50 protein-coding genes and 5 tRNA genes (1 of these 55 cut by a window edge) are annotated in these 43,256 nt (G+C 55.3%); 52 read left to right on the top strand and 3 right to left on the bottom strand.

Annotated elements, in window-relative coordinates; all coding sequences use genetic code 11:
• The first annotated feature begins 111 nt into the window (after positions 1-111).
• The 5 genes from Q0Z69_RS03005 (at position 112) to Q0Z69_RS02985 (ending at position 652) form a co-directional block, all read left to right on the top strand.
• A tRNA-Asn gene (locus Q0Z69_RS03005) sits at positions 112-187 on the top strand.
• A 57-nt stretch (positions 188-244) separates the two neighbouring features.
• Positions 245-321 (top strand) — tRNA-Ile (locus Q0Z69_RS03000).
• Between the two features lie 38 nt (positions 322-359).
• Positions 360-435 (top strand) — tRNA-Trp (locus tag Q0Z69_RS02995).
• Positions 436-494: 59 nt separating this feature from the next.
• Positions 495-571, top strand: a tRNA-Asp gene (locus tag Q0Z69_RS02990).
• A gap of 5 nt (positions 572-576) precedes the next feature.
• Positions 577-652 (top strand) — tRNA-Thr (locus Q0Z69_RS02985).
• Between the two features lie 137 nt (positions 653-789).
• Here Q0Z69_RS02985 and Q0Z69_RS02980 read toward each other — a convergent pair.
• The 3 genes from Q0Z69_RS02980 to Q0Z69_RS02970 all read right to left on the bottom strand — a co-directional run bounded on the left by Q0Z69_RS02980 (position 790) and on the right by Q0Z69_RS02970 (position 3,374).
• Positions 790-2,208 (bottom strand): site-specific integrase, encoded by a 1,419-nt coding sequence (locus Q0Z69_RS02980; RefSeq protein WP_298029735.1) that lies wholly within the window; start codon positions 2,206-2,208, stop codon positions 790-792.
• Positions 2,209-2,348: 140 nt separating this feature from the next.
• Positions 2,349-2,792, bottom strand: a complete 444-nt coding sequence (locus tag Q0Z69_RS02975; protein ID WP_298029734.1) for an ImmA/IrrE family metallo-endopeptidase — start codon at positions 2,790-2,792, stop codon at positions 2,349-2,351.
• A 3-nt stretch (positions 2,793-2,795) separates the two neighbouring features.
• Complete coding sequence (locus Q0Z69_RS02970) at positions 2,796-3,374, bottom strand: helix-turn-helix transcriptional regulator (protein WP_298029733.1); 579 nt, start codon at positions 3,372-3,374, stop codon at positions 2,796-2,798.
• A 233-nt stretch (positions 3,375-3,607) separates the two neighbouring features.
• On the opposite strand from Q0Z69_RS02970, the gene Q0Z69_RS02965 reads away from it, so the two are divergent.
• The 47 genes from Q0Z69_RS02965 to Q0Z69_RS02735 all read left to right on the top strand — a co-directional run.
• Positions 3,608-3,835, top strand: a complete 228-nt coding sequence (locus Q0Z69_RS02965) for a helix-turn-helix domain-containing protein (RefSeq protein ID WP_298029732.1) — start codon at positions 3,608-3,610, stop codon at positions 3,833-3,835.
• Positions 3,828-4,091: a hypothetical protein gene (locus tag Q0Z69_RS02960; RefSeq protein ID WP_298029731.1), complete on the top strand. Its 264-nt coding sequence runs from the start codon at positions 3,828-3,830 to the stop codon at positions 4,089-4,091. Before Q0Z69_RS02965 ends, Q0Z69_RS02960 begins: the two co-directional genes overlap by 8 nt.
• A 15-nt stretch (positions 4,092-4,106) precedes the next feature.
• The gene (locus Q0Z69_RS02955; RefSeq protein ID WP_298029730.1) at positions 4,107-4,256 is read left to right on the top strand and encodes a hypothetical protein; all 150 of its coding nucleotides are present in this window, start codon (positions 4,107-4,109) and stop codon (positions 4,254-4,256) included.
• A 3-nt stretch (positions 4,257-4,259) separates the two neighbouring features.
• On the top strand, positions 4,260-5,144 hold the full coding sequence (locus tag Q0Z69_RS02950; RefSeq protein WP_298029729.1) for an N-6 DNA methylase: 885 nt from the start codon (positions 4,260-4,262) through the stop codon (positions 5,142-5,144).
• A 19-nt stretch (positions 5,145-5,163) separates the two neighbouring features.
• Complete coding sequence (locus Q0Z69_RS02945) at positions 5,164-7,491, top strand: ParB/RepB/Spo0J family partition protein (RefSeq protein ID WP_298029728.1); 2,328 nt, start codon at positions 5,164-5,166, stop codon at positions 7,489-7,491.
• A gap of 21 nt (positions 7,492-7,512) precedes the next feature.
• Entirely contained in the window at positions 7,513-8,481 is a 969-nt protein-coding gene (locus tag Q0Z69_RS02940; protein ID WP_298029727.1) for an ECF-type sigma factor, read from the top strand.
• Positions 8,482-8,534: 53 nt separating this feature from the next.
• On the top strand, positions 8,535-8,729 hold the full coding sequence (locus Q0Z69_RS02935) for a hypothetical protein (protein ID WP_298029726.1): 195 nt from the start codon (positions 8,535-8,537) through the stop codon (positions 8,727-8,729).
• Between the two features lie 4 nt (positions 8,730-8,733).
• The gene (locus Q0Z69_RS02930) at positions 8,734-8,955 is read left to right on the top strand and encodes a hypothetical protein (RefSeq protein WP_298029725.1); all 222 of its coding nucleotides are present in this window, start codon (positions 8,734-8,736) and stop codon (positions 8,953-8,955) included.
• Positions 8,956-9,101: 146 nt separating this feature from the next.
• Positions 9,102-9,461: a hypothetical protein gene (locus Q0Z69_RS02925; RefSeq protein ID WP_298029724.1), complete on the top strand. Its 360-nt coding sequence runs from the start codon at positions 9,102-9,104 to the stop codon at positions 9,459-9,461.
• A gap of 12 nt (positions 9,462-9,473) precedes the next feature.
• On the top strand, positions 9,474-10,220 hold the full coding sequence (locus Q0Z69_RS02920; protein ID WP_298029723.1) for a hypothetical protein: 747 nt from the start codon (positions 9,474-9,476) through the stop codon (positions 10,218-10,220).
• Positions 10,221-10,340: 120 nt separating this feature from the next.
• Positions 10,341-10,802, top strand: a complete 462-nt coding sequence (locus Q0Z69_RS02915; protein WP_298029722.1) for a hypothetical protein — start codon at positions 10,341-10,343, stop codon at positions 10,800-10,802.
• Positions 10,795-11,973 (top strand): DUF2800 domain-containing protein, encoded by a 1,179-nt coding sequence (locus tag Q0Z69_RS02910; RefSeq protein WP_298029721.1) that lies wholly within the window; start codon positions 10,795-10,797, stop codon positions 11,971-11,973. The genes Q0Z69_RS02915 and Q0Z69_RS02910 overlap by 8 nt, the downstream gene beginning before the upstream one ends.
• A gap of 3 nt (positions 11,974-11,976) precedes the next feature.
• Entirely contained in the window at positions 11,977-12,540 is a 564-nt protein-coding gene (locus Q0Z69_RS02905) for a DUF2815 family protein (protein ID WP_298029720.1), read from the top strand.
• Between the two features lie 67 nt (positions 12,541-12,607).
• On the top strand, positions 12,608-13,147 hold the full coding sequence (locus Q0Z69_RS02900; RefSeq protein ID WP_298029719.1) for a hypothetical protein: 540 nt from the start codon (positions 12,608-12,610) through the stop codon (positions 13,145-13,147).
• Entirely contained in the window at positions 13,140-13,370 is a 231-nt protein-coding gene (locus Q0Z69_RS02895; RefSeq protein WP_298029718.1) for a hypothetical protein, read from the top strand. The genes Q0Z69_RS02900 and Q0Z69_RS02895 overlap by 8 nt, the downstream gene beginning before the upstream one ends.
• Complete coding sequence (locus tag Q0Z69_RS02890; protein ID WP_298029717.1) at positions 13,367-15,349, top strand: DNA polymerase; 1,983 nt, start codon at positions 13,367-13,369, stop codon at positions 15,347-15,349. The genes Q0Z69_RS02895 and Q0Z69_RS02890 overlap by 4 nt, the downstream gene beginning before the upstream one ends.
• Positions 15,350-15,360: 11 nt before the next feature.
• A complete protein-coding gene (locus Q0Z69_RS02885; protein ID WP_298029716.1) occupies positions 15,361-17,760 on the top strand; it encodes a virulence-associated E family protein in 2,400 nt (799 codons plus the stop codon).
• A gap of 271 nt (positions 17,761-18,031) precedes the next feature.
• Positions 18,032-18,304 carry a VRR-NUC domain-containing protein gene (locus tag Q0Z69_RS02880; RefSeq protein WP_298029715.1) on the top strand — a complete coding sequence of 91 codons (273 nt, stop codon included), beginning with the start codon at positions 18,032-18,034 and terminating at the stop codon, positions 18,302-18,304.
• Complete coding sequence (locus tag Q0Z69_RS02875) at positions 18,301-19,671, top strand: DEAD/DEAH box helicase (protein WP_298029714.1); 1,371 nt, start codon at positions 18,301-18,303, stop codon at positions 19,669-19,671. Before Q0Z69_RS02880 ends, Q0Z69_RS02875 begins: the two co-directional genes overlap by 4 nt.
• Positions 19,668-20,108 (top strand): DUF1492 domain-containing protein, encoded by a 441-nt coding sequence (locus Q0Z69_RS02870; protein WP_298029713.1) that lies wholly within the window; start codon positions 19,668-19,670, stop codon positions 20,106-20,108. The genes Q0Z69_RS02875 and Q0Z69_RS02870 overlap by 4 nt, the downstream gene beginning before the upstream one ends.
• A gap of 230 nt (positions 20,109-20,338) precedes the next feature.
• Entirely contained in the window at positions 20,339-21,340 is a 1,002-nt protein-coding gene (locus Q0Z69_RS02865) for a hypothetical protein (RefSeq protein ID WP_298029712.1), read from the top strand.
• On the top strand, positions 21,337-21,963 hold the full coding sequence (locus Q0Z69_RS02860) for a ParB/Srx family N-terminal domain-containing protein (RefSeq protein ID WP_298029711.1): 627 nt from the start codon (positions 21,337-21,339) through the stop codon (positions 21,961-21,963). The genes Q0Z69_RS02865 and Q0Z69_RS02860 overlap by 4 nt, the downstream gene beginning before the upstream one ends.
• Positions 21,954-23,111 carry a phosphoadenosine phosphosulfate reductase family protein gene (locus tag Q0Z69_RS02855; protein WP_298029710.1) on the top strand — a complete coding sequence of 386 codons (1,158 nt, stop codon included), beginning with the start codon at positions 21,954-21,956 and terminating at the stop codon, positions 23,109-23,111. Before Q0Z69_RS02860 ends, Q0Z69_RS02855 begins: the two co-directional genes overlap by 10 nt.
• Positions 23,104-23,631 (top strand): ParB N-terminal domain-containing protein, encoded by a 528-nt coding sequence (locus Q0Z69_RS02850; RefSeq protein ID WP_298029709.1) that lies wholly within the window; start codon positions 23,104-23,106, stop codon positions 23,629-23,631. Before Q0Z69_RS02855 ends, Q0Z69_RS02850 begins: the two co-directional genes overlap by 8 nt.
• A 278-nt stretch (positions 23,632-23,909) precedes the next feature.
• The gene (locus tag Q0Z69_RS02845) at positions 23,910-24,467 is read left to right on the top strand and encodes a hypothetical protein (RefSeq protein ID WP_298029708.1); all 558 of its coding nucleotides are present in this window, start codon (positions 23,910-23,912) and stop codon (positions 24,465-24,467) included.
• On the top strand, positions 24,460-26,373 hold the full coding sequence (locus tag Q0Z69_RS02840; RefSeq protein ID WP_298029707.1) for a phage terminase large subunit family protein: 1,914 nt from the start codon (positions 24,460-24,462) through the stop codon (positions 26,371-26,373). The genes Q0Z69_RS02845 and Q0Z69_RS02840 overlap by 8 nt, the downstream gene beginning before the upstream one ends.
• A 9-nt stretch (positions 26,374-26,382) precedes the next feature.
• Positions 26,383-26,640, top strand: a complete 258-nt coding sequence (locus Q0Z69_RS02835) for a hypothetical protein (RefSeq protein WP_298029706.1) — start codon at positions 26,383-26,385, stop codon at positions 26,638-26,640.
• 11 nt (positions 26,641-26,651) lie between these two features.
• A complete protein-coding gene (locus Q0Z69_RS02830; protein WP_298029705.1) occupies positions 26,652-28,283 on the top strand; it encodes a phage portal protein in 1,632 nt (543 codons plus the stop codon).
• On the top strand, positions 28,280-29,563 hold the full coding sequence (locus tag Q0Z69_RS02825; RefSeq protein ID WP_298029704.1) for a head maturation protease, ClpP-related: 1,284 nt from the start codon (positions 28,280-28,282) through the stop codon (positions 29,561-29,563). The genes Q0Z69_RS02830 and Q0Z69_RS02825 overlap by 4 nt, the downstream gene beginning before the upstream one ends.
• Positions 29,564-29,566: 3 nt before the next feature.
• Positions 29,567-29,980: a hypothetical protein gene (locus Q0Z69_RS02820; RefSeq protein WP_298029702.1), complete on the top strand. Its 414-nt coding sequence runs from the start codon at positions 29,567-29,569 to the stop codon at positions 29,978-29,980.
• Between the two features lie 15 nt (positions 29,981-29,995).
• Positions 29,996-31,090, top strand: a complete 1,095-nt coding sequence (locus tag Q0Z69_RS02815; RefSeq protein ID WP_298029700.1) for a major capsid protein — start codon at positions 29,996-29,998, stop codon at positions 31,088-31,090.
• A gap of 107 nt (positions 31,091-31,197) precedes the next feature.
• Positions 31,198-31,440, top strand: a complete 243-nt coding sequence (locus Q0Z69_RS02810) for a hypothetical protein (RefSeq protein ID WP_298029698.1) — start codon at positions 31,198-31,200, stop codon at positions 31,438-31,440.
• Positions 31,441-31,444: 4 nt separating this feature from the next.
• Positions 31,445-31,978, top strand: coding sequence for a hypothetical protein (locus tag Q0Z69_RS02805; protein WP_298029696.1), 534 nt, complete (start codon positions 31,445-31,447; stop codon positions 31,976-31,978).
• Complete coding sequence (locus tag Q0Z69_RS02800) at positions 31,975-32,340, top strand: hypothetical protein (protein WP_298029694.1); 366 nt, start codon at positions 31,975-31,977, stop codon at positions 32,338-32,340. Before Q0Z69_RS02805 ends, Q0Z69_RS02800 begins: the two co-directional genes overlap by 4 nt.
• Entirely contained in the window at positions 32,337-32,948 is a 612-nt protein-coding gene (locus Q0Z69_RS02795; protein ID WP_298029692.1) for a hypothetical protein, read from the top strand. The genes Q0Z69_RS02800 and Q0Z69_RS02795 overlap by 4 nt, the downstream gene beginning before the upstream one ends.
• A gap of 9 nt (positions 32,949-32,957) precedes the next feature.
• Positions 32,958-33,536 (top strand): hypothetical protein, encoded by a 579-nt coding sequence (locus tag Q0Z69_RS02790; RefSeq protein ID WP_298029737.1) that lies wholly within the window; start codon positions 32,958-32,960, stop codon positions 33,534-33,536.
• Positions 33,520-33,822: a hypothetical protein gene (locus tag Q0Z69_RS02785; RefSeq protein ID WP_298029690.1), complete on the top strand. Its 303-nt coding sequence runs from the start codon at positions 33,520-33,522 to the stop codon at positions 33,820-33,822. The genes Q0Z69_RS02790 and Q0Z69_RS02785 overlap by 17 nt, the downstream gene beginning before the upstream one ends.
• An 8-nt stretch (positions 33,823-33,830) precedes the next feature.
• Complete coding sequence (locus tag Q0Z69_RS02780; RefSeq protein ID WP_298029688.1) at positions 33,831-35,672, top strand: hypothetical protein; 1,842 nt, start codon at positions 33,831-33,833, stop codon at positions 35,670-35,672.
• Between the two features lie 12 nt (positions 35,673-35,684).
• Complete coding sequence (locus Q0Z69_RS02775; RefSeq protein ID WP_298029685.1) at positions 35,685-36,203, top strand: phage major tail tube protein; 519 nt, start codon at positions 35,685-35,687, stop codon at positions 36,201-36,203.
• A 65-nt stretch (positions 36,204-36,268) separates the two neighbouring features.
• A complete protein-coding gene (locus tag Q0Z69_RS02770; protein ID WP_298029683.1) occupies positions 36,269-36,670 on the top strand; it encodes a hypothetical protein in 402 nt (133 codons plus the stop codon).
• Between the two features lie 156 nt (positions 36,671-36,826).
• Positions 36,827-40,270: a phage tail tape measure protein gene (locus Q0Z69_RS02765; RefSeq protein ID WP_298029681.1), complete on the top strand. Its 3,444-nt coding sequence runs from the start codon at positions 36,827-36,829 to the stop codon at positions 40,268-40,270.
• The gene (locus Q0Z69_RS02760; RefSeq protein WP_298029679.1) at positions 40,267-40,476 is read left to right on the top strand and encodes a tail protein X; all 210 of its coding nucleotides are present in this window, start codon (positions 40,267-40,269) and stop codon (positions 40,474-40,476) included. The genes Q0Z69_RS02765 and Q0Z69_RS02760 overlap by 4 nt, the downstream gene beginning before the upstream one ends.
• Positions 40,473-41,540 carry a phage late control D family protein gene (locus Q0Z69_RS02755; protein WP_298029677.1) on the top strand — a complete coding sequence of 356 codons (1,068 nt, stop codon included), beginning with the start codon at positions 40,473-40,475 and terminating at the stop codon, positions 41,538-41,540. Before Q0Z69_RS02760 ends, Q0Z69_RS02755 begins: the two co-directional genes overlap by 4 nt.
• Positions 41,540-41,902 (top strand): hypothetical protein, encoded by a 363-nt coding sequence (locus tag Q0Z69_RS02750; protein ID WP_298029675.1) that lies wholly within the window; start codon positions 41,540-41,542, stop codon positions 41,900-41,902. The genes Q0Z69_RS02755 and Q0Z69_RS02750 overlap by 1 nt, the downstream gene beginning before the upstream one ends.
• Positions 41,903-41,920: 18 nt before the next feature.
• Positions 41,921-42,322: a phage tail protein gene (locus Q0Z69_RS02745; RefSeq protein ID WP_298029673.1), complete on the top strand. Its 402-nt coding sequence runs from the start codon at positions 41,921-41,923 to the stop codon at positions 42,320-42,322.
• Positions 42,323-42,326: 4 nt separating this feature from the next.
• Positions 42,327-42,647 (top strand): GPW/gp25 family protein, encoded by a 321-nt coding sequence (locus Q0Z69_RS02740; protein WP_298029670.1) that lies wholly within the window; start codon positions 42,327-42,329, stop codon positions 42,645-42,647.
• Positions 42,640-43,256 carry the 5' portion of a baseplate J/gp47 family protein gene (locus tag Q0Z69_RS02735; protein WP_298029668.1) on the top strand. The gene runs 520 nt beyond the window's last position, so 617 of the gene's 1,137 nt are visible here — the first part of the coding sequence; its start codon is at positions 42,640-42,642; its stop codon lies off the right edge, out of view. Before Q0Z69_RS02740 ends, Q0Z69_RS02735 begins: the two co-directional genes overlap by 8 nt.

Here is a 43,256-nt window from a genome sequence, read left to right as displayed (position 1 = left end):
GAACACGGTAGTTAAGCTCATTTCTGCTGACAATACTTGGCTGGTGACGGCCCGGGAAGATAGGTAACGCCAACACAGGTCTTGGTTCAATCGAGCTGGGGCCTGAAATATTCCTCCATAGCTCAGTCGGTAGAGCACGCGGCTGTTAACCGCGGTGTCGTTGGTTCGAGTCCAACTGGGGGAGCCAGAGCATTGCCGCCACTCGGCGTGGCGGCAATACTTCTCTCAAAGCAAGCGCCGACACGGGCCTTTAGCTCAGTTGGTTAGAGCAGCCGGCTCATAACCGGTCGGTCCCGGGTTCGAGTCCCCGAAGGCCCACCATTTAAGGTTATCGCCTGAAGGGTTGCCTCATGCGATTTAGGGGTATAGCTCAGCTGGTAGAGCAGCGGTCTCCAAAACCGCGTGCCGAGGGTTCGAATCCTTCTGCCCCTGCCATAAAAGTCTTTACAACTTTGGTTGTATGTGATATAATAACTTAGTCTCGAGCCATAAATGGCCCGGTAGTTCAGTTGGTTAGAACGCTAGCCTGTCACGCTAGAGGTCGACGGTTCGAGCCCGTTCCGGGTCGCCATATTTGCTGCTGTAGCTCAGTCGGTAGAGCGCATCCTTGGTAAGGATGAGGTCGGCAGTTCGAATCTGCCCAGCAGCTCCACGAAACCCCTTGTGCCGCAAGGCATGAGGGGGTTTTCTTTATTTCCGGATCGGGAGTAGTTTTCCTGTTTTAGCGTCCGTTTAGCGTCCATTTCTACAAAGCTCCACCACGGAATACAAAGTTCAGCAGCCGGGAAGTCAATTCCCGGCTGCTTTTTTTATGCCCTCTAAGGGCTGTTTTTTAGTTCCAACGAGATCATTGAATCGGTCAAAGGTTTGCATGGCTTTAGCCTGCGCGGAGGCTATCGCATGGGCATAGATATTGGCTGTGGTGCTGGCCTGGGCGTGGCCCAGTTGACGGGATACCACCACCAGGGGAACACCATCCGCAATCATCAGCGAGGCGTAGGTGTGCCGCAAACTGTGTACTGTCACCTTTGGCATATCGGACCGGGCAATAAAATCACTGAACCATTGCGTTACGCTGTCTGGAAATAGAGGGGCGCCGGTATCAGTGGTGAATACCCTTCCATCCTGATCCTCCCAAGCATCCCCCAGGAGCGCCCGCTGGTTGTCTTGCCATGCCTTATATTCCAGTAACATCATAATAGCAGCTGTGGACAACAGTAGCGGCCGGGCCGAAGTAGCGGTTTTAGGAGTGCTGACATAGACTCCCTTCCCCGGCAGGTAGTTGGAAGTCTGCCGGATTGTAACCGTGTGCTCGTCCAAATCAACGTCCTGCCACCGGAGGCCCAGCAGCTCCCCCCGGCGAAGGCCGGACAGTAAATCGAAGGTGATAAGCGCCCGCCACCGGATAGGTTCAGACTGTAGCAATTCCAGAAGCCGGCGGGCGTCCTTCTCTTCCAGATAGGCCGCTTCTTGCCCGCTCAGACTTGGTTTTTCCGCAGCATCCGCCGGATTGATTTGAATATAGCCCCATTTGACCGCCCGAGAGAGAACAGAGGATAACGTGCGGTGGTAGGAGATCACGCTAGCGGGGGCTAAAGGTTCCCCGTGTGCGGTGACGGTGAATACCTGCTTTGTTTTCATCCCCAGGGTCCGGGCGATGGCCTCAGCGGACTTTGAATTGATGGGCTGTCCGTCTATGGCTTGGTTGACGGTGGATCTGCTGATGCCGGCGGTTCGGGCAAAAGCTGTTACAGCGCCGCGCTTGGTCCCGATTTTCGCTTGAAGGTCAATTTTGCAGACAGCGGTAATACGGTTGCGGATACCCTCTTCCTGAAGGTTTTGATAGAAGCTGTTGATGTGGCCGGTGCGGAGATCGCAAAGCCGGATGTGTCCGATAGCCTGATTGATACGACGAAGGTTTTCCGTATAGGTGGCAATCGTCTTAGGCTTTAAGTAGAGCCGCGCATATTCGCTCATATACTTTTCCGCAAAGTCGGCAAAGCGCATCTTGCCGTTGGCGGTAGTTCCGCTCAGCACCTTTTCTTCAAACAGAACCGCTTGCTTTTCCAGCTCCTTCTTGATCTGCCTCTCTGACATGCCTGGCGTGGGTATCCAGGTCATATACTGCCGAAGCCGTTTCCCGTTGTAGTCATAGCCTTGGGAAACAGTGATTTTATAACCTTTCCCCTGCTTTTGTATTGTTGCCATATTGAAATCCCTCCATTTGTGTGTTAAAATGGAGGACGTGATAGGGCTGCAATCTTATCACGTCCTCATAAACCGCTTTCGGTATTCGCAGTACCGAAGGCGGTTTTTTTGTTTTCCGGATGTTTGAGGCGCGGGTAATCTTACCACAATGTAGGCTGTACAGAACTCATGCGATATTCCGCTAAAGGAATAGGAACCCCCATATAAGCAGCGGCGTCATAAATGCCCCGTTCAAGGAAGGGCATAAGGTCATAATCATCATAGAGCACATCCAGGGCGAAACAGTTCGCTTGTCTTTCCAGCTTATCAATAGAAAACAGGGTAGCCCGTTTCAAAAAAGGAGTATTCAGCTTAGGGTGCAGCACCGCATGAGCCAGCTCATGGGCGCAGGCAAAACGGGCCTCGTGTTCATTAAGGTTTTGATTGATATGAATAAACTTTTGCCGGAAACATTGATTATAATATCCTTGGATGGCCCCTAACGGCTCAAACAAAACGATGATGCCCAGTGATTCCGCCAGCTTGAACGGGTTCCGTGTGCCAAATTTCTGACACAACGAATCGGCGATCACTTGTATTTCCACTCCTTAATCCTCCTTGCGGTATTTCTTCGGAGTGAATTTTTGCTTTGCCAGCTTCTTCCCGATTTCCATACTGTTACGCAGGGAAGTTGCCAAAAGCTCCCGGGTAGTATCGTCCATAGCGTCCCCGGAGAACATTAGGCCCTCCTGGTCGCTCTCCAGGTCGCTTAGGATCTCGGCCAACCGCTTTTCTATGTCACGCTCGTCTCTCCTGCTGAGAGCGGGCGTTTTTTCTTGCCTATTTTTCCTTGCGCACAGTTCGCTATACGTTTTTTCCAGGGCTTCAATTTCCTGCAAAATCGCGGCCTGTTCGCTTTCTTCCGAAAAATCATAGGCGGCGCGCAAATGCCGTAACTTGCTCTCCACAACCATGATCTGGGCGTCAATGGTGTAGCCCATAAGAAAATCCTCGGTCACACCAAAATAGGCAGCCACTTTTTTAAGCGTTGGCCTACGGGGAACGGCTCCCTGTCTCCAGGTGGTTATGGTGCTGTTCGACAATCCAATCTCCGCGGCAGCGGCATTATCCGATTTGCCGGCTCTCTGACAAAGGCACCTGTAAATCTCGTAAAAGGGAGTTGACATAATATCACCTCATACGGAAATAAGAAAAAATAAGAAAATCCTATTGACATCTAATTTGAAATTAGATATAATAAGAATCGTTCGGAGGCAACAAGAGAACACGCCCCGATTTTTAAGAAAAATCGTGGTTTTTGGGGAGTGTTTTATGGTTGGTGGTACTCTCATATTACACCCTCGTTCTCATTTTGTCAATGAAAATCTAATATTAAATTAGAAAGGAGGAAAAGGGCACTATGGACATGGCCTGCGCAAGAAGGCGGGCTGGGTTGCTCCAGCGCCAAGTTGCGGAAGCTCTGAATGTTTCTATGGGAACCGTTGCCATGTGGGATACCGGACGGAATAAACCCAGAGCTGACATGCTGCCCAAGATTGCAAAGCTCTACGGTGTGACCGTGGACGAGCTGTTGTCTGGGGACGCAGATCCGCAGCGCGGCCCTCAAAAGGAGGCTGCCGATGGATAACAATGAGCGTATCCCGCGTATGCGGACAGCGGCAAAAATCGTTGCTGAGCTCAAAGCCTTGGACCCGGATACGGAAGTGACGGAGTTTCACATCCGCAAGCTGGCGAAAGATGGCGCCGTCCCCGTCGTATGGGCCGGCCGCAAGGCGCTTATCAACTTGAATGACGTCTTGGACCTTATGCGATTGGGGACGGCCAGACCCAAAGAAGAGCCCGCCGTTCCGGTGGGCGGCATCCGCCGTGTTGCTATCAAGTAAATGAAGGAGGTAGCTATGCACACTTTTGATGATTACAAAGAAGCCTTGGAAGGGGCGGGCCCGAAGCTGAAAGAGATGATTCTGGACCATGCGGCCCATAATCGGGAAATCAGTTTCCCGGAAGTGCTGAAGCTCCGGAGGCTGGCCTACCCCGACGCGGTATAACCGGTGGCCCGTCCTATTCGCTTTCGCCAAGAAAGCCAGACCCAGTTTTATAAGCAGTTTTCATCCCTGTGCAATAACAAAAGCACATGGGAAGTTTGGACCGATTTCATAGCTATGGCCGCGCAGGCAATCTCCAATGCGTTTGACCGGGAAGGACCGACGCATGACGAGCGGGAGCGGCAGTACATCAGCACAATCAAGCGGTACAGCAAAGCAGAACAAGAGGTTTTTTCAACGCTACTAGCGATAATAGTGGAAGCCCTGGACCGTGACCCTGATCAAGATTTCCTTGGGGAAATGTTCATGGGGTTGGACTTGGGCAATCACTGGAAAGGCCAGTTCTTTACCCCATACGACATTTGCCGCATGATGTCGGAAATCACGATTACAGACCTGGAGGACCGTATCGAGAAAAAAGGCTGGGTTGGTATTCATGATCCGTGTTGTGGAGCTGGTGCGTTGCTCATTGCCGCACGGAACACGATGGTCCGGAATAAAAGAGGTTTCCGCGAGGCCCTATATGTGGCGCAGGATATCGACCGAACAGCAGCGCTCATGTGCTATATCCAGCTATCCCTTCTTGGTTGTGCGGGATACGTTGTGGTAGGAAATTCCCTCACGGACCCACTCACCGGGCCGTCCCCATTGCTACTAACTCCATCCCCACAGCATGAAATCTGGCTGATGCCCGCTCTTTACGATGAAGTTTGGTGCGCCCGGATTCAGTGGGAACGAGTAAAACTTGCATTGGAAAGTCTGGGAGTGATGGAGGCCCCACAAGAGGCGATACCCCAAAAAGCGGCGCAGTCCCCGCCCAAGAAGGACCCTATACAACCGGAGCCCACGCCGCTGATTGAAGCGGCTGGAGGACAACTATCACTGTTTTGAAAGGAGTGCATAACCCATTATGGGTAAAATAGCCGACAATATTCTGGATATTCTCGGCGAGTGTCGGACAGAGGGCAACACGCTCTATCTCCCGGAAGGTCAGCTTGACCGGGCTACCTATCAGGCGGTCAACAAAGTGCTGGAGAGCATCGGCGGGAAGTGGAACCGGAAAGCGAAAGGTCATGTGTTCGCTGAGGGTGATCCGGCCGAACTGCTGGATGGTGTGATTCTGGCCGGGGAGATTACCGACCTCAAAAAGCAATATCAGTTTTTCCCTACGCCGCGGCCTGTCGCGGAAAAGATGTGCGAGTTGGCCGAACTGGACAGCTCTTGCCGGGTACTGGAGCCCTCCTGCGGCAAGGGGGACCTGGCAGATGTCGTGTTTGAACATGGAGTAACCAAGCTGCTGGGCATTGAGTTGAATCCCGACATGAGCCAATACCTCGACAACAAGCCCTACCACACCATGACGGGAGTTGATTTTCTTTCCGTGGTTCCCACGGGGGAAACGCGGCCTAACCGTGTTGTGATGAATCCGCCATTCAGCCGGCAGCAGGACATTGACCATATCATGGCCGCTTATAACATCCTGGAGTCCGGCGGTATCCTGGTTTCCGTCGTGTCTGAAAGTCCGTTCTTCCGAAGCAATAAAAAGTCCGTGGATTTCCGGGCTTTCCTGGAGAGCCTCAATGCTGAAATTATCCCCTTGGAGGAAGGGGCCTTCAAAGAAAGCGGGACGATGGTGCGGACCCGGTTGGTGAAGATCGTCAAGCCCGCCGGCGTGGAAAGTCCGAAGGATGAACCGGAGGTCACGCCAGATCCTGTTCCGCCGGAGGAAAGCAAAGCTGAGAGCAGCGAACCCGCTCCAGAACAGCGCGTGGCGGGCCTGATGGTTAGTTTGTCGGTGGACAAGCTGCACCCCCATCCTGATAACCCCCGGAAAGAGCTGGGGGATTTGACCGAGCTGGCCGACAGCATTAAGGCAACCGGTATTCTTCAGAACTTGACCGTTGTACCGGATAACAGCGACTATGAATCCTTCACCGTGATTATCGGCCACCGCCGCCTTGCGGCTGCAAAACTGGCCGGCTTGAGCGAGGTCCCCTGTGTTATCACGGAAATGGACCCGAAGGAACAGGTGCGGACCATGCTCCTGGAGAATATGCAGCGGTCCGATCTGACGATTTATGAACAGGCCCAGGGGTTCCAGCTCATGCTTGATTTGGGAGATACCGTGGAGGAAATCGCGGCAAAATCCGGATTCTCCAAAACTACGGTCCGCCGCCGGGTAAAAATGCTGGAGCTGGACCAGGGGACCCTGAAAACCGTATCCGAGAGGCAGCTTTCCCTTACCGACTTTGATAAGCTGGCGCAAATTGATGATATCAAGGCCCGGAATAAGTGCTTGGCCGAAATCGGCACCGCAGATTTCAACCGGCAGGTGGAGGTTGAGCTTCGGCATCAGTCTATCAAGAAAAAGCTCCCCGCCGTAAAAAAGCTACTTAAGAAAGCCAAGGCAAAAGCTCTCCAGCAGAAAGACACCTGGAGCAATAAGTACGAGGGCGTAGGTGAGTCGTACAACATTGCTGCTTGGGAAGAAGATACCCCGCTTATCCCCCAAAAGGCACCCGGCCAGCTGTATTACTACCTGGAGGAATCCTATGGTACACTCCGCTTTTTCAAGGAGCGGAAAAGGGCCAAGCCTGAAAAGAAGCCGCCGGAGCAGATCGAGAGAGAAAAGCGTATCGCCGCTGCCTGGGATGCCGTGAATGAGAAAGCCGCTGTTGCTTATCGTCTGCGAGCCGCTTTTATCGGAGAATTGACCTGGACGAAAAAGAACGCTGAGACGATTTTGCAAGGCGCGCTGCTTGCGAGTGTTCTGAAAACCGTTGATTACATGAGCTCGGACCGTGATGCCTTGGAGAAGGTCCTGGGACTGGAGCTCAAGGCTGCCTACAGTTCCGATAGGGGTCAAAAAGCATTGGACGCCCTTCAAAAGCTGGCCGTAAAGCAGGTTCCCTCCGCGATTTATACCCTGTTTGCGGACAGTGAAAAAGAAAGCTATGCCGCCGGTTATAGAGGCGCATATCCCATGTATGAAAAAGCGGCCAAACTTGACGGCCTGTACTATTGGCTCACTGCCTTGGGCTATCAGATGTCCGCCGAGGAAAAGGCCCTGCAGGACGGGACACATGAGCTTTTCCACCTGAAGGAACCCGAAGCCCAAGCGGAGGCGCCGGTTAATGCCCCGGCCCCGACTGAAACCTCCGATTCTGTAGAGGACTCCGGAGCTGTTGAATCATCCAACTCAGCGAGTGAGGCCGCGCCTGCTACTAATCCGGAATAGGAGAAAGGAGGGTAGTGTTGTATGACGGTGAGTTCTTTACAACCCTTGACCGTGGAAGAACAGGGCATGGCTGAGAAATACATCGACCGAGTAGATAAGTTTCTGAGACGTAAGCGACTGGACCCCGACGAGTATTACGATGTAGTCATTTTTGGGTATCTAGCGGCAATCCAAAGGGAGTGTCGAAATCCCGCACCCCCAGAGAAAAAGAACTTCTTTGCCCTATTAGATATCTGCATGGAACGTGCTGTTTACATGGAGTGGAACCGTCAGAATGCGGATATGCGCCGGGGCGACCGCATGGCCCTAAGCTTGGACAGTGTTCCCGCGCATACGGACGACGGCGTGTTTTCCCTTTATGATGTTGTGCCTAGCCCCTGTGCAGATGTGGCTAGTGAAGTCATAAACCGGGATTTAATTGATCGGGCGCTTGAAGTTGGTACTTCTCGGCAACTTGAAATGATCCAGTATGCTATGGATGGCTATGAAGCCCATGAAATCGCTGAAATCTTCGGGCTTTCAAGGCAGACCGTCAGTCGAACGCTATGTAATTTCAGGAATCGAGCTAGAGCTGTTCGGGATGATCGAGAAGTCATTAAGCACCCCTGCCCGGCTTACCTGGAAGCCCATCGGGAAAGGATTGCAGCTCGAAACAAGGTGTACGAAAAGGCATACAGGGAACGGCACCGCGAAGAAATCAATGCGAAGAAAAGAGCCTATCGAGCAATCCACTTGGAAGAAATGCAGGCGAAAGAGCGTGAGCGGTATAGGGCCCGTCGAGAGGAAATCTGCGCAAAAGATCGGGCGTATAGAGCGGCCCACCCAGAGGAAGTGCGAGCAAAAGAACGCGCCAAAAGAAAAGCGTGGCGCGAGGCCCACCCAGAGGAAGCAAGAGCCCGTGAACGGGCCAAGTATGCGGTCCGGAAACAAAGAAAAGCCGCCCTCGATGCTGCGAACATCAATGGCGGCGTGGTAGCGGTAGCTGTTTAGCCCAGACCATCACTACTCCTCTATTATGGAGGGTTTGAAAGGAAAAGTCAAGCGTGAAACGTGAAACCTATTATCACGGCGTTGCCGGCCAGAAGTACGGCATTTGGAACACGATGCGCAAGTGCTGGCAATTCGGTATCTGTGAGGACACCCCTATGTTGGCTGAAGCTCGTTTGTTCCAGAAAATCGGGGACGATGCCCGGAAGTGGCGCTTTGAGGCGCGGCCTTTGCCGAAGGAGAAAAGCTAAGGCTATGAAGTTCTATCAGATTCTTCGGCGTGTGGTGAAGTACGCCGCCCTGACCGTTTGCGGCATTCTCCTATATCTGTACGCGGCCAAGTATGCCCTAACCCAGCGCGGATATTTCGCTGTGGGCGGTGAAGTGTTCCTGCTGTTGCTCCCCGTTTACTATTACATCGTTTCAACGATTGTCCGGGATGTGATCCGGGATATCAAGAATCGGAAAAAGCAGTAACCGCAGGCATGCGGATTATCCAGCCCTCTGCCGGGTGTTTCCCGGCACCCGATCTACTCCGCGTCGGGGTTGCTGTTCTCCCGGAGCGGCAACACCCGGCAGAGGGCTGGAACGCTCTCAAATCAGAAAGAAAGGAGGAAAACCCGATGAAAGCCGATATGAAAAAGTCGATTCTGCAAATGGCGCGTGGGGCCATTATGGAGCGGGCGGACTATGAAATGTCCCGCCTTCTGGAAAACATTCTGGACCCCAACACCAAGGCCACGGAGAAACGGAAGTTGACTCTCACCCTGGAGCTGAAGCCGGATGATGACCGGCAGAGTATCGTGGTCAGCTGTGTGGCGAAGTCCACGCTGGCGGCCACCAACCCCGTTGTTACCTCTCTGTATGTGGCCGACGAGGACACCATTGTGGAAATGGTGCCCCAGGTCCCCGGCCAGCAGGCCATGGATGGGAGTGAACAGGATCATCCGCCCATCCTGAAGGTAGTCAATTTCAACCGATAAGGAGGAAAAACCATGCTGAAAGAGTTCATCCAGCACATCCAAGAAACCACCAAACCCTACATTGAGGATTTGGACGACGGCTCCCGGCTGATCGTCCGTCCCAATGCGAAGGCTGAAGAGTTCCGGCCTACCATCGACCATCCGGACACGCTGCCTTTGAACAGTCTGGACGCCCTGGTGAAGATGGTGGTGACTGAGGCCCTGCCTGTCACCAAGGCGAACAATGTTCCGCTCTACATCACTATCCCCAGCCCGCTCAAGGTTCAGTGCTTCACGCACCCGAACTATGCCGCCCGGTATTTCCGCCAGTTTTTCTACGCGGCGGATGCCACTGACGTACCTGGCTGGGCGGAGAAGGTGACTCTGGGTTTTGAGGAGGCGCAGATCGCTCTGCGGACCCGATTCCAGGAGACGCCGGACACGCTCTACGCTATGAAGCTACTGTCTGACATCAGCTTGGGAGCAAAGGTGGTCTACAACGACAACGGTATTGCCACCACCGTTACCACCCAGAAAGGTGTAGCACTCCAGACCAATGAACAGATCCGGCCCCTCATTAAGCTGAGGCCCTACCGTACCTTCCAGGAGGTGGACCAGCCCGAAAGCCTGTTCCTGATCCGACTCAACGACCGGGGCATTACTTTCACCGAGGCCGACGGCGGCATGTGGAAACTGGCCGCCCGGCAGACCATCAAAAAATTCCTGGAAAACGCCCTGGAGGCGGAGATCGCCGCGGGCGAGGTATATATCGCCCTCTAATAGAAAATCCCCCTGGCGGGCCTGCCACGCCCGCCAGGGAGGGAGATCGGCGTATTGCCAATCATCGTTACCGCTATCATAGCGCACAAAAATTTGATTGTCAAGAAAGGATTGAACCGTATGGAATTGACAGGTGGTATTGAAGTCCGGATTACCGGCGGCACTCCGCTGGAAGTTCTGGCGAGGATCACGGCCTGGGGCTTGCGCTGTAACAGTGAGCCGCGCGTACACGCCCTTGCGACGCAGATCATGCAGTTGGAGGAAAAGCTGAGTGCGCATCCTCCGGAGGGTGCCGCACCTGCGGCGGACCCTTCTGGCCCTGCGGCTGGGGAGAATGGCCAGAGTGTTGCCCGTTCTGAGGAAACCACGGATTCTGATCCGGCCCCCGCTACTTCCCCGGCCCCTGTTCCGACGCAGGAAGAAGTAACGGCCAAGGGGAGAGAAGCCGCTAAGAAATACGGCTCTGCGGCCATCAAGCCCATCTTGAAGGAGTTTGGTGTGGAGCGTATGTCGGAGCTTGCAGAGAAGGACCGGGCCCCGTTCCTAAAGCGGCTGGAAGAGCTGGGTGGGAAAAATGCCTGACCGTCACGCTCTGCTGGGACCTTCCGGCGCCCATCGGTGGATGGCGTGTACCCCGAGCGCCCGGCTGGAAACAGGTATTCCCGACAAGGGCAGCCGTTTTGCCAAAGAGGGGACGTTGGCCCACCGTATCGGAGAACTGCTGTTGCGCCGGCGCTGGGAAGGGGCCGATATTGCCGCCGCGCTGGATGAAGCTCACGCTGATCCGCTTTATTCCGACGGGATGGGTGAGTACATGGACGGCTATGCCGCATTTGTGGAGGAACGCATGGCTGACGCTAAAGCCCGATGCAATGACCCCCGCATTTTCATTGAGCAGCGTGTCAGCTTTGAGGGCTATATCCCTGAATCCTTTGGTACAGCGGATTGCCTGATTGTAACTGATGATCTGCTGGATGTCATTGACCTGAAATATGGACAAGGGGTGCCCGTCAGCGCGGAAAACAACGAGCAGATGCGGATTTATGGCCTTGGGTGCTACCTTGAATGGTCCTGGGCTTATGAAATTAAGTCCATCCGCATGACGATTTACCAGCCCCGCCTTGACAGCGTATCAACGGCCACCATGACACGGGAAGAATTGCTGGCCTGGGCTGAGAATGAATTGAAGCCCCGAGCACTGTTGGCCTGGGAGGGCAAAGGCGATTTCTGCCCCGGGGATTCTACTTGCCGCTGGTGCCGCGCAGCGCCTATCTGCAAGGCCAACCGGGATTATCAGATGGCCCTTGCGCGGGAAGATTTTGAGGACCCGCCGTGTATGACCCCGGAGGAAATCTCGGAAGTGCTGAAACGATTACCGGCCCTGCTCGATTGGGCTGAAAGCGTCAAAGCGTATGCGCTGGATGCGGCAATCAATTACGGCGATCACTTCCCCGGTTTCAAGGTGGTGGAAGGCCGTAGCAACCGAAAATATACGGACGAAGATGCTATTGCAGGCATACTCCGTAAAGCCGGATATAAGGTTGCCGAAATCTACAAGCCCCGTGAACTCCTTGGCCTCACGGCTATGGAGAAGCTGGTCGGCAAGAAGAAATTCGGAGAGCTGGCCGGTGCGTACATCATCAAGCCCGAAGGAGCGCCTACGTTGGTTCCGGAGAGCGATAGGCGCCCCGCACTCAATACCGCCGCAAAAGCGGCCGAGGATTTCAACGACAATTTTAAGGAGGACAACTGAACCATGGCTAAGAACAACAACCCGACCCACGTTATTACCGGCAAGTGCCGCCTCTCCTACGCTCACGTTTGGGAGCCGTCCCGCATGAGCGAGGAAGATCCGCTGAAGTATTCCGCCTGCATCATCGTCCCGAAGTCGGACAAGGCCACTATCGCCAAGATCAAGGCCGCAGTGGATGCGGCGATTCAGGACGGTATCAAGTCCAAGTGGAAGGGCAAGAAGCCGGCCAACCTGAAGCTCCCCCTGCGGGATGGGGACGAAGAGCGTCCGGACGATGCGGCTTTTGCCGGGGGCTACTTCTTCAACGCCAACGCCCGGCGGCAGCCCGGTATCGTGGATATGTCCCGGCAGGACGTGCTGGACTCCAGCAAGGTGTACAGCGGGTGCTACTGTCGTTTCTCCGTGGACTTCTACCCCTTCAATGGCAAGCAGAACGGCGTAGCCGCCGGGCTGAACAATATCCAGCTGGTTTGCGACGGTGAGCCGCTGGCCGGTGGGAGCCGTGCGGAGGATGATTTCGATGATGATTTCTCCGACAGCGGCGAACTCGACGAGGATATTTTCTAAGATCATAGCCACCCCCGCTGTCGGTTCGGCGGCGGGGGTGGGCCGCTTGTAAAAGTGAAGGAGCCTCATGGACATAAAGTATGCTGGGAAAAAGATCAATCTGCTGCGCTGTCCGTTTTGTAACGGAGAACCGACAGTGTACCTCAACAAATGGGGTAGGCGCACATTCAAAATTGCCTGCGACAATGAAAACTGCATTATGGTTGAAACGCTGTTTCGCCCAAGTCTCGAACAGGCTGCGAAAGAATGGAACCGCCGGCCCTGGAACCAGGTACCGGAAATGAAGGAGGGGGGATGGAACATGAAAATCGACGTTTCAAATGACCGTTTCGGGACCGTTCTGAATTGCGCTGTCCGATATTCCCTTGGCCGAAGAACCTATATGCCGTCGCTGGTGATCGGCTTCATCCGGCCGCTGCTTCCGTACATCAATGGCAAAACCCTATACGTCTTTGATCAGGATATCACCGAGCAACAATACTTTGGCGGCTACGGTGATACCTGTGATGCGCAGGACTGGATGCGGTTTCTGGCCGATGTCCATAAGGAACAGGACCGGCGAGGATGTGAACGGTATAAGGATTGGAGACAGCCCCACCATGAGTAAAAAGCAATTTATTGAGTTGTATTTGTCTGCCATGCTGAAAGCGGCTACCGGTAGACGGGTCTACCTGTCCTATGCAAACTTTGATTTGGCACACGAGGAAATTGTGCGGATTGAGTATAAACGCGACAACGGGGCGGCCATCTGTGAGATCCCCGTATCGAAGCTGGAACTGCTGGAAATCGCGGTTGCCGTTATTGAGAAAGTGCGAGGTATGCAGAAATGATTATGGGTGTTGACCTTGAAACCTACTCCAGCGTAGACCTTACCAAATGCGGTGTCCGGCCCTATGTGGAAGCTCCGGATTTCACTATTCTGTTGATTGGGTACAAGGTAAACAGCCAGCCCACGAAGTTGATTGATTTAGGCAGCAAGGGGGATACCGGTTTATCCCCCTTGCTCCCCGAAGCTGAATCCGACATCCCCCTGGGCGATATGAAAGAGTTCCGGCGCCTGCTCCTGGACCCGGCTGTGATTAAGACAGCGTACAATGCCGCGTTTGAAAGAAACTGCCTGGCACGGTATTTTAATCAGCCAATGCCCCCAGAACAATGGCAATGTACGATGGTCCAGGCGGCCACGCTAGGGCTTCCGGGAACACTGGCCCAGGTGGGGGCGGCGCTGGGGTTGGAGAAGCAGAAGATGGAGGAAGGGAAGTCCCTGATCCAGTATTTCTGCAAGCCTACCAAGGCCGGTGTCCGACATTACCCCCATGACGCCCCGGAGAAGTGGGAGCTGTTCCGCCGGTATAATATCCGGGACGTGGACGTGGAAACAACTATCCGGGAAAAGTTATCGCATTGGCCCCGGCCGCAGGTGGAACACGATGCCTGGACATTGGACCAGAAGATCAATGACCGGGGTGTTCGCCTGGACAAAACTCTGCTGGAAGGTGCGCTAGAGCTGGATGGTATCTATACCGCGCGTCTGATGGATGAAGCGAGAAACTTGACGGGGCTGGATAACCCCCGCAGTGATGCCCAGCTAAAAAAGTGGCTGGCTGAGCGGGGCGTTGTAACTGATAGCTTGGATAAGAAAAGCATCCCTCCGCTTTTGGAGTCCGCCCCGGACGATATTACCCGGCGGGTGCTGAGGCTCCGTCAGGAGCTGGGGAAAACGTCGGTGAAGAAGTACGAGGCCATGAAGCGCGGCCTGTGTCGTGATGGCCGGGTACACAATCTGCTGCAATTTTACGGCGCGGGGCGCACGGGCCGCTGGGCGGGACGGTTGGTCCAAGTCCAAAATCTTCCTCAGAACAAGATTTCTAATTTGGCACTGGCCCGGGAACTGATCTGCAATCGGGAATTTGATTTCCTGGAGCTGTATTTTGGCTCTCCGTCATTCGTTTTGTCACAGCTGATTAGAACGGCTTTTATCCCTTCCGAGGGGCACCGGTTCATTATTGCCGACTATTCCGCGATTGAAGCGCGGGTATTGGCATGGCTGGCCGGGGAGAATTGGGTGCTGCAGGAGTTCTATGGAGAAGGCCTGATCTATGAAGCCACCGCCTCTATGATGTTCCACGTCCCGAAGAATGACATCAAAAAGGGCGGCCCCCGCGCCGATTTAAGGCCAAAAGGCAAGGTCGCTACCTTGGCCTGCGGCTATCAAGGGAGCGTTGGGGCGTTAATCAACATGGGGGCGTTGGAATCCGGTATTCCGGAAGGGGATTTGCCGGGTATCGTAAAACGATGGCGGACCGCCAATGACCGCATTGTGAGTTTCTGGTATGCAGTAGAGGACGCGGCAATCAGCGCCGTACAAGGTGAACCGTCCACGCTGGAACACGGCCTGCGGTTTGAGTGCGATTCTGATTATCTGTTTATTACCTTGCCCTCCGGCCGGCGGCTGGCGTATTACAAACCGGAGTTAAAGCCGGAACCAAAGTTTAACAAGTTGGGCCTAACCTATTTAGGGAACGGCGAAAACAAGCACTATACCCGTCTAAAATCCTATGGCGGAAAACTCGTGGAAAATATCACCCAAGCTACCGCGCGGGATTGTCTGCGTGATGCTATGGCCGCGCTGGAGTCCGCCGGATATCGCATCGTATTCCATGTACATGATGAAGTAGTCATTGACGCCCCGGAGGGATCTGGTTCTCTGAAAGAAGTTCAAGAAATCATGGGCCGCCCGCTCCGATGGGCGCCGGGCCTGCCCCTCCGGGCGGCAGGGTTCGAGAGTACCTTCTACATGAAGGATTAAGGGAGGGTTCTATGCCAAAACTCACTTATGACGGTGAAATCCATATTGCCGTTTTTACCTCCCGACTATCGAAAACAGGAAAAAACAGGACGTTGCAGTGGTCTGAATTTCTGTCACAGCTTCTTACTACCACAAGGACAAAAGAACGCTTGCAGGAGTATTTCAAGTTAAGCAAAGACGAACAGGACGTCATTAAAGATGTCGGCGGATTCGTCGGCGGCTGGTTAAAAAATGGCCGCCGTAAAGCCGACTGTTTGGAACACCGTACTTTGCTCACGCTGGATGCAGATCAGGCTCGAACGGATTTGCTGGACCTTTTCGATTTGTCCTATGGCAATGCGGCAGCAGTCTACTCCACCCACAAGCACACTCCGGAAAAGCCCCGGCTCCGCTTTATCGCGCCCCTGCGCCGCCCAGTGACCGCCGAGGAATATGAGGCCATAGGCCGTAAAATCGCCTACGACCTGGGAATTGACCAGTTTGATGATACCAGCTATCAGCCCACACGGTTGATGTTCTATGCCAGCACGTCAGCCGACGGAGAATTTCTCCCCGATCACCGGGACGGCCCCTGGCTGGACCCCGATGAAATTCTTGGGCAATACCCGGACTGGCGGGATACCTCCTATTGGCCTACATCTTCCCGGATGGAGGCCGCCCGGAAAAGGGAGGCCAAAAAACAGGGCAACCCCTTAGAGAAACCGGGGCTAGTGGGCGCCTTCTGCCGGTGCTATGACATTGACACCGCGATTGAGAAATTCTTGCCGGAGGTCTACACCACCTGCTCTATGCCTGGGCGCTACACCTACGCCAAAGGGTCCACGTCGGCCGGCTTGGTCCTATATGATGATGGAGTGTTCGCCTATTCCAACCACGCTACAGATCCCGCCTCGGGAAAATTGTGCAATGCCTTTGATCTGGTCCGTATTCACCTGTACGGAGAACAGGACGAGGACATAAAGCCGGATACACCTATGAGCCGCCGGCCGTCATTCCTCTCTATGTCGGATTTCGCTGCGGCGGATTCGGAAGTGAAACGCCTATTGAATCGGGAACGCCTGGACAGGGCCAAGGCTGATTTTGATGCGCCGGTAGATTTGGATGATGAAAACTGGGCCGATGATCTGGAAGTGGACAAGAAGGGGAAGGTCCTCTCTACCATTGACAACGTGTACATTATCCTACAGCATGATCCCCTGCTCAAAGGTACGATTGCCTACAACGATTTGAAGGTGCGGCCTGTGGCGTTGCAGGATTTACCCTGGCGCAAGGTAACGGAACATGTCAACGGCTCTACATGGAACGACTCCGATGATGGGGAGCTCCGCTGGTATCTCGAAAAATATTACAAGCTGTCCGGGAAGGAAAAGATCATGGACGGCATGATGAAAACGGCCAAGGCCAATGCCACTCATCCCATCAAGGATTATCTGGAAGGGCTGTCTTGGGACGGGATACCCCGCCTGGACACGCTGCTAGTGGACTATCTGAGCGCGGAAGATACGCCCTACACCCGCGCCGTGACCCGGAAAACCTTCACGGCGGCGGTAGCCCGAATCTTTAAGCCTGGGTGCAAATTCGATTATGTGCTGGTGCTGGCGGGGCCCCAGGGACGCGGCAAGAGTACCCTGGTGGCGAAAATGTCCAACGGGTGGTATACGGATAGCCTTGCGGGAATCGGGACCAAAGAGGCGTATGAAGGGATTCAGGGGTTTTGGCTGGTGGAGCTTGGAGAACTGGCCGCTATGCGCAAGCTGGAGATTGAAACCATCAAGAATTTTATCTCCAAACAGGTGGACAGCTACCGGGCCGCCTATGGCCGCCGGGTAGAGGACCACCCCCGGCAGTGTATCTTCATCGGCACCACCAACTCCACGGCCTTCCTCCGGGATGATACCGGCAACCGGCGCTTCTGGCCGGTCCGCCTGGGAGAGCAGCCGCCGGTAAAAACCGTATGGGGCGATTTGACCCAATCCACCATCGACCAGCTGTGGGCCGAGGCTGTCACGCTGTATCGGGACGGGGAACCTCTGGTACTCCCGCCTGAACTGAACGCCAGCGCAGAGGAACAGCAGCGCGAATTTGTGGAGGATGATCCCCGGCGCGGGCTGGTGGAGGATTTCTTGGAAACCCTTTTGCCTGCGGATTGGGCCGAAAAAGATATCTTCCAGCGCCAACACTGGTTCACTGAAGAGGATAGTATGCGGGCGGTTGGCACTCTACGCCGTGATTATGTCTGCGCGGTAGAGGTATGGGTAGAATGCTTTGGCAAAGATGCCCGCCAATTCCCCCGGCAGGACCGTGGAGAAGTTAGTGCGATTCTGCGTCAGCTTCCGGATTGGGAAGAGGAACCGAAGCGGCAACGGTGCGGTGCCTATGGCCGGCAAACGAGGTTCCGCCGTGTGACATAACGGTTTTGTCACAAGTGTCACAACTGTCACAATCTTGTGCCTCTTGTGACAGTCGTGTGACAGTTCAGTGTCACACAAAAAATCCTTTAGCCGCAAGGCTTTGAAGAGGGTTTTTTCCGGTTGTGACAGTTGTGACAGTATCTATTATGAAATATCCGGATTAAAGAGAAAAATACCGCTTAACGCGCTTAATGCGCCTGTGTATACGCGCGCGCGAGAAATCTGTCACATTTGGCACACGGGGTATTTACCTATGAATTTGGAGGTCCTTATGGAAAAAGCAGTAGAGGAATACTTGCGGGAACAAGTACGCAAGACCGGCGGACTGGCATTGAAGCTGGTTTGCCCCGGCTGGACTGGTGTGCCAGACCGCCTCATTCTTCTGCCGGGGGGACGGGTATATTTTGCGGAAACAAAAGACCGTGGGAAAACCCCAAAGCGCCGGCAGAAATATGTACATGAACGGCTTCGGGAACTGGGCTTTACCGTATTTGTCCCAGACAGTAAAGAGGCCGTAGATCTGATGGTAGGGGAAATCACATGAAGTATAGTCCGCATGAGTATCAATCGTTCTGCATTGACTACTTGTTGGAGCGCCCCGCCGCTGGCCTGTTCTTAAAACCTGGCATGGGGAAAACATCTATCGCATTGACAGCGGCAGAGAGACTTTTGTATGACAGCTTTGACGTTTCAAAGGTTTTGGTTATCGCACCGCTGCGGGTGGCGGAAGATACCTGGAGCCGGGAAAGTGAAAAATGGGACCACCTGCGGCATTTGCGTGTGAGCCGGGTGTTAGGCAGCGCAAAGGAGCGCCGGGCGGCATTGGCCCGAAAAGCGGATATCTATTGCATCAATCGGGAAAATGTCCCCTGGCTTGTGAAGCTGTACGGTTTGAGTTGGCCCTTTGATCTGGTGATAGTCGATGAATTGTCCAGCTTTCGCAACCCCAGCGCCCAGCGGTTTAAGGCGTTGCGGAAGGTGCGGCCCCTGATAAAGTATCTTTGGGGACTGACAGGAACGCCCCGCCCCCGGAGTTTGTTGGACCTTTGGGCGCAGGTGTACTTACTGGATCAGGGCCGGCGGCTTGGAAAGACATATACCGAGTATAGGAATCAGTATTTTATCCCCGGGCACCGGAATGGGTATGTTATTTATGAGTGGACCCCCAGGCCGGGAGCGGCAGCGGAAATTTATAAAAAGATTTCTGATATCTGCGTCAGCTTGGAAACCGAGGGTAATGTGAAAATGCCGGAGCTGGTAAAAACGGTGCGGCTAGTGGCGCTGTCCCCGGAGGCCAGGGCACAGTATGACAGCCTGGAGCGGGACGCGATTCTATCCCTGGGGGATACCATCATTGACGCAGGGAGTGCGGCGGCGGTCAATGGAAAGCTGATGCAGATTGCAGGTGGCGCCGTCTACGATGAAGATCACCGAACGCATGAGCTGAATACGGAAAAGCTGGACGCCCTGGAGGACATTTTGGCCGAGGCCGACGGGGAGCCGGTGTTGGTGGCATATCGGTATCAGCATGAGCGAGATCGCATTATGGCCCGATTCCCCCAGGCGGTACAGCTGAAGGACAGTAAAACTATAGCCGCTTGGAATCGGGGCGAGATCCCCTTGCTGCTGGCCCATCCCGCCGGAGCCGGCCACGGGTTGAACCTTCAGGACGGCGGGCACATCATAGTATGGTTCGGGCCAATATATGATTTGGAGCTATGGGAACAGTTTATAGACCGGTTACATCGGCAAGGCCAGCGGTCGGCCACTACCAGCGTGATTGTGCTAGTGGCTGAGGGGACGGTGGAGCTGGACGCTATGCAATCCCTGGACGCAAAAGAGGACGGGCAGGCGGCTATGATGCGGGCAATCCGGGCCAGGATTAAAAAATTTAGGGAGGTGGGCACATGAACTGGAAACGGGAGGCTATCGACAAGTTGCGGAACTATGAGGCCAGGAAACAGGCCCCGGCGAATATCCAGCAGGAAATTAAACGGCTGGAGGTGGAGTACACCGGTATTCGGAGCGCCGTCACGGATGGCACACCCGTTTCCGGGGGAACCAGCACACGGGAAGATATGATGTTGAGCAACATCGTCCATCGAGACGAGTTGAAGCGGAGTCTTAAAGAAACCCGGATGTGGGTGGCCACGGTAGAAAAGGCGCTGGCGGTTCTGTCTGAGGAAGAGCGCCAAGTGCTGGACCGCTTTTACATCCATGCGGCGAAAGGCGCCGTTAAGGACCTATGTGAACTCTTGAACGTGGAGCAATCCACCGTGTATCGCAAGCGGGACGAGGCCCTTCGGCACTTTACTATTGCCCTTTACGGAGTCACCGAAACCGCTTAAAAAGATGGGAAAAAAACGGGAAGATTTTTTGAGAATCAGGTGCTATAATATTAGCGTGTAAAATCCTAACAAGCCAGGCGGTCGCCCCCGTGGGTGGCCGCCATTCTTTTTGAGGGGAGGTTTTTTGGGGCTGCCGCGTTTTCTCCTTTGCGTGGCGGTTTAACGTCCGGATCGGGTGCTGGTCGCCAACAGCGCCGGAGAGGGGCAGAAAAATAAAGGAGGAAAACGATGTGTTTTCAAAACTGAAAGACCGCTTTACTGAAGACCCCACGTCTTATTATGCCATGAGCATTGCGGCGACGTGGGCGGGTGTCGGGTCCCTGATGAATGGGATTACAATGGCCCAGGATTACGGAATTGTCCCTTTCCTAATCTGGGCGCTGGGGAATACCTTGGCTTGCGTGGCTTTTGGTGTTTTCGCCCCCGCGATTCCCAAGCTGCGGGACGTGTTTCGGACCAAGGCTATGCACAGTCTTGTCGGCCTGATGTGCGTGTTTCAAATTTGGCTCAGCATGAACGGTATTCAAGCCATTTTTGCGGATACGGTGTTGGGCGGGCGATTTGGGATGGTGCTGGCGTACATGGCGGCGGTGTTCTTCCTGGTTCTGTTGATTCGTTTTGGAATGGTGAGGAACGTCCTAACGGATAACATGAGTTGGAGCGCCGTTTATGGGGTGGCGCTGGTGCTGACGGTGTGCGCTATCATCCACTCCCAGGGGAATATGAACCCCTTGGCCTGGGGACTGGATGCGGCCAACATCGGTGTTGGTGTCAATAAGGGATTGCTGTTGCTTCCGGGCGCATTTTTGTATCCATACTTTTTTGAGATTTTGGATTACAACGAAGGGAACACAGACGGCACAAAGAAAGTATGTATCCGCCGGGCGTTTACGCTGGGCGGATTTATGTTTGGCGCCTATCTGATTTTTACCTTCCTGCTGGCATGGACAAATTTCAGTCCGGTGCTGAATGTCATTAAAGCGGTGCTGGTTACGCTGGTGGCCGTATCTACCCTTTCATCCTTCCTGTATAGCGTGTATATCACGTTCGGGAGGAAACTGGGACTGGCGGTCAATTTGGCAAGCATAGCCCTGTGGCAGCTGCTGATCCCCATGGGCGTGATGGGCGTTTGGACGCTTATGAGCACGATCCGAATTTATATCGTGGCCGGTGCGATTATAGCCGCCTTTGTTTGGTGGGCTGTGGAACGCAGAAAGGCGGCGACGGTATGAAGATTATTAAGAAGCCCCTGGCCGATCTTCGCCGGCCGCCTAAAAATGTCCGTATCCATTCCGACAAGCAGATCACTGAGTTTAAGCGGTCCATTGAGATGTTCGGACAGATCCGCCCTATTGTGATTGACGAGGCGGGGACCATTCTGGCCGGCAATGGCCTGTATGACGCTTTGTGTGCAATGGGCCGGACAGAAGCGGATTGCTATGTTGCCGCCGGATTATCCGAATCGCAGAAGAAAAAGCTGATGCTGGCCGACAACCGCATTTTTTCTTTGGGCGTTGATGATATCCAGGGCTTTGATGAAATCATTGCCGAATTGGATGACTTGGACGTTCCCGGCTATGACGAGGATCTGTTGAAAACCCTGACCGCCGACCTGGGGGATACGGATGAACTTCTGGCCGGATATGGCCTCATTGACGAAAACTCTAAAGCGGAAATGAAAAAGGCCGCGGACCGCTATGAGCAGAAGTCCGAGGAATTTGCCCAGGACGCAGAGGAAATCAGGCCGGCCCCGCCCCCGTCGGAACCCGTAGAGGCGGCTGTAGAGGACCGCGCGGTGGAGCTTGATCGACGCTATATCATTTGCCCGAAATGTGGTGAAAAGATATGGCTATAAAGACGATTGAGAGCCAGATGGATGTGGTGCAGGCTGCCAAGCGGAGAATTGTCAACGTCTTTTCTAACGGCGTCCGGGTCTATATGTCCTTTTCCGCTGGTAAGGATAGCCTTTGCATGTCTCACCTTGTTTATGAAAAAATCCTGAGCGGCGAGATTGACCCCAAATTGCTGACGGTGATTTTCATTGACGAGGAAGCCCTATATGACAGCATGGAGCAAATGGCCCTGCGGTGGAGAAAGCGGTTTATTTCCGTGGGCGCGGAGTTCCGGTGGTATTGTCTGCCTGTTAAGCAGGTATCTATCCTGCATCAGCTGCAGAATGATGAAGCCTGGATTACTTGGGAGCCGGGGAAAACCTGGGTCCGAGATGCGCCACCTTTTGCGATTACCCGTGATCCCCATTTGCGGTATACCGGCCAGATGAATTACCAGACCTTTTGCAGCGCAATCACCAAAGACGGGATTCAGTTGGTGGGCGTGAGAGCCTATGAGTCCGTTCAACGCCGGGAATATCTGGCTAAGGCCGATTTGAGGGCCGGCGGATTGAGCTGTGAGAATAAGGTTTTTCCGATTTATGATTGGAAAGACAGTGACGTTTGGTTGTATATCAAGGAAAACCACTTGGATTTCCCGGACGCTTATATTGACCTGTACCGGGTTGGCGTTTCCAAAAACCGTTTGCGGCTGTGTAATTTCTTTGCGGCGGAGAGTATCGCGGGGCTTCGGTATATCGCAGAAACCGATCCGAAACTGTGGGAACGCATTGAACAGCGGGAACCAAACGCCTATTTGACACTGCTGTATTGGGACAGTGAGATGTTTAAGCGCAGCACCAGAAAGCGGACGGAGCTGGAAGGGGAATCCTCAAAGGATTATCGGGAACTTTGCCGGCAGATGCTTTTTGTGGAGCCGGAGAAGTATTTCACCAACGAGGGGACCCGCCGAGTGGCTGAGCGGTATCGGCATTTCTACATCAAGGGCCATGATTTTATGAGGCCCCGCGATTTCAAAATGATGTATGAAGCCATGATTGCCGGTGATCCCAAATTGCGGTCCCTTCGGGCTTTGTATGTCACGGTTTATTCCGCCTATGCAAAATCTGCCGGTGAAAACGCGGCGAGGCGGGAGGTGAATACAAATGTCTGAGGTAGTAGACGTATTCGCCCCGTTGTCCACGTTGCAGTGGGTAGATCGGAGTCTGCTGAAAGCCAATGATTACAACCCTAACAAGGTCAGCGAGGATAACCTGAAGCTGTTGACCCAATCCATTTTGACCAACGGCTGGACGCTGCCAATCGTGGTGCGTCCGGACTATACCATCATCGACGGGTTCCATCGGTGGACGGTAGCAGGAAGGGAGCCTTTGCACACGAAGCTCAAGGGCATGGTGCCTGTGGTGATTGTTGCGCATAGCGATAAGAGCGACGATATTTACGGCACGATTACCCATAACCGGGCCAGAGGCACCCATTTGTTGGAGCCGATGAAAGCTATCGTGAAGCAACTGATTGACGAGGGGAAAACGGTATCCGAGATCGGTAAGCAGCTGGGTATGAAGCCGGAGGAAATCTTTCGGCTGTCCGATTTCTCCCGTGATGATTTCTTGGAGATGATGACCAAAGGCGTACATGGGTATAGCAAGGCCGCCATCTACAAGAAGGTATGATTGACACAAGGGCGCGGGCCGCCGCTGACAGCCTCGTGGAGCGACGGTACCCGCGCCCCGGGTGTATACCCGTCCTGGCCCCTATCTCGTCTCCACGGGGCTGACAGCGTCGGCCAGAGGGTTGCCCGCAGGCGCGACCCCGAAAAAGGTACTGTGCCGACCCCGCCCGCCAAGGTGCGGGCTCGCCGACCCCAAAAAGCGTGTAGTTACTGAAAAAATTTTTCGTCGGTTCCGTTCCGCATTTTGAATTTTTGACCGGGAAGGAGGTTTCCCCCGTCATGGCAAATAAGATTACGACTGAAACAGAGGTCAGCACGTCTGAGCTGGCCTGTGTTTTGGGCATAACCGCCCGCTATATCCGTCAGTTGACGGAGGACGGCATACTGGAAAAAATCAAACAGGGCCGCTATGCGCTGTGCGCTTCTGTTCAGCGGTACATTGATTCCAGGGAGACGATGCCAGAGGATGAAGCGAAGCTGGAGAAGGCCAAGCGCGCCGCCGAAGTCACGCTGAAAACCTCCAAAGCGCATATCGCCAAGATGGAGGCTGATGAATTGCGCGGCAAAATGCACCGCGCAGAAGATGTGGAGGCCATGACCGCCGACATGATTTATACCGTCCGAGGATCACTGCTTGCCCTCCCGGGGCGGCTGGCGGTGGATGTGGCCGCAGCGGAAACCCCCGCCGAGGCCGCTGAAATTATTCGTAGAGAAGTGTCCCTGCTCATGCAAGAGCTGACGCAGTACCGGTATGACCCTAAGAAGTATGAGGAACGGGTGCGAGAGAGGATGGATTGGGACACGGATTTTGGCTCAGGTGACGGCGAAGATGAATAGCGGGGACTTACAACGGCTCAATGCCGTTGTAGCTAAGGTCATGGCCGGAATGAAGCCCCCGGAGAATCTCACTGTTACTGAATGGGCGGAAAGGAAACGGCGGCTTTCTACGGAGAGTAGTGCGGAACCGGGGCCGTGGAGAACCACGCGCACACCCTACCTCCGGGCGCCGATGGACGCTTTCACAGATCCTCGTGTGCGGCGGATTGTCATGGTGGCCGCGTCCCAGGTAGGAAAGTCTGAGCTGGAACTGAACATCATCGGCTACATCATTGACGAGGACCCCGGCAGCATTTTGTTTGTCCACCCCACGACCATTGACGCGAAGGAGTTTTCCAAGCTCCGGATTGCTCCGGAGATTCGGGATTGCCCCACGCTGCGTAAGAAGGTGGCCGCGCCCAAGAGCCGGGACAGCGGAAACACGGTGCTCCAGAAAACATACCCCGGCGGTATTCTAACCATGTGTGGGTCTACGGAGGCACACGCGCTGGCCTCAAAGCCCATTCGGTATGTGCTGGGTGACGAGCGGGACCGGTGGGCCACGTCTGCCGGCAACGAGGGCGACCCTTGGGAGCTGGCTATGGCCCGGCAGACCACGTTTTATAACGCGAAGGCCGTGGAAGTATCGACGCCGACGATTAAGAACGTGAGCGCCATTGCGAACAGTTACGCTGAGGGGACGATGGAGCGGTGGAAATCTAAGTGTCCGCATTGTGGGGAATATCATGAAATCCAGTGGAAAGATATTCGATATGAGTATGAAACCAAGGAAGTAAACCAGAAAAAAACCTATAAGGTGACGCAAATTCTATATGTCTGCCCTGGGTGTGCGGCTGTTTCCGATGAAATCACGATGAAGCGCCAGCCTGCCCGGTGGGAGGCCGATAATCCGGACGCATATGCACACGGCGTCCGTTCCTTTTGGCTGAATGCTTTTGTCAGCCAGTGGGCCCGCTGGGAAACCATCATCTTAAAATACCTCAATGCGATTGGAAACTCCAAGAAGCTCCAGGTGGTCTATAACACCTGTTTCGGGGAGCTATGGGAGGACCGGGGAGATCTGGAGGATGAAGATAGTCTGATGGAACGCCGGGAGGAATACCCCGCTGAATTGCCGGACGGTGTTCTGGTGTTGACGGCCGGCGTTGATACTCAGGACAATCGTATGGAATATGAGATCGTCGGTCACGGGCATTTTGGTGAAACCTGGGGCATTGAAAAGGGCGTTGTCATGGGCCGTCCAGACGAAGATAGCACCTGGGACAAACTGGACGAGGTTGTTTTTAACCGCTACTTCCAGTTTGCTGACGGGGTGAAATTGCGCACGTCAATGTCCTTTGTAGACGAGGGCGGCCATTTTACGCAGGAGGTACGGCAACGATGCCGGGCACGTATCGGGCGAAAGGTGTTTTGTATCAAGGGTATGCCTGGACCGGACAGACCGTATACCGCGCCCCCGAAGCAGATGAAGATAGTGGTTAATCAGAAAGTGGTAAGTAGCTGTTGGCAATATCAAATCGGCGTGGACGCCGGGAAGTTGCTGATTATGGATAACCTGTCTGTAAAGACCAAGGGTTCAAAGTATTGTCATTTCCCCCGGCGTGACGATTACGGTTCCGGTTATTTTGCGGGCCTACTTTCTGAACGGCTGGAATATGACGCGGGGAAGAAGCAGCCTTGGATATGGAAGAAGATTCCCGGCCATGAGCGTAATGAGGCGCTTGACTGTCGAAATTACGCTCTGGCGGCTTTCAAGGCCATGCCTAAAAATCTGGACGCAATAGACCGGCAACTGAAAACCATGCGGGGCCAGCGAGTAGCGGAAACAGCGCCAGTGATACCCAGACCACGGCCGAGGAAGAATCCCACCGGGTCTGCGTTACGGAAGCACTATGATGAATGGTAGGTGGACTGAATGGCAAGCAAAATTACGGTAGAACGGCGGCTGATGTTCCGGAAGAGCGCCCTGGAAAGGTTATATGACGCCTATGAAGCTCTGCTCAAAGGAGGCGTAAAAAGCTATGTAATTGATGATAGACAGCTTACCCGCCTGGATCTTCCTGCGCTTGCGGATGAAATCCGAGAGATGGAGCGCGAGGTTGACGAGCTTACCGCGCTGGCAGAGGGGCAGCGGCCCCGAAAGGCATGGGGCGTGATTCCCCGTGATTGGTAAGGGAGGCGGTTATGATTTATCTCGATAAAAAAACGGGCCTGTATTTGCCGGAAGGGGCCCGGCCTAAAGCATCGGGGTATAGCGAGGCGGGGGCCAGTTTGACCCGGCGGGCTATGCGAGGATTCAAGGCTCGAAGCGGGAGTCCAAACGAGGATATCAACTGGCCTAACGCTACCCTGCGGTCCCGGGGACGTATGCTCTATATGTCCTCTCCGTTAGCCACCAGCGCAATTAACACGAATCGAACAAAGGTTGTCGGGGTTGGCCTTGCGTTGAAAAGCGCGATCAATTATGAAGTGTTGGGTCTTTCTCCGGAGGCTGCGGAGGACTGGCAAAAGAGAACCGAGGCGGAATTTTCTCTGTGGGCCGGTCGCAAAGCCAGCTGTGACGCCCTTGGTATCAATAATTTTGAGGCGCTACAACAGCTGGCGCTTGTGTCCTGGCTTATGTCTGGCGACGTGTTCCCGCTTTTTAAGCGATACAAGCCCACGCCTACCAGCCCTTATTCTCTGCGGATTCACATGGTAGAAGCGGATCGTGTCAGTACACCCGACACTATGGGGGGATATGCAGGCTGGCCCGGCGTCACCGACGGTAAAAACCCGGATAACGGGAACAGGATATACGATGGCGTGGAGGTCAACAGTGATGGTATGGTAGTTGCCTACCATGTGTGCAACTGTTACCCCTGGCAGATTACCGGGGAACCCGTTAAATGGACGCGGGTAGAAGCCTACGGACCCAGGACCGGGCTGCCCAATATCCTCCATGTGATGAACAGTGAGCGGTGCGACCAATATCGGGGTGTGACCTATCTGGCCCAGGTTATCGAACCATTGCTGCAGCTGCGCCGGTATACGGAATCTGAACTGATGGCGGCGCTGGTGCAGAGCTTTTTTACGGCGTGGATCATCACCAAGACGGACCAGAACAGTATCCCTATCAACGAAATCGGGGAAGGGGATATTGCCGGAGTGCCTGCGGTCAATCCCGGCGGGGACAATATTTCTGATAATCCGAATGAGTATGAGCAGGGGCCGGGTACTGTTCTCCATCTGGCAGAGGGGGAGGACGTTAAGTTTGGGAACCCCAACATCCCCAGCACCGGCTTTGACGTATTTGTGAAAACCTTCTGCAAGCTGGTTGGCGCCGGTTTGGGGCAGCCCTATGATGTGCTGGTCAAAGAATATAATTCCTCCTATTCGTCCGCCCGCGCCGCGCTGCTGGACGCATGGGAGGATTTTCGTATGCGGCGGAAGTGGTTCGTGGACGATTTCTGCCAGCCGACCTATGAAGTCTGGCTGGCGGAGGCGGTAGCCCGGGGGCGCATTAAAGCGCCGGGCTTCTTTGGCGATCCCTTGATTCGTGCCGCATGGTGTGGAGCGCGGTGGATTGGGCCGGTCCAGGGTAGCCTTGACCCGTTGAAAGAAGCGAAAGCGGCGATTCTCCAGATCCAGCATGGGCTAAAAACGCATGAACAAGTTACCCGCGAAACTGGCGGCGGCGACTGGAGAGAAAATGTTGTCCAGCTTGCCGCAGAGAATGCCATGCTTGCTGCGGCCGGTGGCGGGGGTACTCGCATGGAGGTTGATCCAAATGAACCGGATGAACCTGATACACAAGATGGAGGTGCGGAAAAGTGAAATTCCCACTCAATATCGCGCGCGGCGCGTACACCATGGCCAGCGTGGACGGGGAAACCGCCGAGCTGATCATGTACGGGGATATCGTGGAAACCCAGCCCACGGATTTCTGGACCGGGGAGCCCATCCCCGGTAATTACATCATTGAGAGCGAATTTTTGGAGGACCTGGAGCGAGTGCAGGGGTGTAAGGCCCTCACCATTCGGATGAACAGCTGTGGCGGGGATGCCGGCGTGTCGGTTCTGATTCATAACCGCCTGCGGGAACTGGCGGCTAATGGTGTGGAGCTGACATGTATTGTGGACGGCGTGGCCATGTCCGGGGGCTCTCTTATCATGTGCGCCTGTGACACAGTCCGGGTGAATCCCTCCAGTCTCGTGATGATTCACAAGTGCTGGTCGTTCCTGTTCGGAGGGTACAGCGCCGACGAGCTTCGGCAACAAGCCTCCAGACAGGACGCTTGGGACAAGTCTCAAGTGTCCATCTATACGCGCAAGAGCAAGCTCAGCGCCACCGTGATTTCCCACATGATGGCCGATACCACCTACATGACCGGACGGGAGGCCGTTGAAAAAGGTTTTGCCGACGAGGTTATCGAGGATGCAGAGCCGTTGGATATCGCGGCCAGCGCCGATGGGCGCACCCTGTTTATCCGGGGCCGGGAGATGCATCTTACCCCCGGCATGTTCGCCCCGGACACCATTCCTACAGTCACACCCGAGGCCGCCGCCCCGGTTGAGACACATAATCCGCCGGACAACTCCGGCACTGAAGGAGGAACTACCATGGCAAAGAATCTGAAGGAGCTCCGGGCGGAGAACCCGGAGCTGGCCGAGGCGCTGATGGCCGAGGCCAAAGCTGAGGCGGCTGCGTCGGCATCCGGGAGTGGTGCCCAGCCCCCCGCCGCCGGAAATGGTGGCCAAGTGCAGGCCGCCGGGGACCCGGCGGATACCACTTCGGCGGTTGACGCCGAGCGCAAGCGTATCCAGGACATTGACGCCCTGGCAGGCTTGTTTGACGCTGAAACCATCAACGCGGCGAAATATGGGGACCACCCCTGCACCGCTCAGGAGATGGTGTATCAGGCGGCACAGAAAGCGGCGCAGCAGGGGCAGAAGTTCTTGGCCGCGCTGGAAGCTGATACCGCCGGTTCCGGCGCGCAGGAAGTGGAGGCGGCCAACGGCGGCGGCGAGGGCGCTAAGCCTACTACCCCCGAAGGTAAGATGGCCCAGGCCCGCGCGTCCGTCAAGGCGCTGTTCAAAAACGATAAGGAGGAATAAGCAATGGCAAAGCAGCTGAATGCGAAGATCGCTGAGATGATCCCCGACGGGCTGATTACCGACACTCAGCCCCGCCCCATTGTGAGGGGCGTTACGCTGGACGGCACGACCCCCGCCACCCATAAACGCGGCACTCTGCTGACCCTCGATGCGGAGGGCGGTAAGGTGAAGCCCGCGGATAGTTCTCTGGCGGAGGCTGACCCTGACTGCATTCTGACCGATGATGTGACCATCACCGAAGCGGATTCCGTAAGCGGTGTTGCGGTTACCGTGTACGTTGCGGGGTGCTTTGACCCCGCGAAAGTGCTGGATAAGGACGGCAAGCCCATCGAACTGGACGCCAAGGCGCGGAACACCCTGCGCATGAAGGGTATCCTCTTCAAAGCCGCCGTTCCTATCGAGACGGCTGAAAACTGATAGGAGGAAAAACCTATGCCTAACAACACTCTCAATTTCTTTGATACCTACCTGATGATCGCCATCATGGAGGAAGTTCTGCCCCGCGCATCCTTCTTCCGTGACCGCTATTTCTCCACCGGGGCGGGGGACGTTTTCGGTGCCGATAAGGTGCTGGTGGAGTACCGTAAGGGTGACCGCCGCATGGCGCCCTTCGTCTCCCAGCGGGTGGGTGACATCCCCATGGACCGCCGGGGTTACACCGTTCATGAGCTGGAGCCCGCGTATATCGCGCCCAGCCGTATCCTGACCCTGGATGATCTTCAGAAGCGGGGCTTCGGCGAAGCCCTCTACGCCAACTCCACCCCTGCCGAGCGGGCCGCCCGGCTGATCCGCGACGACCTCACCGATCTGGAGAACTTTATCCAGCGCCGGGAGGAGTGGATGTGCGCCCAGGTAATGATCCACAACGCCTGCGAGATGCAGACCTATGTGGACGCCGCCACCAAGGGCGAGAAGCTGTTCGTCAATTTCTACGACGGCGAAGTATCTGAGCACACCTTTACGGTGTCCAACAAGTGGGACACTGAAAAAGGCAACTACCGTTTCGACGTGAAGGCCATGTGCCGGATGCTGTCCAAGCGCGGCCTGCCCGCCGCCGACCTGCTCCTGGGGTCCGAGGTGGCCGATTTTATTCTGGAGGATAAGCGGACCGCCGAGCTGCTGGACAAGAACAGCGGCGTTTTCCTGGGCAACGGCATCCGGGAGCAGCTGACCGCCTATGACGGCGTGACCTTCATGGGTGTGCTGAACTTCGGCGGCCACAACCTCAACGTGTTCTCCGTGGATGAGCGGTATCTGGATGACGAGGGCAAGGACCAGCCCATGCTGGGCGCCAAGGACGTTATTGTTACCGCCCCCAACTGCGGTAGTCTGAAGTATGGCCGGATCACCCAGATCGACTACGGCGCCACCATGCCCAGCACCTACACCTCCCGCCGGGTGCCTAAGCTGGTGGTGGATCAGGAGAACGACCAGCGCAAGCTGCGTCTGGGCACCCGCCCCCTGGCCACGCCCAAGAACTACTGCCCGTACATCTACGCCAAGGAAGTTATCGGCGCAAACCCTTGATTACCTTCTTCCCGCCCGACACGAAACTGTATGGGAAGAAGGTATCCGAGCTGCAATCTGGTGTCAAGATTGACAGCTCCAATACATTCCATGGGACCTTGCACCATTTGGATAGCTACCCGGAGTACGGCGCGGATGCAAGCGGTAACTTCCTTGCTTTCAACCTTGTGACCCAGCCCGACGAGCAGGTACACATCAAATCCAGCACCGGGTCCCCAGAGAAGGATTTGGAGCCGGATGATCGGTTCCTGGTCTGGAAGGTGAACAGTACCGCCGACACGCTGGAAGTCACTTCCGGAGGCACAAAGGAAGTTTACAGCGCCGCTGGTTTGAAACTGGAGGAGGAGTAAGCCGATGAAAACTGTAAAGATTCTCGGCGGAGGATACAGCTATATCCGCAACGGAAGATCCGCTGTGGCGTACCGGGGTGAGCGAGTATCCGTGGAGGATGCCGAGGCCGTCCGCCTCTCCACCCTTCGGGTGGCTGAGATTATCGGGGAGGACACGGGGGCGACCCCGGCAACGGTTCCTCCCGTCGCTGACAGCTCCGTGGATAGCGGGGACGGGGGCGGGCCGGGTATCGACCCGCCCCGCGAAACCCCGCCCCTGGAGGACCCGGAAAACGGCGGGAAAGGCCTTTCCTGTAGGGACCTGCCAAGTTCGACGGAAACGCTGGATATTGTGGACGGTCATTTCACCAAAGAAAGTTTGATGGGAATGACCCGTACAAACCTGGAGAAGCTGGCGGAGGACCTGGGCGTAAATGTCAGCAAGTGTAAGAACAAGACTGAAATCGCTACCCTGCTGGCGGCGGTTGAGGTGGGAGAGCCGCCGGAGGCTGATACCGAAGCCCCGCCCGATCTGGGAGCGGAGGCGCCGGTGGTATGAGCTTTAAGGACATGGTAGCCGCTGATATTCATGGTGTGTTTCTGAACCTGGACGAGTTCGCGGAGAAGCGCACTGTGGAATATGACGGTGAACGCTATGAGGATATCCCGATTGTCCTCTCCGGGCTGAAGGAAAAGGACCGTCGGCAATTGGTATCCGATCACGTCCAGGGGCTCTACCTTGTGTCCGCCGTCCTCCACTGCGCTATCAGCGACCTGGGGGGCAAGCAGCCGGAAAAGGGTATGCGTATCCGTATCAATGACGAGGAAGGCGGCGGCGGATTCTTCCGGGAATTTTACGTCGCCTCTTCCGTCTGCGAAATGGGTATGCTGCGGGTAGAATTGGAGGCGATAGACGAATGAGTGACGTCTACCGCGCAGACCGCCGGAGCTATTATGATGGCGGCGTTATGGTTGATATCGCCGAGGACAGCTTGGATAAGGCGACAAGGCTTTTGGCCGGTATCAGCGGCGGAGTCTATAAGGCGGTGGGAAGTGCGTTGTCCCGCGCTGCGGCTTCTGGTAAAACCGCCGCTAAAGGGGCTGTCACGAAAGAATACACCATCAGCCAGAGCGAGTTTTTGGCCCGTACTAAGAACATCAACCATTTTGTTCGGGAAACCGGGGGCGGGATCTCCGTGGTATTCGGATTCCGAGGCAACGTGATCCCGCTGATAAAGTTCAACACCAGGGTCAACGGCAGCGGCCAAATTGTTACACAGGTCAAAAGGTCCGGAACAGCGGAAACGCTGAACCGGGCCTTTTCTGCGCAAATAAGCGGGCATCGAGGTATCTTTGAGCGTGTTGGTGTGAGCCGGTTCCCAATCAAGGAGCTTTACGGGCCGGCCACTCCGCAGATGATGCTTGCCAATGAAGCGGTGACAGATGAAATTGACCGCAAAATGGCCGAAACCTACGAGAAGCGTATTGACCATGAAATTTTGCGTGTTCTCAACGGCTGGGGGGTATAACGATTGAGCATGGTAATTCTGCTGGAGCAGCTGAAGGAATTTACCGAAAATGCCACGAGAAACATCATTCTCCCAGTATCGTATCAGAAAGGGGACCCGGAACCGCCCCCACCCAGGGCCGCCGAGGTATTTCGTGCGCGTTTGCCAGACAGTAAAGCGGCAAAGAAAAAGGCACCCTATATTTTGCATCAGATCATGACCAATAAAGACGCGCAAAATGAGGGCATACTGCTTGATTCTGAGGCCGTAGTCCGCACGATTTTCTGTGTCTATCACCCCGACGAACAGCAAGGCGGTGTCGCTCTGCTGTCCCTCATGGACCAGTTGCGCATCTCTTTTCTGGAGCGGGTAGTGGTTGGAGCGCAATTCCGGCTGGACCTGGAGGCAGGAATAGAAGTCCTGGTTTATCCGGAGGACACCGCCCCCTATTATGCGGGAGAAATGGTAACTACTTGGCATTTGCCGCCTGTGAAGCGGCTTGACACTACGCGGGTTATCCACGGGATGCCCCCATGGGACCCGAACGCACGACATCTGGAAGAAATTATTGGACTGAAAGGAAGCGAAGAGCATGGCGAAAAACAGTAAGCAGCCCGTGGCGGTCACAAGGCCGGCCGCGGCACCTGCGGCAGAAACCAACGGCTCCGGTTTCTACATCTACATTGGCCCGAATATTAAGGGCCTGATCCAGACCGGGACCATCTACCGGGGGAATCGTGAGGATGCGTACCAGAAGGCCGCCGCCGCGATTGAGAAGAATCCCCTGGTAAAGAACCTGATTGTGTCCGGCGACGCGCTGCCGGCGGCGCGATTGAAGGTTAAGACCCCCGGCAACGCCCTGTACGCCAGCTACAAAAAGCTGGCGGGAAAGTGAGGTAGCACATGGCAAATCTCGGTGTTCGAGTTTATGAACAGGCTACGTCGGTCAGCACCCCCAACGTGGCGAAGGTGGGCGTGCCCTACTTTGTAGGCACCGCTCCTGTTTATATGGCGGAAAAGCCCGCTAAAGTCAACACCCCCGTTCTGGCTACCAGCTGGGACGAGGTTGTGGAGAAGCTGGGTTTTTCTTATGACTGGGCAAAGTACACGCTCTGCGAGGCGATGTACAGTCACTTCCAGCTGTTCGGGTGCCAGCCCGCGATCTTCTGTAATGTTCTGGACCCTGAGAAAATGAAGGACTCCGTAATGGCAAAGGACTACTCCGTGACCGAGCATACGGTCACGCTGCCGTTTGAAGCCATTGGGAGTTCCATCAAAATCAAGCGCGGCCCGGACAACTATCCCAGCCTGGGCCTGACTGTCACAAAGGACATGGGCAACGCCGTTCTGTCCCGCGTGGGCGAGAAAGTCACCGACTGCGGGGAATACACCTTCTACAAGATTTTCGACACCAAGCCTGACGGTAAGGAGGGGCACCTGTTTGTTGTCGAGGTCGAGGGTAAAAACTACGGCGTTTACAGTCCGAAGTCGGAACATCTGAAGCTCTACTTCACCCTGGCCGGCAAGCAGATCGACTTTGTGGATGGGGTCAAGGCAGACGGGGGCGCCGGCATCAACCTGTCCAACTATACGGGTGAAATCAAAGTGAGCCTGTATAGCTGCCCTGCCGCTGAGAGTGCGGAAACCTATCCCACGGAGTTGTCTCTGGTCGAGACGTACACCGTTTACCTGAAGAATGGCCACGGCCCCGAATATCTCTATCCGGACGAGGACTACAGCGTTCTCTACGATGATGGTGAGAACGTATGCCAGATTGAGCTGTTGGAAACCGGGGCCGCCTATGAGGAATCCTCGCTCAATATCAGCTACGATGCCGTCACCCCCGAAAAAGTGGCGGTAGCCGACATCGTGGAGGGCGTGGGCCAGGTAGATGCGGCTATGACGGTGGTAGGCACGGTGCCTGATCTGCTCTGTGCCCCTGGTTGGTCCAGCAATACCGTTGTGGCGGCGGTGATGGCTACCAAGGCCGCCGCTATCAGCGGGCTTTTCAAGGGCAAGGCTGTCATTGACATTGACAGCAGTGAGAAGGGCGTCACCGAGTATTCCGCCCTGTCTGGTTATAAGAACAAAAACAACTTCGTGGATGTAGACCAGATCGTGTGCTGGCCTATGGTGAAACTGGGGGACTATATGTTCCACCTGTCCACGCAGCTGTGCGGACTGATGGCCAGTGTGGATACGGACAACCGGGGCGTTCCCTATGAGAGTCCGTCCAACAAAAATCTCAAGATGGATACCTGCTGTCTGGCTGATGGTACGGAGGTCAACCTGACGTGGCCCCAGGTGGAGATGGTGGCCGGCGACTGGGGCGTTGTCACCGCTGTCAATTTCATGGATAGCGGCTGGGTTGCCAAAGGCAACTACACGGCCTGCTTCCCCGGAAATACCGACGTGAAGGACCAGTTTATTCCCGTGAGCCGGATGTTCGATTTCATCGGCAACACCCTGATCCGGACGTTCTGGCCCAAGCAGGACAAGCCTTTGACCACGCCCCTGCGGGATTCCATTCTCCAGACCTGCAATATCTGGCTGGGCGGCCTGTGCGGGAGCGGCTACCTCTACGGGGCGCGCTGTGTCCTGCTGGCGGAGGAAAACCCCCTGACCAGCCTTTTGGCCGGGCACATTACTCTGCACGTCTACAATGCGCCGCCCGTCCCCGCTCAGCTGATCGACTTTATCCTGGAGTACGATGTTTCCTATATGGAGACGGCGTTGACGGCATAAGGAGGAAACAAGATGATTTATCCGAACGGTCATGTAGATTACATGATGTACAAAAACGGCGGCGCCCTGATCGGCGTCGCCAAGGTGACTGTGCCGACAATCAAGTATAAGACTGTCACCGCGACGGGTGCCGGGCTTATGGGCGACGTCACGATTCCTCTGGCGGGCATGATTGAGGCCATGCTTGCCAATATCCAGTTCAGCAGCGTCACCGACGCCGTTGTGGAGCTGGGGTCCAACGAGTGGCATGACGTGTCTCTGTATGTGGCCGAGCAGTATTTTGATTCCGTGAACCGCAGGGAGGAGATCGAGCAGACCCGGTTTGAGATGTCCATCCGCCCCACGGAAACCAATCTGGGCACCATCGGCACCGCCTCCGCCGCCGATGCCTCCGGCGCATACAGCGTGTGCAAATACACGGTGTATAAGGCGGGGAAGAAGGTCATTGATCTGGACCAGTTCAACCAGGTCCATGATGTCAACGGCAAGGACTGCGCGGCAGATGTGCGGAAAGCTATCGGCTTGACCTAAACAAGCAATATGGCCCGGTGCGGTTACTATGCCGCTCCGGGCCAATTTTTTGAAGGAGGTTCACTATGGACGAACTGTTTAACACCGAAGGTACGGGAGCGGAGGCCGCAGTTGAGGCAGAACGCGAAGCCGCTTCTGAGCCGGATACCAGCGTCTATGTCCACACATTTATAAAGCCGTTCGACTACCAGGGCCTTACCATCGAAAGGCTGACATTTGACTGGGGCAAGCTGACTGGCACCGATCATCTGGATATCGAGAACGAGCTTTTGATGCGGGGGAGAACGCTGGTGACGCCGGAGTTTTCCAGCGATTTTCTGTGGGGTATGGCTATCCGCGCCTGCACTCTGCGGGATGAAAACGGCGTTCGCCTGTTAAAGCGGGACGCTCTAAAGAGCATGAGCATCCGGGATTTCCAAAGAATCTGCAAAAAGGCACGCTCTTTTTTGCTGCGTGCGGGGTCATAACCGGCGAAGATGGGCTATGGCTCCGTAAGCAATACTTAATCCTGGCAAAAAACAACAACACCGATGTTTCGTTTTGGCAATCTCAGCCACTAATCGCGCTGTGGTCCTGGATAAAAACCAACAACGCTATCATCAAAGAGGGAAAGGAGGGCAACGATGGCGGGCAGGAAGGAATATGAAATGCTATTCGCGCTCAATGCGCAGATGAATGGCGGCTTTTCCAATACCTTTTCTAAAGCGCAATCGGAGTTCTCCAGGTTAGGTAAAGAAATCCAGGACCTTCACCGGCTCCAAGGGGACATCAGCTCCTATCAAAAGCAGCAGACCGCCGTAGAAAGCACCCGGTCCAGATTGGAAAGTCTGCAAAAACAGCATGATCTTCTCCAAAAAGAGATCAGTGAAACCAACGGCTCCACTACCGCCCAGGAGCGGGAGAGCGTCAAGCTGGAACAGCGTATCAAGGATACGGAAACGGCACTGGAACGCCAGACCCAAAAGCTCCAGGCTACCAGCGCGAGGTTGCAGGAAGCAGGTGTTGATACTGCGAATTTGGCCCAGAAGGACCAAGAACTGACGGCCAAAATCAAGGAGCTGGAGGCGGAACAGGATCAAGCGGCCAGCGGCGCCTCCACCTTCGGCGAAAGGACCACAGCGGCGTTTGGGGCAATCCAAGGGGCGATTGCCGCCGCAGGGATTGCCACCGCTCTGAAAGAGATTTATGACGGCTATGTAGCCTGCGTGGATATTGCCGCCGATTTTCAAGAAACGATGTCCACCGTGGAGGCTTTGTCCGGGGCCAATGCTGAGGAAATGGCGGCGCTATCAGCTGAGGCCAAGGAGCTGGGCGCCACCACGAAATTCACCGCCAAGGAAAGCGCCGAGGCTATGACCTATATGGGCATGGCCGGGTGGGACGCCCAGGAAATGCTCAGCGGCATGGATGGCGTTCTCCAGCTGGCCGCCGCCTCCGGGGAGGATCTGGCTATGGTGTCGGATATCGTCACCGACAGCCTAACCGCATTCGGCCTCACAGCGGCAGATACGGCGCATTTCGCGGATGTCCTGGCTATGACGGCAACGAAGTCCAACACCAATGTTGCCACGATGGGAGATACCTTCAAGTACGCTGCGCCGCTTGCCGGCGCTCTCGGCTACTCCGTGGAGGATGTAGCTACCATGATTGGCCTGATGGCCAACTCCGGTATTAAGGGGAGCATGGCGGGAACCGCGCTGCGCAATATGTTCAGTAAGCTGGTAGACGGCGCGGAGCTGTCCAGCGCGGCTTTTGGAGACGTTACGGTGAAAACCCAAAACGCCGACGGCACCATGCGGAGCTTGTCTGATGTGATTACCGATCTGCGGGCGCGGTTTGCTGTAATGACCGACGCCGAGAAAATGGCAAACGCTGAAACGCTTGTCGGAGAGCGGGCCATGACCGGATTTATCGCTTTGATGAACTCCGCCGACGGCGATTTTGAGAGCCTTTACAACAACATTACGAATTGCTCCGGGGCCGCGTCCCGGATGGCGTCCATTAAATTGGATAATTTGAACGGCCAGCTCACGTTGATGAACTCCGCCTGGGACGCGCTAAAAACCACCATCGGGGAAGAGTTTAATCCGGAGCTGCAGGGCCTGGCGGAAATTGCAACCGACGTGTTGACCGCAGGGAATGAATTTCTCCAAGATCACCCCGCCTTGGTAAAGGCCGCCATGACCTTTGTTGGCGTGGTTGGGCTTGCGACCGCCGGCATTACCGCCTATGTAGCCATTACGAAAGTAGCGGCCGCACTCAATCTGGCGTCTGTGTTCGCGGTGGCCGGGCCGGTTATGCTGGCTGTTGGTGCGGTGGCCGGGTTGACCGCTGGTATTGTCGCTTTGGTGGCCGCCGCCAATGAGGGAGTCCCTTCTGTCAAGGAATTGACCGAGGCGGCGCAGGATATGAATGCGGCCATGGACGAGGCCGGAAGTACGTTCCAGCAGACTTCCGACCAGACGCTTGCCACCGCTCAGGTTGCAGACAGCTATATTTCCAAGCTGGAGGAATTGGGCGAGGGCACCGACGCATCGAACGAGCATAGCCAGACTTACCTCAATACCCTGGGGCTGCTCTGTAACGCTATCCCGGAATTGACCGAATATGTGAACCTGGAAACCGGGGCCATCGAGGGCGGTACTGCCGCGCTTCGGGAACAGGTTGACGCCTGGAAGGAAAATGCCGAAGCGCAGGCCTACCAGGAGTACATGAACAGTGTGTACGGCCAGTACAATGCGGTCATGGAAGAGGCGGCTTCTAACTCCATGAAGCTGACTGAAGCTCAGATCAAGATAGAAAGGGCGGAAAAAAACCGCGCGGCCGCAGTTGAGCGGATGAATGAACTCCAGCTGGAATCCGCTGAATCGGGAGAATACCTCTCCAATGAATACTACGAGCTGCAAAATTCCCTCTACGACTATGACCGTGAAATCAGCCAGGCGGAGAAAACCATCAAGAATCTCAATAAGGCCATTGAGGAAGATGCGGAAGCGCAGGCCGCCGCAGATGCAGAGCTTGCCATTGCCAAGGAAGCCTATGAGCGGGTGACTGGCGCCACGGAGGAAATGACCGAAGCGGAGGCCGAGGCAGCCCGCCAGAGCGAGGAACTGGACGGCAGAATCAACAGCACCATGGAGCAGGTCCAGGCCCTTACCGAAGCTTATAACGAGGCCTACGGCGCTGCTTATGAGAGTATCAGCGGCCAGTATGCCCTATGGGATCAGGCCGCCGAGGTAGCGGCCACCAGCGCCGCCGACATCAATAGCGCCCTGGAGAGCCAGATCACCTACTGGCAGGATTATAACGCCAACCTGCAATCCCTGTCCGAGAGGGCCGGGGACATTGAAGGGTTGAGCGACGTGATCGCCAGTTTCGCCGATGGCAGCGCAGACAGCGTGAATGCTATTGCCGGCCTTGCCAATGCCAGCGACGAGGACCTGGCGGCGATGGTAGCCAACTGGCAAGAGCTCCAGAAGGAGCAGGAGGCCGCGTCCGGCAGTATCGCCGATCTCCAGACCGATTTTACCCAGACTATGGACGAGCTCCAGACCGCGCTTGCCGAGGACATCGAGGCTATGGACCTGGGAACGGAGGCGGCCGCCAGCGGGCGGGCCACCATCCAGGGCTATATCGACGGCGCCAACGATATGCTCCCGAACGTGCGGACAGCTTATAGCAACCTGGGAAGGGCGGCAAAGAACGCGCTGGCGGCAGGAAACAGCGGCCTGGGGACGGTTCCGCGCGCATACGCTTCTGGCACTACCAACGCCGCCCAGGGCGTGGCTCTGGTAGGCGAGGACGGCCCGGAGCTGGTTTTCTTCAACGGCGGCGAGAAAGTTTTGTCGGCGGCGCAGACTGCGGCGGTGGGGGCCAGAGCGGAATCCGCTCTCCTGGCCCCGGCTGCGCGGTCCAAGCCCCCGGTGTCTGTCACCTTCCAGATCAGCGGCGACGCTACCCCCGAGACGGTCCGGGATCTGCGGACATTTGCGGATGAAATCGTGGCCCGCGTCATGGACAGTATTGAGGACGCGGAAGTGGACGAGGCGAGGGGGGCATTCCGATGAAAACTTATACGACTGTCCAAGGGGATATGTGGGACCGTATCGCATACGCCCAGTTGGGTGATGTGGCCCATACCGACAAGCTCATAAACGCCAATCTGCAATATCGGGAATATTACCTTTTTCCCGCCGGGATTGTTTTGGTGCTGCCGGATATTCCTGAGAACACCAGTAATTCGCTGCCCCCGTGGAAGCAGGTGCAGACGTGAGTGACAAAAACCTATCCCGTCGCGCGGCGGTGGAGATCGCTTTCGCTGGAACGGATATCACTAAATCCATGCGTCCCTATCTCAAATCAGTGACCTATACGGATAACGAAACGGACAAGGCGGATGATCTTCAAATCCAGCTCCATGACCGTGACGCTATCTGGATGGAAAAATGGCTTACTGATGCAATAGAGGCAGCATCCGCCGCGAAGCTGAAAATGGATGCGGTGATTGTCCGGGAAAACTGGCAGGGGGGCGGAAAGGACATAGTTCTCCCCTGTGGGGAATTTGAGCTAGATAATGTGGTCCTGTCCGGCCCCCCGGCCATTATCAACCTCAAGGGTACGTCGCTCCCATTCAGTTCTCCGGTCCGGCAAACCAAGAAGAACAAGGCATGGGAGAATACCACGCTTTCTGCAATCGCCAAAGAGCTTGCCGGGGCCAATGGGATGCAGTGTATGTATGAATCGACCTACGACCCGTTTTATAACCGGGTGGAACAGGTTGACTCCAGCGACATTGATTTTCTATCCCGTCTGAGCCATGATGCGGGAATCAGTCTCAAGGCCACCAGCAGTATCCTTGTGTTCTTCGACCAAGCGACTTATGAAGCCAAAAGCTCCGTTTTTACCATCCAGAAGGGTAAAAACGGCGGGTATATCCAATATAAGCTGAGCGTGGGCGCGGCCGATTCTCAGTATTCTTCCTGCCGTGTCAGTTATGTGGACCCGGCGTCCGGGAAGTGTATCGAGGCAACCGCCAAAATTGAGGATTACAACGCCGACGCGAAAAACAATCAGCAGTTGGAGGTAAAAGCAAAGGTAGCCTCTGCGGAAGAGGCCAAAACCCTTGCGGAAAAACACCTGCGGCTGCATAACAAGTATTCCAAATCCGCGACATTCACGCTGCCCGGCAATCCGGCGTTGGTGGCCGGCGTCACTGTTGAACTGAAAGGCTGGGGCGCTTTCGATGGAAAGTATATCATTTCCCAGGCGGTTCACACGGTTGGAGAATCCGGCTATACGACGCAGATCAAACTTCGGCGGGTACTGGAGGGGTATTGATGGACGTAGAAAAAATCCTGTCCCGATTAGTGCGCATTGGCACTGTCACAATGGCCGACCCGGTTAATCGTGTAGCCCGTGTGAAGTTTGAGGACTCCGGCCAATCCTCCGGTTTACTCTATGTCCTGGCAAACCGTCCCTATGTGCCGGATTACGATGTACTGCAGAAAACAGAAAAGCGGGCGGGAGGCAGCGGCGACGCCGCATTTGAGGACCACGATCACGACCTAAAGATTAAGCCCTGGATGCCCCGTGTCAACGCCGTAGTCCTGACTGTGTATCTCCCTATTCTGGATGGGGACGGCTTTATCCTGGGGGAAATCGGGGCGCTGGGCAAGCTCAAACAGTGGGAAGATCAGTAGCGGAAAGGAGGCGGCGGCATGGCGATTATCGGTTGCCTGGGGAACGTGATATTTACCGTTTCCCGGAGCGTGGTGCGAACGCTGGACAACATGACCTGGTCCGGCTCCGCCCGGTATGCTACGCATAACCGGCACCTAACCAACGCTCTCACTGAGTTTACAGGGCTGGACCCGGACAAAATCACTTTCGATATTACTCTGTCGGCCGACCTGGGCGTTGACCCTATTGCGGAAGTGGTGAAACTCTGGAACATCGAGCGCAGCGGAGAAGCGGTGCCCTTGACCATTGGCACAAAAGGTTACGGAAAATACCGATGGAACATAATCAAGCACGATATGAAAATGCAGGCGTTTTTTGGGAACGGCGACGTACACACGGCGGTTGTATCTGTCAGCCTGCAAGAATACCTGGGAGGTTGACCGTATGAGTTATACCGTATCTGCAACGGATTTGGGACACCTACAGTTCAATGAGCTGGAGGCCGTCAATTCCGTGCTTCAGAATATCGCGGTGATTCTATCCACCCCCAGGGGGACCGTTCCGCAATACCGGGATTTCGGTCTGGATATGAGCTTTGTAGATAAGCCCCGGCCAGTCGCGGAGGTGCTGATGGTTGCCCCGGTGCGCGAGGCTATCCAAAAGTGGGAGTCCAGGGCGACGGTGCTCAATGTTTATCCCCGGAGTGACCCATCACAGCCGGGGAAGCTGATTCCAACAGTGGAGGTGGAGATCCATCTTGAGTAGGAATATCGAATACCAGTTCATTCCCACGAATGCCGGGGATATTATCTCGCTGCTGGTTGCGCTCTACGAAAAGATCACCGGAACGGTGGTACAGCCAGCCAGTCCGGAAATGCTGTTTATCCGCTGGACGGGAAATGTCATTATCCAGGAGCGGGTTTTGAACAACTATACCGGCAATCAGAACATTCCCAGCCGGGCCGAGGGAGAGAACCTGGACGCGCTTGCATCATTGATGTATCTCAAAGAACGGCCGGAAAGCAGGCCCTCTACGTGCAAGATGCGCTTTTATATTTCGGAGGCGCAGGAGAGCGCAATCCTGATTCCCGCCGGCACCCGTATTACCGACGTGAGCGGCACCCTCACCTGGGAAACCGTAGAGGATGTCTATGTACCCATTGGTGATACCAGCGTAGAGACGCAGGCACAGTGCCAAACGCCGGGCGTGGTCGGCAACGGTTACGCCGCCGGGCAGATCAACGCCTTGGTGGATATCTATGACTACTACTCTGAATGCCGGAATATCACGGAATCTGAGGGCGGCGCGGACCGGGCCACGGACGATGAATATTACGAGCTGATGCGGGCCTCTATGGACGCTTACAGCTGTGC

Source organism: uncultured Dysosmobacter sp., from assembly GCF_947631165.1.
Lineage (GTDB): Bacteria > Bacillota > Clostridia > Oscillospirales > Oscillospiraceae > Oscillibacter.
Note: the sequence above shows the minus strand (reverse complement) of the source record. Positions and strands in the feature narration are given on the sequence as shown.

Bases quoted from the DNA above. Each gene is read 5' to 3' on its own strand.
- Q0Z69_RS02980 (WP_298029735.1), bottom strand. From the start codon at position 2,208: ATGGCAACAATACAAAAGCAGGGGAAAGGTTATAAAATCACTGTTTCC.
- Q0Z69_RS02970 (WP_298029733.1), bottom strand. From the start codon at position 3,374: ATGTCAACTCCCTTTTACGAGATTTACAGGTGCCTTTGTCAGAGAGCC.
- Q0Z69_RS02965 (WP_298029732.1), top strand. From the start codon at position 3,608: ATGGACATGGCCTGCGCAAGAAGGCGGGCTGGGTTGCTCCAGCGCCAA.
- Q0Z69_RS02960 (WP_298029731.1), top strand. From the start codon at position 3,828: ATGGATAACAATGAGCGTATCCCGCGTATGCGGACAGCGGCAAAAATC.
- Q0Z69_RS02955 (WP_298029730.1), top strand. From the start codon at position 4,107: ATGCACACTTTTGATGATTACAAAGAAGCCTTGGAAGGGGCGGGCCCG.
- Q0Z69_RS02945 (WP_298029728.1), top strand. From the start codon at position 5,164: ATGGGTAAAATAGCCGACAATATTCTGGATATTCTCGGCGAGTGTCGG.
- Q0Z69_RS02940 (WP_298029727.1), top strand. From the start codon at position 7,513: ATGACGGTGAGTTCTTTACAACCCTTGACCGTGGAAGAACAGGGCATG.
- Q0Z69_RS02930 (WP_298029725.1), top strand. From the start codon at position 8,734: ATGAAGTTCTATCAGATTCTTCGGCGTGTGGTGAAGTACGCCGCCCTG.
- Q0Z69_RS02925 (WP_298029724.1), top strand. From the start codon at position 9,102: ATGAAAGCCGATATGAAAAAGTCGATTCTGCAAATGGCGCGTGGGGCC.
- Q0Z69_RS02920 (WP_298029723.1), top strand. From the start codon at position 9,474: ATGCTGAAAGAGTTCATCCAGCACATCCAAGAAACCACCAAACCCTAC.
- Q0Z69_RS02915 (WP_298029722.1), top strand. From the start codon at position 10,341: ATGGAATTGACAGGTGGTATTGAAGTCCGGATTACCGGCGGCACTCCG.
- Q0Z69_RS02910 (WP_298029721.1), top strand. From the start codon at position 10,795: ATGCCTGACCGTCACGCTCTGCTGGGACCTTCCGGCGCCCATCGGTGG.
- Q0Z69_RS02905 (WP_298029720.1), top strand. From the start codon at position 11,977: ATGGCTAAGAACAACAACCCGACCCACGTTATTACCGGCAAGTGCCGC.
- Q0Z69_RS02900 (WP_298029719.1), top strand. From the start codon at position 12,608: ATGGACATAAAGTATGCTGGGAAAAAGATCAATCTGCTGCGCTGTCCG.
- Q0Z69_RS02895 (WP_298029718.1), top strand. From the start codon at position 13,140: ATGAGTAAAAAGCAATTTATTGAGTTGTATTTGTCTGCCATGCTGAAA.
- Q0Z69_RS02890 (WP_298029717.1), top strand. From the start codon at position 13,367: ATGATTATGGGTGTTGACCTTGAAACCTACTCCAGCGTAGACCTTACC.
- Q0Z69_RS02885 (WP_298029716.1), top strand. From the start codon at position 15,361: ATGCCAAAACTCACTTATGACGGTGAAATCCATATTGCCGTTTTTACC.
- Q0Z69_RS02880 (WP_298029715.1), top strand. From the start codon at position 18,032: ATGGAAAAAGCAGTAGAGGAATACTTGCGGGAACAAGTACGCAAGACC.
- Q0Z69_RS02875 (WP_298029714.1), top strand. From the start codon at position 18,301: ATGAAGTATAGTCCGCATGAGTATCAATCGTTCTGCATTGACTACTTG.
- Q0Z69_RS02870 (WP_298029713.1), top strand. From the start codon at position 19,668: ATGAACTGGAAACGGGAGGCTATCGACAAGTTGCGGAACTATGAGGCC.
- Q0Z69_RS02860 (WP_298029711.1), top strand. From the start codon at position 21,337: ATGAAGATTATTAAGAAGCCCCTGGCCGATCTTCGCCGGCCGCCTAAA.
- Q0Z69_RS02855 (WP_298029710.1), top strand. From the start codon at position 21,954: ATGGCTATAAAGACGATTGAGAGCCAGATGGATGTGGTGCAGGCTGCC.
- Q0Z69_RS02850 (WP_298029709.1), top strand. From the start codon at position 23,104: ATGTCTGAGGTAGTAGACGTATTCGCCCCGTTGTCCACGTTGCAGTGG.
- Q0Z69_RS02845 (WP_298029708.1), top strand. From the start codon at position 23,910: ATGGCAAATAAGATTACGACTGAAACAGAGGTCAGCACGTCTGAGCTG.
- Q0Z69_RS02840 (WP_298029707.1), top strand. From the start codon at position 24,460: ATGAATAGCGGGGACTTACAACGGCTCAATGCCGTTGTAGCTAAGGTC.
- Q0Z69_RS02835 (WP_298029706.1), top strand. From the start codon at position 26,383: ATGGCAAGCAAAATTACGGTAGAACGGCGGCTGATGTTCCGGAAGAGC.
- Q0Z69_RS02830 (WP_298029705.1), top strand. From the start codon at position 26,652: ATGATTTATCTCGATAAAAAAACGGGCCTGTATTTGCCGGAAGGGGCC.
- Q0Z69_RS02820 (WP_298029702.1), top strand. From the start codon at position 29,567: ATGGCAAAGCAGCTGAATGCGAAGATCGCTGAGATGATCCCCGACGGG.
- Q0Z69_RS02815 (WP_298029700.1), top strand. From the start codon at position 29,996: ATGCCTAACAACACTCTCAATTTCTTTGATACCTACCTGATGATCGCC.
- Q0Z69_RS02805 (WP_298029696.1), top strand. From the start codon at position 31,445: ATGAAAACTGTAAAGATTCTCGGCGGAGGATACAGCTATATCCGCAAC.
- Q0Z69_RS02800 (WP_298029694.1), top strand. From the start codon at position 31,975: ATGAGCTTTAAGGACATGGTAGCCGCTGATATTCATGGTGTGTTTCTG.
- Q0Z69_RS02795 (WP_298029692.1), top strand. From the start codon at position 32,337: ATGAGTGACGTCTACCGCGCAGACCGCCGGAGCTATTATGATGGCGGC.
- Q0Z69_RS02790 (WP_298029737.1), top strand. From the start codon at position 32,958: ATGGTAATTCTGCTGGAGCAGCTGAAGGAATTTACCGAAAATGCCACG.
- Q0Z69_RS02785 (WP_298029690.1), top strand. From the start codon at position 33,520: ATGGCGAAAAACAGTAAGCAGCCCGTGGCGGTCACAAGGCCGGCCGCG.
- Q0Z69_RS02780 (WP_298029688.1), top strand. From the start codon at position 33,831: ATGGCAAATCTCGGTGTTCGAGTTTATGAACAGGCTACGTCGGTCAGC.
- Q0Z69_RS02775 (WP_298029685.1), top strand. From the start codon at position 35,685: ATGATTTATCCGAACGGTCATGTAGATTACATGATGTACAAAAACGGC.
- Q0Z69_RS02770 (WP_298029683.1), top strand. From the start codon at position 36,269: ATGGACGAACTGTTTAACACCGAAGGTACGGGAGCGGAGGCCGCAGTT.
- Q0Z69_RS02765 (WP_298029681.1), top strand. From the start codon at position 36,827: ATGGCGGGCAGGAAGGAATATGAAATGCTATTCGCGCTCAATGCGCAG.
- Q0Z69_RS02760 (WP_298029679.1), top strand. From the start codon at position 40,267: ATGAAAACTTATACGACTGTCCAAGGGGATATGTGGGACCGTATCGCA.
- Q0Z69_RS02750 (WP_298029675.1), top strand. From the start codon at position 41,540: ATGGACGTAGAAAAAATCCTGTCCCGATTAGTGCGCATTGGCACTGTC.
- Q0Z69_RS02745 (WP_298029673.1), top strand. From the start codon at position 41,921: ATGGCGATTATCGGTTGCCTGGGGAACGTGATATTTACCGTTTCCCGG.
- Q0Z69_RS02740 (WP_298029670.1), top strand. From the start codon at position 42,327: ATGAGTTATACCGTATCTGCAACGGATTTGGGACACCTACAGTTCAAT.